The sequence below is a fragment of the Rathayibacter sp. PhB186 genome (genome assembly GCF_003751825.1).
GTDB lineage: Bacteria > Actinomycetota > Actinomycetes > Actinomycetales > Microbacteriaceae > Rathayibacter > Rathayibacter festucae.
In genome coordinates, this window is sequence record NZ_RJKO01000005.1 from 171,543 (window position 1) to 226,849 (window position 55,307).

The following is a 55,307-nucleotide window of genomic DNA, read 5'->3' on the forward strand; positions in this document are numbered from 1 at the left end:
CGGCAGGACAACACGCAGCACAGCGCAGGGAAGCGCGCGTCCCCCACACACCCGAAGGAGTACCGATGAGTACCCAGGACAGCGCGAAGGCGATCCTCGAGCACGTCGGCGGCGCCGGCAACGTCTCGAAGCTGCAGCACTGCTCGACCCGCCTGCGCTTCGCGCTCGCGGACGACCAGAAGGCCGATGTCGACGCCCTCAAGGCGGTGCCCGGCGTGATCGGCGTCGTCATGGGACCGCAGACGCAGGTCATCGTCGGCAACGGCGTCGCCGAGATGTACGCGGCGGTCGAGAAGCTGCGCGGCGGCACCGAGGCGACAGCCCCGAAGGCCAAGCAGCCCCGCTCGCTCAAGCGCCTGGGCGCGACGATCATGGACTTCGTCGTCAGCGTCTTCACGCCGATCATCCCGGCCATCGCCGGCGCCGGTATCTTCAAGTCGTTCCTCGTCCTCGCGTCCGCGGTGGGCTGGCTCGACCCGGCCTCCGACAACTTCAAACTGCTCTCCGCCATCCCGGACGCGGTGTTCGGCTTCCTGCCGCTCCTCGTCGCGTACACGAGCGCCAAGAAGCTCGACGTGAACCGGCCGCTCGCGCTCGGACTCGTCGGAGTGCTCGTCTTCCCGGCCTTCACCACGCTGCTCAACCAGGAGGGCGGCGTCGCCCTCTTCGGCATCCCGGTCCCGGTGATCGCCTACAACGCGCAGGTGTTCCCGGCGATCCTCGCGGTCCTCCTGCTCTCCGTCGTCGAGCGCTTCTTCACGAAGCACTCGTGGGGACCGATCCGCACCTTCTACGTACCGCTGATGTGCCTCGTCATCGTCGCGCCGGCCACGATCTTCCTGCTCGGCCCGCTCGGCTACTGGCTCGGCTCGATGCTCACCGGCGCCCTGATCGGCCTCTACGGCGCGCTCGGCTGGGTGGCCGTCGCCCTCCTCGCCGGCGTCCTGCCGCTGATCATCTCGGTCGGCATGCACAAGGCCTTCATCCCGCCGACCATCGCGACGATGGCCAGCGCGGGCAAGGACACCTTCTACCTCGCCTCCTCCCTCGCGCACAACGCGGCAGAGGCCGGCTCCAGCCTCGCGATCGCCCTGCGCACCAAGAGTGCGGCGCTGCGCGCGACCGCCTTCTCCGGCGGACTCTCCGCCCTCTTCGGCATCACCGAGCCCGCCCTCTACGGCGTCACCCTGCAGAACAAGCGCGCGCTGATCTCCGTCATCTCGGGCAGCGTCGTCGGCGGCGCCTACATCGGCGCCACCCAGGTCGCCGCGTTCGCGCTGGTCAGCCCGGGCGTCGCGAGCATCTCGATGTTCATCGACGGGCTCAACCCGTGGAACCTGCTCAACGCGGTCATCGGCCTGCTGATCTCGGTCGCCGTCTCGTTCGTCGTCTCCTTCATCATCTGGCGCGACGACGCCTCCGCCAGCGTCCAGGCCCTCGGCGATGTGGTCGCGAAGGACGCGTCCTACGCGACCGCGCTGACCGCTCCGCTCAGCGGCGACGTGATCCCGCTCAGCGAGGTGAACGACCCGGTGTTCTCGGCCGGCGTCCTCGGCGAGGGTATCGCGATCCGCCCCACCGACGGCGTCGTCCGCTCGCCGTTCGCCGGCACGGTCATCGCCGTCCTCAGTTCCAAGCACGCCATCGGCCTGCGCCGCGACGACGGGGTCGAGGCCCTCATCCACGTCGGACTCGACACGGTCCAGCTCGACGGGGCGCCCTTCGACGTGCACGTCGCCGTCGACGAGCGCGTCGAGGCCGGGCAGCTGCTGCTCACCGCCGACCTCGCGGCCATCACCGCCGCCGGCTACGACACCATCACCCCGGTGCTGATCACCAACTCGGCCGAGTACACCGTGCTCATCGAGGCCGCCGACCGCGTGTCGGCAGGCGATGCCATCATCACCGTCACCCAGAAAGAGAAGGAGCTCGCCGATGGCGCTGCCTGAGGGATTCCGTTGGGGCGGCGCACTCGCCGCCAACCAGGTCGAGGGCGCGTGGCGCGAGGGCGGGCGCGGGCCGGCCGTCAGTGACGTCGCCTCCTACAAGCCCAAGGCCGACCCCAAGGAGTACGCGATCCACCATCAGAACACGGTGGCGAGCATCACCGCGGCGATGGCGGACGACGACACCGAGTACTACCCCAAGCGCCGCGGCATCGACTTCTACCACCGCTACCCGGGCGACCTGGCGCTCTTCGCGGAGATGGGCTTCACCACCCTCCGCGTCTCGATCGCCTGGACCCGGCTCTACCCGACGGGCGAGGAGGCGGAGCCGCTCGAGGAGGGCGTCGCTTACTACCTCGCGCTCTTCACCGAGATGCGGCGCCTGGGCATCGAGCCGCTGGTCACCCTCTCGCACTACGACCCGCCGCTCGCCCTGGCGCTGAAGCACAACGCTTGGGTCGAACGCCGCACCATCGAGCTGTTCGAGCGCTTCGCCCGCACCTGCTTCGAGCGCTTCGGCCACCTGGTCGACATGTGGCTGTCGTTCAACGAGATCGACGGGATCATCCGCCACCCGTTCACCTCGGGCGGCATCATCGAGGAGACCGTCGAGGGCGGCGTCGAGCAGGCCTGCTACACGGCGCTGCACCACCAGTTCGTCGCGTCGGCGTCGGTCACCCGCATCCTGCACGAGCTCTGGCCCGAGGCACGGATGGGCTGCATGCTCACGATGCTGACGACCTACCCGAACACCTGCCACCCCGACGACGTCGCGGCCACCCAGGCCAAGGAGCGGATGCTCTACCTCTGCACCGACGTCCAGGCCGGCGGCGCCTACCCGCGCCTCGCTCTGCGCGCGCTCGCTGCACGCGGTGTCGAGATCCCGTTCGCGGAGGGGGACGCCGAGCTGCTGCGCGAGCACCCGGTCGACTTCATCTCCTTCAGCTACTACATGTCGATGACGGAGTCGGTGCGCCCGGACGCCGAGCGCACCCCCGGCAACACGGTCCTCGGCGTGAAGAACCCGTTCCTCGAGTCGAGCGAGTGGGGCTGGCAGATCGACCCGGTCGGCCTGCGGATCTCGCTGATCGACCTCTACGACCGCTACGGCAAGCCGCTGTTCATCGTCGAGAACGGGCTCGGGATGCGGGACGAGCTCGTCGCATCGGACAATGAGGGGGAGGATCCCCGCATCCACGACCCCTACCGGATCGACTACTTCCGCGCGCACTTCGAGCAGATGATCCAGGCGGTGGACGAGGGTGTGGAGCTCCTCGGCTACGTGAGCTGGGCGCCGATCGACCTGATCAGCGCCTCCAGCTCGCAGATCTCGAAGCGCTACGGGTTCGTCTACGTCGACATGGACGACCTCGGCCACGGCAGCACGAACCGGTACCGGAAGGACTCCTTCTACTGGTACCAGCGGGTCATCGCGTCCAACGGCGCCGACCTGGGATGACCCTCCTCGCTCCAGTTGCCCGCCGGGCCGCGCAGACGCCGTCGACGGAGACACGCATGCAGACCATCAAGAAGGTGCTCAACTCGAGCGTCGTGCTCGTCGTCGACGAGCGCGGCGCCGAGCGGGTACTGCTCGGCAAGGGGATCGGCTTCGGCGCCAAGGCGGGCGAGGTGATCGAGGCGTCCGCGGTGGACCAGGTGTTCGTCGCGCTCGACGACGCCGACCAGCGGAACCTCGTCGAGCTGCTGGCGCAGATCCCGCCGGAGTTCGTCGAGCTGACGCGGGCCGTCGTCGCCGACGCGGAGGAGCAGGGGCTGAAGCTCGACCCGCACGTGTACCTCGCGCTGACCGACCACCTGCACTTCGCGGTGGAGCGGCAGCGGCGCGGGCTCGCGGTCGCCAATCGGCTGGCCTGGGAGATGCGCTCGGTCTACCCCGTGCAGTACGCGGTGGGGGAGCGGGCGGTCGCGGCGATGCGCTCGCGGCTCGGAGTGGACGTGCCGGACGACGAGGCGGCGAACGTGGCCTTCCACCTCGCCAACGCGGAGCTGGGCAAGGTCGGCATCGACTCGCTGCGGATCGTGCAGCTGATCCGCTCCGTCACCGCGATCATCCAGCACACGAGCGGGGCGGCGCTGGACCGCGAGGACCTGCGCTCGGCGCGCTTCGTGGCGCACCTGCAGTACTTCGCCGAGCGGTTCTTCTCGGGCGGGCTGCTGGTCAGCTCCGACGACTTCCTCTTCACGAGCCTCAGCACGCGGTATCCGCGGGCTGTCGCGTCGGCGGAGCGGGTCCGCGCGTTCGTGCGGGCGGAGTACGGTGCGGAGCTGCCGAACGAGGAGGTGGCGTTCCTGGCGCTGCACATCGCGCGGGCGGCGCCGGAGTAGGGCGCATTCCCGTCCCACCCATCACTACGGAGAGAGCACCATGACCCGCGGCACCGTCCACTTCGTCCGGCACGCCCAGACGCTGTTCAACGTCAACGGCCAGCTGCAGGGCTGGTGCGACTCGCCGCTGACCGCGCGGGGCGAGCGGCAGATCGCGGCCCTCGGGGAGCGGATGCGCGGGGTGCCGCTGGTCGCGGCGTTCATGAGCGACCTCACCCGGACGCGGACCACGGCCGCAGCGGCGCTCGCCGGGCATCCGTCGATCGAGCCGAGGCCGACGACGACGCTGCGGGAGTGGCACTTCGGCGGCTTCGAGGGGCAGCCGAACGCCTCGCTCTGGGAGCCGGTCTTCGCGGACCACGGCTACTCGTACGTGCCGGCCTCGGCTGACTGGCCGCGGATGACCGACGCGGGCCTGGACAGCGTCATCGACGCGATCCACCGGCACGACCCCTCCGGCCGAGCGGACACGGCCGCCTCGGTGCGGGAGCGGGTGGAGGCGGCGCTCGCGCTGATCCTGCCGGCGGCGGAGCACGGTGACGTGCTGGTCGTCACCCACGGCACGGTGCTCGGCAGCCTCCTGCGCGCCATCGACCCCGCGCACCGTCCGCGCGCGGGCTTCCCGAACTGCGGCATCGTCCCGGTGACCGACGGCGTGATCGGCCCGATCGACGCGAGCTGCGCGGTCGACTGACGGCGGGATCTACCTGGATGACGCCCCCGAACATGCTGGTCGAGTAGCCCCGTAGGGGCGTATCGAGACCCGCCCACCGCAAGGACGTCGGTCTCCTTGCCGCCCTGCGCTGGCTTCGACGGCGCTCCACTCGCTACGCCGCCTGCGGCGGCTGCTCGACCAGCGCGCTGGGGCCGGCAATCGGACGCCTGCGGCGGCCGTTCTTACGGGGCGGGTCTCGATACGCCGCGTCCCGCGGCTACTCGACCAGCATGGTGCCGTACGCACGTCACGTGGCGGGTTACGCCTCCGTCGTGCGGACTCGCCTGCTTGCCCGCGTCCCCGTGCTGATGCCCCCTCCATACTGATCGAGTAGTGCGCGCAGCGCGCGTATCGAGATCCGCCCACCGCAGGCACGTAGGCCGCCGAGGCGTCCCGCTCCCGTCGAAGCGTCCCGCTGTACGGGGACGTCTCGACGGTTCGGGGACGCCTCGGCAGCGAGGGCCCCGCCGGCTCACCCCTTCAGCGGGTCGTTGCCCCAGTTCATCAGCGAGTAGCGCCACTTCGTCTCGGTGACGTCGCCGGAGGGGCGCTGCTTCGAGTGGCGGGCGACGTAGCCGGTGACCTTCTTCATGTGCGCGTAATCGTCCTCGCTCAGGTCGGCCTGCTTGGTGCCGAGGATGTCGATGATCCGGCGCCCGCTGTGGTGGCCGACGGACTCGCCGCCGCTCGCCGGCTTCTGGCCGACCTCCTTCGACTCGTCCTTCTCGAGCCACCCCTCGATCTCCTTCGCCGTCATGTTCACGGCGTCGTGGAAGTCGTCGCGGATCCCGCGCTTCTCGTCGTCGGTCGTGTCGTCGCTCATCGTGCTCGCTCCTCGGGTCGGTACCGCTCCACTCGAGCGCGCCACGGCCGAGAGGTCAAGCCCCGTTCGTTTCGCGGGCACGCGCGTACCGTCAGGAGCCAGCCACCCTCAGACGACCCGCACAGGAAGAGGCCTCCATGCCCTCACGCAACACGCTCGTCCGCAGCCTCCACGACCTCGGCGCCGCCGCCTGGTTCGGCGGGTCCCTGATGGGCGCCGTCGGCCTGAACGGCGCCGCGTCCACCTCCTCCGACCCCTCGGAGCGCCTCCGCCTCGCCGCGAACGGCTGGGCCCGCTGGACCCCCGTGCAGCTCGCCGCGATCGCGGCCCACGGCGTCGGCGGCATCGGCCTCATCGTCGCCAACAAGACCCGCCTGGCGAACCAGCAGGAGAGCCGCACCAACACGGTCGTGAAGACGATCGTCACCGGTCTCGCGGGCGCCGCCTCCGTCACTGCCGCGATCGCCGGCGCGACCCAGGCCAAGCACGCCGACGAGGGCGCGAAGGGCGTCACCGAGGCGTCGCCGAGCAACTCCGACGAGCTGACCACCGCGCTCCGCGTCCAGAAGGTCACCCAGTGGGCGATCCCGGTGCTGACCGCCGTCATCATCATCCTCGGCGCCCAGCAGGGCGAGCAGCAGCGCCCGGTCGCCGGCCTCTTCGAGACGACCGCTCGGATGTTCCGCAAGTAGCCGTCCGCGTCGGCGCGGGGTCAGTCCAGGCGGCTCGCCTCCGCGCCGACGTGCCAGCCCTCGTCCTTCACCCAGCTGAACCAGAGCGCGCACTGGTGCGGGACGACTCCCGGCTGCGGCACCGTGTGCAGGGAGACGCTGAAGGGCGTCGGCACGATCGCGTCGTAGATCGTCACGTCCGGATCCGTCCCGACCAGGTCTGAGCAGAACCGCGTGATCGTCGCCCGCTGCTCCGCCGTGTCCGCCGGGACGAGCTCGGCGATCGCCGCGTCGTCGTCGAGCACGGGCAGCAGCCGGGCGACCAGCACCCGGCCGTCCCCCTCCGGCGGCACCGTGCCGGCCGTCGGGTCGCCCCAGTCGCTGAGCGCGAGCGCCACGAGCCCGGCGGGAATCGCGACCAGCACGGCGACTACGCCGCCGATCACGAGGGCGCGGCGCCGGGGGCGTCTCGATGTCCCGGTCCTGGTCGCCGCTTCGGGCCGTTCAGTTCACGCTCGGAGGCTAGGCCCTCGCCAGCCTGCGAACGTGCAGCTCACCGGGTCACACGGCGAAACGCCCCGTCATCGGGGGTAGTGGACTTCGCTCGCGAGCGTCCGGGCAGCACCCTGGATGCACGCGGGATCCGGTGCGTGAACACCGGCTCCCGCCGCCATCGCGGCGTGCCCGAGAGGCCAGGGAGCGGTCTGCAACACCGCTGACGCCGGTTCGAATCCCGCCGTCGCGTCGCTGTCGTGGCTGTGCTCCTTGAATTCGTCGTAGTAGCTGCCTACTTGAACACCAACGACGAGGGTGCAGCGGGCCCCTACTGCGGGGTGGCGATGCAGACGGCCGAGCCGAAGGCGCCGGTTCCGGTCTCCTCGGCGAGGACCTCGCCGTCGAGGGTGATGCGGCAGGTGATGTCGCCCTCGTCGTCGGCGCCGTTCGTCGCGGTGACGGAGAACGCCTGGAAGGCGGTGCTGTCGACCTGAAGCTCCTTGGTGAAGGGGAGGGGCTGGGCGGCAGCCTGCTCGACGCCGGAGTTCGCGCCGTCGAGGGTGGAGTAGACGATCGACGTGCTCGTGCCCGCTCCGGTGACCTCGTAGACGAGGGTCTGGGGAGTGCCGGACGTCGCCGAGGCCTGCGCCGTCGCGATGGCGTTCGAGATGCCGCTCGCGAAGCCGGCGGTGTAGACGATCGCCAGGATGATCGCGAGCACGATCGCCAGGGCGTTGAGGATCGTGCCGGCGATGGCCGTCCCCTTCTTCCTGCCCTTGAGGAACAGCGCGATGACGCCGAGCACCAGGCCGACGAAGGCGACGAAGCCGGAGACGTAGTTGACGATCGGCACGACGGCGCCGACGAGCGCGGCGATGCCGATGATCAGCGAGGCGAGCCCGAGCCCGTTGCCGGTCTTCGGGGGCTGCGGGCCGGTGCCGGGAGTGGGCTCGGGATACGCGGCGGGGTTGTAGGCGGTCATGCCGCGAGTATCGCAGCAGCACGGTTGACCGTCCTATCTCTATATAGGTAGCCTCGGCGCATGACTCCGCTCAGCCGCATGACCGCCGCGACCGCGGACGTGCTCCGCGCGCTCCTCGACGCCTCCGGGCCGACCTGGGGGATGCTCGTCATCAAGGGCACCGGGCGTCCGGCGGGCAGTGTGTACCCGATCCTGGAGCGGCTCGAGGGAGCCGGCTGGGTGTCGTCGGCGTGGGAGACGGACACGGAGCGCAACGGTCCGCGGCGTCGGCTGTACGAGCTGACGAGCGAGGGGGCGCAGGCGGCGACGAGCGCCGTCGCACGGTTCGAGGCCGCCGCGGTTCGGCCGGTCCGGCTCTCCGGGGCGGAGGCCCGCGCGTGATCGACCTGCTGCTGCGACTCCTGGCCCTTCTGCTCCCGCCGCTCGCCCGCGAGCGCTACCTCGAGGAGTGGCGGGCCGACGTCGCCGGTGCTGGCGAGGCGGGGCTGCGGCGCCGCGACGTCGTGCTCGGCGCGCTCGTGCTCAGCGCGACCCTCGACCGCGGGCTGCCGGTGCACTCGGGGGAGCCGCGGTTCCTCCGGCCGCGGCGGCTGGCGCGGCGCGGGCTCGGGCTGCTGACGGCGGCCGCGGTGATCCTGATCGGCGGGTACCTGACCGGTGGAGGAGTCGTGCCGGAGGGGGTCTCCGCGGGGGTGCTCACGGTGATGCAGGCGACCGGCCGGGTCCTGATCGGGCTGGCGCTCGTCGTCGGGCTGGTCGGCGCCGCGCACATGGCGGGGGCCGCGCGCGCCGCCGAGACGAGGACGGCGCGGGTGTCGCTGCTCGCGGCGATCGCGGGGCCGGCGATGGTGACGGGCGGGGTGCTGATGCCGGGGGCGCCGTGGTGGCTGCCGCTCCTGGGCTTCCTGGTGTCGAGCGCGGGGCTGGCGACCGGTGTCGCGGTGATCGGCGGGACGCGGCCGATCGCGTGGGAGCACCGGACCGCGTCGCGGGCGCGGCGGGCGCCGATCGCGCTGGGCGGGGCGGCGCTGGTGGTCGCCGTGGTCGTGGTCGGCGGGGTCGACCTGCTGGTCTGGAATCCGCTCACCAAGGTGCCGGGCACCGATCTCGCCACGATCTACCGGCTGCTGGCCGAGCGCGACGGGTTCTCGATCACGGGCACGCTCGTCGCGACCGCGATCTGGGCGGCCTTCTGGACGGTGCCCGCGCTGTTCGTGGCGGCGCTCGCCGTGCACCGCGCGGGAGACGCCCTGACGCCGCGGCGGCTCGTGATCGTGATGCTGTCGCTGGTCGGCGCGGCGATCTTCTTCCGCTTCTTCACGGGCTTCGGCATCGGGATGTCCATCGCCGACTCGTTCGCGACCAGCGGCGGTGACGCGTCGGTCGTGTCCGCGGTGCTGCCGTGGGTCGGGCAGCTCTCGTTCGCCGTCGCGGCGATCGCCGTCGGCTGGGCGCCGCGGGCGCGGAGCGAGCCGGTCGCGGTGGCCGCCTGAGGGTGCGGGGTCTGCTGGCTCGACTTTCGGCGAGGGTGGATCTCGATACGCCCGCAGGGCGGGCTACTCGATCAGCATGGGGCGCCGCCCGAGCCGCGGAAGCTCTCCGCAACATCAGCTGAGAGTGGGCCTCATCGCTCATCGGCGATGAGACGTGCTCCCAGCTGATGTTGTGCGGCCGGGCACGCGGAAGCGGGGCCGGCGGAACTCCGCCGACCCCGCCTGCCGTGCGGTGGTTACTTCTGGGCGGTGCGCCTGCGCGTCGCGGTCAGCGCGAGTGCTCCCGCGCCGCCGGCGATGAGGGCGAAGGCCAGCGCGGCGAGGCCGGTCGTGCCCTCGGCGCCGGTGTGCGCGAGAGCGGCACCGGGCTTCGCCGTGGGCTTCGGCGTCGCGGTCGGCGCCGGAGCGACGGGCCCGGCCGTCGCGGTCGGCTCAGCGGTCGGCGCGACGGTGGGCGCCACGGTGGGCTCCGCCGTCGGCGCCGCGGTGGGCTCCGCGGTCGGCTCGACCGGCGGCGCGGTCGGCGAGGCCGTCGGCTCCGGGGTCGGCGCGGCGGCCAGCTCCGGGGTCGATGCCGGGGCGACGCGATTCAGCGTCGCCTGCTCGTAGTCGTACGACATCGCGAGGAGTGCCGCGTCCTGGCTGCGCGGGGCGGCCAGCTCGAGGCCGGCGGCGGTTCCGGTCGAAGTGAAGCCGGCCGGCAGCGAGACCGTCGGGACTCCGGTGTTCGCGCCGACGTCGCAGAACGTCGTGCCCGCCCAGTCGGGGGTCGCCGCCGTCGCGCTGGTCGGCATGGCCAGGGCGTCGAGGTCGTTGTCGATGAAGAACTGGTCCATCGCCAGCTTGCCCGCGTCCTGGGCCGCGATCGCCGCGTCGTACGCGGGGTTCGGGATGTCCGCGTTGCTGTTGAAGAACGCGACGTCGTCGGGCAGCAGCGAGGTCTTCCCGTCCGCCATGACGTCCGAGAAGGTCAGCGCGTCGGCCGGCTCCGTGAGACCCGCGAGGCCCTCGGGCCAGGTGGCCTCGGTGTCCGCGAAGAACGCGTCGATGCCCGGGCGCAGGTCGAGGTAGCCGCCGCTCACCAGCGTGTTCGCCACGAACTCGCGGGTGAAGGTCGGCACCGGGACGATCTCGGCGCCCTGCGCGGCGAGGTCGAGGACCGCCTGGTCGACGAGCCCGGTGGTCTCGGCGAGGCCCGGGCGGGCCGGGTCCTCCTCGTAGTCCCAGCGCACGTAGCCGATGCGCTTGCCCTCGAGCGCGGTGTCGCTGAGCCCCTCGACATAGGTGGAGCTGTCCTGCTGATCCGCGATGACGGTCAGCGGGTCGGTCGGGTCGTAGCCGGCCAGCACCTCCATCAGGAGGGCCGCGTCGGTGACGGTCGTCGTCATCGGGCCCGAGACGTCCTGGCGCGGCGACAGCGGGACGATGCCCGTGACGCTGGTCAGGCCCATGGTCGGCCGGTAGCCGACGAGGCTCTGGTGCGCGCTCGGTCCGACGATCGAGCCGCAGGTGTCGGTGCCGAGACCCGCCGGGGCGTAGCCGGCGGCGACGGCCGCGCCGGTGCCTCCGCTCGAGCCGCTGGCGCTGTTGGCCTGGTTGTAGGGGTTGTTGGTGCGGCCGCGCTCGGAGCTGAGCGTGTAGGTGCCGTGCCAGGCGAACTCCGCCATGTTGGTCTTCGCGAGGATGATCGCGCCGGCGTCGCGCAGGCGCTGCACGGCCGTCGAGTCGAGCTTCGTCTGGTACGTGTGCAGCGAGGCGCTGCCCGCGGTGGTGGGCATGTCGAACGTGGCGTAGTTGTCTTTCACCAGGATCGGGATGCCGTGCAGCGGGCCGCGGATCGAGCCGGCCGCGCGCTCGGCGTCGAGCTCGGCCGCGGTGGCGAGCGCGTCCGGGTTGGCCAGGATGACCGCGGCGAGTCCGGGCTGGTCGCCGTAGGGGTCGTCGTAGGCCGCGATGCGGTCGAGGTAGCGCTGGGTCAGGGCGACGGACGTCGTCGCGCCGGACTGCAGGAGCGCCAGGGCGTCGGTGATGCTGAGGTCGACGACCGCGGGGGCGGCCGCGTCGACGGGGGGAGTGGTCGCGCCGAGCGCCGCGGGGGCGGCGAGGGCGGTGCCGAGTGCGAGTCCGGTGCACAGGGCGGTGGCGGCGGAGAGTCGGACGACCCTCCGGAACGAGGGGGTGGTGGACAAGCGACATCCTTCGGATCGAGTGGGAGGGGGCTTGGAGCCTCCCCAGTCTCGGAGCCGGATGTTGCACGCCTGTTTCGGCGCGGAGACGATCGAGCGCGCCCGATGTCCCCCTTCGCGGGGTGTGGAGGGAGCGCTCTCAGCGGGAGCAGTCGAGCAGGCCGTCGCCCTCGAGCCACACGGGCTGGATCCGCTTCATCCCGAGCCGCAGCTGCGCCACCTCTCCGCTCCACCGCAGCTCGTAGTCGTCCGCGCTGAACGGCGTGTCGCCGTCGTCCGCGGAGTAGTCCTCCTGCCACTCGACGACCGCCGACCCGGGGCGGAGCACGCCGATCGCGCCGTCGGCCAGGAGGAGGAACGCGGACTCCCGCACGACGAGGCGGCAGCCCGAGTCACTCGCGCCGGGGAGCACCTGGTAGGCGCTGAAAGCGAAGACGAGCGAGAAGAAGACGGAGCACACGACGCAGATCGCCAGGGCCAGACCGGCCACGCCCGAGACGACGCTCCGGGTCGTCGATGGAGTCCGCCGCGTCCACGGCAGGCAGACGCCGACGAGAACGGTGAGGCATCCGCTCGCGAGCAGGACCAGCTCGATCCCGAGGACCGTCGGCACGACGTCGCCGAGGACGATCGTGCCCCGCCACAGCGCTTCCCCCCGGTCGGTGCCGAGAAGTCCGTAGGTCGGCGCGATCGGCCCGAGGACGGCGAGGACGACGACGACCACCAGCTGCACGACTCCCGCCGCCACGACCCGCTCGCCCGCGGGGAGCCTTCGATCAGCCGCCTGCACCGCTTCCGACGAGTTCGGCATCGCTCCCCTCCTCATCCGGGACGCGACTCAGGATGTCGCCGGGCTGGCAGTCGAGGACCGCGCAGATCGCGTCGAGGGTGGAGAAGCGGACGGCCTTGGCACGGCCGTTCTTGAGGATCGAGATGTTCGCGGTGGTGATGCCGACCGCGGCGGCCAGGTCGGTGACCGACATCTTGCGCTTGGCGAGCTCGACGTCGAGGTGCAGGACGATCGCCATCAGACGACCTCGGCTAGCTCGCTGCGCTGCGCCACCGCGAGGTGCAGGAGGCGCCGCATCACCACGACGATCAGCGCGGTCGTCGCGCTGGCCACGGCCACCAGCCCGAAGGCGAGGGCCGGCAGGGGCGCGGGTGCTGCGACGAGCGAGGCGACGGCGCCGACGACGGCCAGCACCGCGCCGGCGACGAACGCGCCGATGGCGAGGTCGACCCAGAGGTCGGAGCGGTGGTCGCCCGCGAAGAGCGTGTCGTCGCGGACCAGGCTGAGCAGCCGCCAGACCGCGATCAGCACGGCCTCGACGCAGAGCAGCCCGGCGACCACGACCGCGACGAGCACCGCGTCGACCGGCCCGCCGTCGAGCGCCTCGCGGGCGACCGGGCCGACGGCGAGCTGCACGAGCACGCAGCCGAGCAGCAGCACCAGCAGGAGGGTGCGGAGCGCGAGGAGGACGGGTCGGTGCATGCGGGGCTCCTGGGTCGTGAGGGGTGCGTGTCGAGAGGCGAGCATATCGAAAGACGTGCGATTCCTATCGAAAATCGATACTGTCACCCTCAACACAGGGCGGCAAGCGGAGACGGGGGGAACGGCGTGGGACGACGGGGACGAGCGCTCACGGGCGCGGCGGTTCTGCTGACGATCGCGGTCGTCGCGACCGGCACGGGGCCTGCGGAGGGACTCGAGCTGGCGCTGTCGGCCGACGACTGCGTCGAGAGCGCGAGGGCGGACTGGCGGCCGGCGCCGCTCCTCGCGCGCGGTGAGCAGGCGGTCTTCGACGTCGAGGTCACCGCCCGGGAGGACTGCCCGGCGGAGCGCCTCGTCGCCGTCGCGGCCACGGCGTCCGAGGCGATCGACGCGGCGTTCGGCGCGGCTCCGGCGGGGCGGCGCTCGAGCGAGCTGGTGCTGCGGGTCGGCGACGACGTCCTGTCGATCGCGGATCCGCGGGAGCGCACGGCACCGGTCGAGGCCTGGGACGCCCTGCGCCGCGGCATCGACGGGAGCCTCTCGGTGCGGACGGTCGAGTCCTACCCCGTCCTCGAGATCGTCCTCGCCCCGACCAGTGCGGCGACCGCACTCGACTCGCTCGATCTCCTCCTCGAGCAGCGCTCCACGATCATTGGGGGCGACCTCGACTGGACGATCGAGCAGCCCGCGACCGACTCGCGCGGCGGCGCTGTGATCCGCGTGCAAGAGGAGCGCCCGGCCCAGGAGATCGTCCGCCTCGCCCACGAGATCGACGGCGCCTTCTCGGGAGTCCGGGAGTCGACGGTGCACCTGAACGGTGCGGTGCTCAACGTCGAGCTGACGGGGTCGCCGGGGGCGTCCGCCCCGCGCTCGCTCCGCGACTCCGTCGTCTGGCCGCGCGTGCTCGGCACGATGACGGCGCTGACCGGCCGGGGGAGCGGCTACGCGATCGGCGCCGAGATCGCGGCGGAGGCGGCCGACGGCTCCGGGCCCGTCGTCGACTCCTTCGCCTCGTCGTCGCTGCAGTGCGCGGCGACGCCCGGAGCGGGCGCGACGACGCAGGCCGCCTTCGAGCACCTGCGCGCGTCGATCCGGCCCGCCCATCCTGGCGAGAGCTTCGCCTTCAACGGCCTGACCGCGCCGGCCTGCCGGTGAGCGCTGCACAACATCAGCTGAGAAGGGGGTCCCTCCCCCCACAGAGGAGGCCCACCCCTCTCAGCTGATGTTGTGCGCGGCCCCGGTCAGTCGAGGTGCCGGAGGTACCGCTGCGGGTCGCCGAGGAAGCCGCGCCAGGTGCGCACGAGGTCCAGATCGTCGTACTCCGCGCGGCGCAGGCCCCACTCGCCCAGCTCGTAGAGGTCTGCGCCCGGCAGCGCCGCGAGCACCGGCGAGTGCGTCGAGAGGATCACCTGCGAGCCGCCCGCGACCAGGGACCGCAGCTGGCCGATCAGCGCGAGGCAGCCCGAGACCGACAGCGCCGACTCCGGCTCGTCGAGCAGCCACAGCCCGCGGATCCGCGAGCGGTTCACGACGATGTCGAGGAACGACTCCCCGTGGGACCGCTCGTGGTAGTCCGCGTCGCCGAGGCCGATGTCCTCGAGGTAGGTGAAGAAGCCGTGCATCGTCTCCGCGCGGAGGAAGAAGCCGCGCTTCGAGGCGCCCGCCCCGCGCACGAGCTGCAGCTGCTGGGAGAGGTCCGACTCCGAGACCCGGGTCGAGTGCATCGCGCCGGTCGAGCCGCCCTCGGCGTTCAGCCCGTAGGCGAGAGCGATCGCCTCGAGCAGCGTCGACTTGCCGGAGCCGTTCTCACCGGTGATCACCGAGACGGGGCTGAGGTCCCAGCCCTCGTCGAGCACCTGGCGCACCGGCGGCAGGGTCGCGGGCCAGACGACGGACTCGAGCGCGGAGGGGTGCTTCTGCACCCGGCGCACGGGGAGGGAGGAGAACACCTGCACCCCCTCCGGTCGCGACGACCCGGCCAGTCAAGCACGGGGCCGTGGAAGCCGGCGGCTCAGACCGCCCAGCCCGCCTCCGCCAGAGCGAGCGCCGCATCGGCGCGCGGCGAGTACGGCAGGTCCTGATCCAGCACCACGCGGTAGTCGGTGTCGCCCGGGCCGACCCAGAGGATCGAGTCGTCCGCCCCGGCCCGGCCGACGGCGGCGCGCACGGCCTGCGCGGGCTCGGCGATCTCCTGCACCTCGCAGCGGCCGTCGCGGGCGCCGTCGAGCAGCGCCCGGCGGATCCGCGCCGGGTCCTCGAAGCGCGGGTGATGGTCGGTGACGATCAGCAGGTCGGCCCGCTCGGCGGCGGCGCGGCCCATCGGCGCGCGCTTGCTCGGGTCGCGGTCGCCGTCCGCGCCGAGGATCACCAGCACCCGGCCCGGCGTGACCTCGCGGAGGGCGTCGACGGTGCGGGCGACGGAGTCGGGGGTGTGCGAGAAGTCGACGTAGAGCCGCGGGCCGGCCTCGCCGGAGACGAGCAGGGTGCGGCCGGGGACGGCGACGTCGATGCCGTCGGCGACGGCGCGGGCGAGCGCGTCGCGGTCGTGGCCCGCCTGGATCAGCATCACCAGGGCCAGCGCCGCGTTCGAGGCCATGTGCCGGCCGATCAGCGGCACGGAGGTGGTCAGGGTCCAGCCGTCGGGCGCGGTCAGGCGGAACCGGGTCGCGTCGGGGCTCAGCGCGAGGACGTCCACGCGCCAGTCGGCCTCCGCGGTGGAGCCGACGGTGACGACCGGCACCTCCGCCTCCGCCGCGACCGTCCGCCCCTCCGGAGTGTCGACGACGACGACGCCGCGCCGACTGCGGTCGGGGCGGAAGAGCCGCTGCTTGGCCCGGAGATAGGCGCCGAGGTCGCCGAAGTCGTCGAGGTGGTCGTGGCTGAGATTGGTGAAGCCGGCGACGTCGAAGACGAGGCCGTCCACGCGCGAGCGGATGAGCGCCTGCGCGCTGACCTCGATCGCGGCGGACTCGACGCCGTCCTCGCGCATCCGGGCGAGGAGCGCGTGCAGCTCGGGCGCCTCGGGCGAGGTCAGCCGGCTGGCGACGACGGTGTCGCGGCTGCGGCGGTCAGCGGTCGAGCTGAGGCCGGAGGGCACGCCGAGCCGGCGCAGCACCGCGTCGAGCAGGTGCACGGTGCTGGTCTTGCCGTTGGTGCCGGTGACGCCGAGCAGCTGCGGCCGGTCGCGATCGGTGCCGTAGACGCGGGCCGCGATCGCGCCGAGGTCGGCCCGGGGATCCGCGGACACCAGCACCGGCAAGCCGCTCGCCCGCGCGGCAGCGAGCCCGGCCTCGTCGGTGAGCACGGCGACCGCTCCGGCCGCGGCGGCCTCGTCGGCGAAGTCCGCCCCGTGGCGGCGCCGGCCGGGCAGCGCGGCGAAGAGCGCGCCGGGGGAGATCTCCCGGTGCGCGAGGGTGACGCTGCGGATCAGGGCGTCGCCGTCGCCGATCAGCGCGAGTCCGTCGCCGAGGTCGCGCAGCGGGACGCCCGCGACGCGGTGGGGTTCGAGGAACCGGAAGGTCGGCATGGGCCTGTCTCCTGGGAACGGACCGGTCCCGCGCGGAAGCGACCGCGCGGGACCGGAGGGGTCGTGCTACTTCGCGGTGGGGCCGTAGAACGAGGTGATCTCGTCCAGCTCCATCTCGGCGGTGGTCTGGATGAGCTTCAGCAGCTCGGGGTCCAGGCCCGGGGAGAACTCCTCGAAGCGCTCCGGCGCGATCGTCGACGGCACGCCCTCGGGAGCCTGCTCGTTCGCCGAGAGGTCGGTGCCGTCGTTCGAGGGCGAGGCGCCGCGGAAGATCTTCCCCGCCTCGGACGCGCCCTCGAGGTCGAAGGTGAACTGCTTGCTCTGCAGGCCGAGGTCGACCAGCTTCTTCACCTCGGGGAACTTCTCGGCGTTCGTCTTCGGGATCGGCAGGGTCTTCTTCCAGTCGATCCCGAGGGTCTCCAGCGCCTTGGCGTAGCCGTTCTCGTGCGCCTGGTCGCGGACGATCAAGTAGGCGACCGTCGAGCGCGCGGTCTTGTTCTGCGTCATCTCGTAGATGCGGCACTTCTGCAGGCGTCCGGTGGACTCGAGCATCAGGTTGTAGAGCAGGTCGAGCACGAGGTTGCCCGAGTTGTAGACGTAGCTGCCGCTCCACGGGTTGCCGACCGAGTCGACGGGCAGGGCGCCCTGCGCTCCGACCAGGTAGTGGTGGATGTTTCCCGTGTCGAGCGCGATGTTCAGCGGGGTCGCGCCGCCGGCGCCGGGGGTGTCCAGCGGATCGGTCGGCTTGCCCTGGTAGCGCGGCGAGCCGTCGAGCAGACGCGAGATGGTCGTGCCGATCAGCTCGACGTGGCCGATCTCCTCGGTGCCGATGCCCTGGATCAGGTCCCGGTACGGCTTCGCGTCCGCGCCGCGGAAGTTCATCGCCTGGAAGAGGTACTGCATCATCGTGCGCATCTCGCCGAACTGCCCGCCGAGGCCCTCCTGCAGCGCGTTCGCGGCGGCCGGATCCGGCTCGTCCTGCTCGATGTCGTTGATGAGTCGTTGAACGTGGAAGTACACCATTGCCTCCAGAAGGATCGTCGGTGTTCCCACCCTCCGCCGCGCTCCTGGCGTTTGCAGAGCCCCTTGCCACCGAGGGGGTGCGCGTGCGACCGGGCGGGTGGCTCGCCCCGGTTCGCCGCCCTGTGCCAGGCTCGAGGGATGACCGAGCAGACCCGCACGACTCCGCGACCGGTCGACTCCCGCGCGCTCGCGAGCGCCGGCGTCGCGGTGCTCGGCGCGCTGCTGGTCGGCGTCCCGCTGCTCGCGTCCGCGCTCGCCGTCGTCGCGATCGTGCTGGCGCTCGGCGCCCGGAACCGGCTGCGCGCGGACGAGACGCTCCGCGGCGCGCGCGTGAGCCTCGTCGGCTTCATGCTGGGGCTCGGGGTGCTCGCCGTGGCCTTCGGCCCGCTCGTGCTCGGGTGGATGCTCGGGCTGTTCGCCTGAGGCCCGCGACTAGCGCTGGGCGAACGCCTCCCGGTACACGCTCGTCAGCTCGGGGGAGTCGGCCGCGCTCAGCCCGCAGGTGAGGATCGTGTCGCCGTCGGCGGCGATCAGGTAGTCGATGCCGCGCTCGAAGACGATCGGGGCGCCGTCGACGGCCGACTCCGCCGCCTGGGTCACCGTCACCGCGTCGCCGACGTCGCCGGCGAAGCGGTCGATCACGCGCAGGGTGACGGTGCCGTCGTCGATCGAGGCGACCTCGGCGCGGAAGGCGAGCTGCGACGGCGCGAGCGCCTCGGCGGTGACCGGGGCGCACTGGTCCATCGGCCCGCCGGTCGCGGGCAGCCGCAGCGCGGAGGCGGAGCCGCCGGTGGTGACGCCGAGGGCGAAGGGGAGCAGGAGCGACGCGGCGGCGCCGACCGCGAGCGCGCCGACCCCGACGATGAGCCAGGGGGAGCGGCGGCGGCGGACGGCGGCGGGGTCGGAGTCGTGGGGGTCGGTGCCCTGCCCGCCCACAGCCTGGCCGCCCATCGCCTGGCCGCCCATCGCCCGCTCCCGGTGCTCGGCGAGCTGCGCGCGGGTGAGCGGGGCGAGCCCCTCCGCCGGGTCGGTCGAGCGCACCAGGCGGCGCAGCTCCGAGTCCTCGATCGCGGTCATCGTGCTCCTCCTTCTGAGGTCGTCGGGTCCTGGGCGGCGCGGCTCTCGTAGAGCTCCGCGAAGCGCTGGCGGGCGCGGTGCAGCCGGATCGACGCGGCGTTCGGCGTGATCCCGAGGACCTCGCCGATCCCGCGGGCGTCCAGCTCCTCCCACGACCAGAGCCGCAGCAGCTCGGCGTCGGACTCGCGCAGCCGCGAGAGCACGAAGCGCACGGCGTCGTCGGTGGCGGACGGCCCGTCCGGGTCGCGCACCTCCTGCGGCGGGTCGACGACGGCGATCCGGTGGGTGAGCAGGACCTGGCGCCGCTGCATCCGGCGCGCGTTCTGCAGCTGCAGCCGGGCGACGCCGATCGACCAGGCGATCGGGTCGTCCTCCGGCACGTCGGCGACGCGGCGCCAGAGCACGGCGAGGGTGGCGGCGAGCACGTCGTCGGCCGTGGCCTCGTCGGTGCGGCGCCAGAGGTAGCGGCGGACGGGGTCGGCGACCACGCCGGCGAGCGCGGCGAAGCGGTCGGGACCCGCGAGGGGAGCTGGCATGTGCCTCATGCTCCCTCCTGTCCGGCACGCCCGCCGTTCTTTCACCGGCGCGCCGACCCGGCTCCCGGCTGCGTCACGGGGAGCGCCGGCGCCGCCTGCTCGGAGCACCTCCGGCACGCGATTCCGGCTCCGGCACGTCGTTCTGCCGGATCCCGGCGTGCCGGAGCGGTTTCCGCGTGCCGGGGGTGCGCCTCCGCCCGCCCCGCCCACCTTCGGCTCGCGGTTCCGGTTCCGGCTCGCGGTTCTGCGGGCTTCCCGCGTGCCGGAGCGGTTTCCGCGTGCCGGAGGTGCGCCTCCACCCGCCCCGCCCACCTTCGGCTCGCGGTTCCGGTTCCGGCTCGCGGTTCTTCTGGCTTCCCGCGTGCCGGAGCCGATTCCGCGTGCCGGAGCTGCGCCACCGGTCGCCGCGCGTACCTCTGGCTCGTGATTCGAGCTCCGGCTCGTGGTTCCGGCGGCTTCCCGCGTGCCGGAGCCGATTCCGCGTGCCGGAGGTCCGCCGGACCGCCGCCGTCGCCCGCCCGCCGCCTCGCTACTCTGAAGCGCCCCCATCCCCTTCCCGCCGAGGAGCCCCATGCCCATCTGGTCCCTGCACGGCGACGGCCGCACCGTCGCGCCCGGAGCCGTCGTCGGCCCCGCCGAGCGGCTCAACTGGCCAGCGACCGTCGCGATCGGCATCCAGCACGTCGTCGCCATGTTCGGCGCGACCTTCCTCGTGCCCGTGCTCACCGGCTTCCCCGTCGCCACGACCCTGCTGTTCTCCGGCGTCGGCACGCTGCTGTTCCTCCTGATCACCCGCAACAAGCTGCCCAGCTACCTCGGCTCGAGCTTCGCCTTCATCGCCCCGGTCACCGCGGCGACGGCGGTCGGCGGCACGGGATCGGCGCTCGCCGGAGTCGTCGCCGTGGGCGTGCTGCTCGCGCTCGTCGGCTTCGTCGTGCAGTTCGCCGGACTCGGCTGGATCGACCGCCTGATGCCCCCGGTCGTCTCCGGCGCGATCGTGGCGCTGATCGGCTTCAACCTCGCCCCGACCGCCTGGTCGAGCTTCCAGCAGGCGCCGGTCACCGCGACGGTCACGCTCGCCGCGATCATCCTCGGCAGCGTCTTCTTCCGCGGCTTCCTCGGCCGCGTCTCGATCTTCGTCGGCGTCGTCATCGGCTACGTCGTCGCCCTGATCCGCAACGAGATCGACTACTCCGCCGTCGCAGACGCCGCCTGGGTCGGCCTGCCGCCGTTCAGCTTCCCCGACTTCGCGTCCGGATCCACGTGGTCGGGCATCGCGATGTTCCTGCCCGTCGTGCTCGTGCTCATCGCCGAGAACGTCGGACACGTCCGCGGCGTCGCCACGATGACCGACTCCTCGGTCAACCAGCACACCGGCCGCGCCCTGATCGCGGACGGCATCGCGACCACCGTCTCCGGCGCGTTCGGCGGCTCGGGCACCACCACCTACGGCGAGAACATCGGCGTGATGGCCGCGACCCGCGTCTACTCCACCGCCGCCTACTGGGTCGCCGGCGTCACCGCCGTGCTGCTCAGCCTCTCGCCCAAGGTCGGCGCGGTGTTCAACTCGATCCCGGCCGGCGTCCTCGGCGGCGCGACCACCGCGCTCTACGGCCTCATCGGCGTGATCGGCATCAAGATCTGGATCGACAACCGCGTCGACTTCTCCCGCCCGGTCAACCAGTACACGGCCGCCGTCTCCCTCGTGATCGCGATCGCCGGCTTCTCCTTCAGCTCCGGCGGCTTCGAGCTCGGCGGCATCGTCCTCGGCGCAGCCGCGGCCCTCGTGATCTACCACCTCGGGAACGCCGTCGCCCGCTGGCGCCGCACCGGCGCCGACGACGGCGGCCCCCTGCCCCCCATCGGCCAGCTCGGCGGCGACCCGCAGCACTGAGGCCGCGCTGCCCCCGCCCACCCGTCACGAACGGTCGTCCCCCGCGCCGGTGGACGACCGTTCGCGCCGGATCGCGGGCGCCGCTCGTCCCGATTCGACACTTTCTGCTGATCCCGCCGGCTCAGAACCGCAGAAAGTGGCGAACCGCGCGCCGGATTCAGGTGCTCGGCCCGAGGGAGGGACGCCTTCAGCGACTGGACGCTCCTCGGGCTCGGGCGGCAGCTCCTGCCCCGTCGAACGTCCAGTGGACGACGTCGCTGGTGTCGAAGGGATGCGGAACGGGCTCGTCGACGACCGTAGAGCCCGAGAAGGGTCAGCTCGGCGATCCGATGTAAGGAAGACCGGCGGCTAGGGTCCCGCTATGACAGACGGACTCCTCGCCCCGCTCTCCTTCACGCGCTACGACATGAGCGAGGCGGGGTCGGCAGCGACGATCTTCACCGACCGGACTCTGCTCTGCGGAATCTACGTGCTCGAGTTCGACAACGGGCAGCGCTACGTCGGGCAGACGAGGAACATCGTCAGCAGGTACGCCACCCACCGTCGGCACCACGGCGACGTCATCGCGCTGAACTTCGCCTCCTGTCGGCAGGCGGATCTCGATCACTACGAGGTGCTCGAGATCCGCCGTCAGGAGGCGAGTCACCGACTGCGGAATCTCGCGTTGACCGGCTGGCCCGGCGGTGAGGACGTACTCGGCGTCACCGTCGAGGAGGGGAAGAGCATCCTCCTGCCCTGGGAGCGGGAGAAGCGGGGCAGGATCGGCGAGGAGGGCGCATCGACCCTCCCCGCGCGCTTCTGGGAGCTCGCCCGCCGCTCGGACTACGACGAGATGTCGACGGTGCTCGCGTGGTACGTGGCCGAGACGATCGCGGATCCGTTCGGCACGCAGTTCGCGCTCTGGACGGTCTCCGCACTTCCGGCGACGAAGCGCACGAAGACCCGTCGACGACTGCTCACGCTCAGCTGCGGGATCCTCGAGACGGTGTTCGCCCAGGTCGAGCGCGAGGTGCTGTTGATCGTCGTCAACGTCGATGCGGAGACGTTCGATCGGCTGGCCGGGGCGGAGTCCGGGGCGCAGCCTGAGGTCTTCGCGGACGGCTACGACGCAGGCTACAAGAGCGCCGAAGTCGCCCAGTACGTCTTCGAGTCGTGGCACGACTTCGCGACGGCGCTCGACTACGACCCGTTCGTCGAGGCCGCCTACAAGCTCAACACGACGATGATGCGTCGCGGAGGTTCGCCCCTCCGGCGCCACCACAACACCTTCTTCGCGAACGACCTGCTCCGGATCGCCGCTGGTGGGCAACGGGACGAGGGCTGAGCACGGATCGGTGCCGTCCATTGGACACTTTCTGCTGCTACCGCGGGTCCATGACCGCAGAAAGGGCCGAACGGCACGCCGGATCAGCCGGAGACGTGCGACCGGCGTGATGGCGAGGGTGGGTCTCGATACGCCGCTGCGCGGCTACTCGACCAGCATGTGCTTCATGTTGATCGAGTAGCCCTCGGAGAGGACGTATCGAGATCCGCCGTGGCAAGAGCGGGGGCGTGAGGCCGGCGCTTGGACACGTGGGTCTCAATACGCCGCTGTGCGGCTACTCGACCAGCATGGGGCGCCGCTGCGTGGGCGGCAGCGCGCGGGAGGTCAGGCCTCCGCGGCGCGGAGGGCGAGCTTCGCGTAGAGGTCCTCGAGGAGGAGGCGGGTGTCGAGGTGGGTGTAGACGCAGAGGTCCGGGCCGTCGCCGGTGCGGGGGCCGTACTGGCCGTCGGGAGTGATCGAGGGGCGGGGGACGCGCGCCGTGCGGCTCGAGGAGGCGTCGGGCTCGAAGGCGGAGAGCAGGGCGGTCGCGAGGACGAGCGGGCTGTCGCCGAGGGCGTAGGTCTCGCCGAAACTCAGACCGTGCGCGGCGCCCATCCGGAAGACGCCGTCGAGGGCGTCGAAGAGGTGCCGGCCGAGCTCGCCGGCGGTGCGCATCCGCACGCGCAGCTCGGCGACGGACGCGAGCGGCTGCCGGTACGCGTCGCGCGGGAACTGCTCGATCGGCAGCGCGGACGCGAACACCTCGGCGGCGGCGGGCACGTCGATCAGCAGGTTGTACTCGATCGGCATCGCGCCGGGCGGAGGGACGGCAAGGCCCGGGTGCTCGGGCCCGCCGATCCAGATCAGTGTCATCCTGGCGGCGATCGACGGCTCGAGGCGCAGCGCCGCCGCCACCTCGGTCAGCCCGGCGCCGGCGCAGAGGTACAGCGGCCGCGGGTCGTCCCGCAGCGCCTCCGCCACGATCGCGCGAGCGGCGTCCGAGACACCAGCATCAGGAGCGTTCGCACCCGCGACCACCGGCACGTCCGGGCGCCCGCAGAGCGCGAGCACCTCGCGCGCCGCCGCGGCCGCGTTGTCCGCGGTCCGTTCGGAGGGATCGAACGGGTCGCCCGGCCGCAACCGCGAGCCGACGACGAGCGCCAGCTCGACCGACTCCGACAGCGCGTGCTGCGCGAGCTGCACCAGCCCGTCCGGGTCGCCGGAGTAGTCGTTGTCCGAGATCACCCGCACCCGCGGCGGCACGCCGCTCACGACACGACCTTCGTCAGCCGCACGGCCATGAACTGCCGCGCCGGCAGCTCCACCCGGAACGACCCGGAGAACACCCCCGGCACCCGCGAGACCGTCATCCCCCAGGTGTCGATCACATCCACGATCCAGGAGTCGGAGGGGTCGCGCACGATCTGCCGGAACCGCGGCCGGTTGAAGCCGAAGTAGACCAGCTGCACGCCGCCGCCCCCGCCCCAGGGCGCGTCCCAGTCCGAGGGCAGCGGGTCGATCCGCCCCTCCGGCATCTCGGCGGTGATCTGCCGCAGGAAGGCGATCCGCGCCGGGCTGTCGCCGACGAGCTCGCCGCCCTTCGACCACCAGAGCTCCTCGCGGTCGTTGAGGTACGTCTCGCCGTGGCCGACGTATCCGCCGCGGATCGCCCCCTCCCAGAAGCGCCGGACCATCTCCTCGCCGGTGATGTTGCCCCAGCCCTGGTCGATGTCGCCCTCGTAGGCGCACTCGTCGATCACGACCGGCTTGCCCCACTGCTCGCGCCAGGCGTCGGTGTTCTCGGCCGTGCGGTAGACGTCGATCCGCTGCACGCTCGCGTGCGTGATCCACGGCCGGGAGTAGTCGTAGAAGCCGAAGCAGTTGTGGATCGAGAGCAGGTGGCCCACCGGGTCCTCGGCGACGACGAGCGCGGCGAGGCGCTCCCAGTCGTCGACGCTCTTCGACCAGAGCAGGTCGTACTCGTTGGCGAGCGACCACCAGACGTTCGGCGAGGCGGCCAGGCGCCGGACGACGTACCGGGTGACGAGGTCGTCGGCCGCGCGGCCCATGTCCGAGAAGCCCCAGCGGTCGTAGGCGTGGAAGAGGATCACGTCGGCCTGGATGCCGAGCCCGTCGAGGTCCGCGACCCGCTCCTCCAGCCGGCGGAAGAACGCGGGCACGGGCCGGTCGAAGTCCCAGCCGTCGCCGTCGCGCTCGAACGGATACAGCTCCGGCTCGTTCGTGTTGTACAGGTACGCCTTCGGGAAGACGCAGTGCCGCACCTTGGTGAACGGCGCGACCGCGAGCGTCGCGAGGGTCGCCTCCTGCAGCGCCTCGCTCTGGTGCGTCCAGGCGTACGCGGTCGTGCCGAGCGGCAGGTGCCGAGTGCCGTCCTCGTGCGCGAAGTGGAAGGTGTCGGCGACCCGCACCGGCCCGTGCGCGCCGGGCAGGGCGGCCTCCACGGTGACGGAGGCGGTGAGCCCGTCGAGCGAGCGCGCGGTGGACGCGGTGGTCACGCTCCAGACGCCGGCGGCGGGAGGCAGGAACCGCACCCGGTACACCCCGTCGCCGTCGTAGAACCCGCCGGCCCGCACCGTCTCGTCGCCGAGCGAGAACTCCGCCGAGAACTCGACGTCCACGAACGGATTGCCGTGCGCCGGCCCGTCGACGACGACCTCGGCCGGCGCCCACACGGTGCCCGGAGCGACCGGTCGCACCACGGCCGACGCGACAGCCACGTCCTCGCCCTCGTAGTCCGCGCGCGGCAGCACGGCCACCCGCTCCGGCCGCGGCGCCGCGACTCCGGAGTCGTCGACCGCGTCGAGCGCCGCCCAGAACGAGGCCTCGCGCTCGGGGTCCGCCTTCAGCAGCGGATCCATCCCCACGACGAGTCCGACGGGGGCGGAGCGCAGCTGCACCAGCAGCGGCGAGTTGACGACACCCGGGACGAAACGGCGCACGACGTCGCCCGCCTCCCCGTGGTCGAGGACGGCGGCCAGGGTCGATTCGCGGGAGAAGCCCACGGTCACACCTCCACGGTGGTCAGGGTCTGCACGGTGCGCCGGAATTCGGCCTGCATGTCGAGGGCGTCGCGCTGGAGGAGCCACTGCACCTGCAGCCCGTCCATGGTCGCGATGACGCGGATCGCGGCGCTGCGCGGATCCACGCCCGGCACCAGCTGCCCGCGGGTCAGCATGTCGCCGAACGCGCCGGTGAACAGGTCGACGATGAAGCGGTAGCGGTTCGCGAAGTACTCGTGCGCCGGGTGGTCGGCGTGGGTCGCCTCCGCGGAGAGCACGCACTGCAGCTCGACGAGGCCGGGGATCTCGGTGTTGTAGGCGACCAGGTCGATCAGCGCGCGGACCGTGTCGATGCCGGGGACGGCGTCGCCGCTGGGCACCCGGACGATCGAGTGGTCGTCGCGGAGGGTGAGCACCGCCGAGAGCAGCTCCCACTTGTTGGCGAAGTGGTGCAGCACGCCGGCCTGGCTGAGCCCGACCTTCTCGGCGATCTCGCGCAGCGACGCGGCGTGGTAGCCGCTCGCGGAGAAGACCTCCAGGCCCGCGGCCACGATCTCGGCACGCCGGGCGGCGGTCTTGGCGTACTGCCCGCGCGGTCGCCGCGGGGGAGAGGTGGGGAGTGCCATGAAGTGCCTCCAGGCGCATCGTTGCGAGGGGGCACGGAGCCTCCGGTGCGAGAAACCTAGCCGCTAGAGGTTTCCGAGTCAAAAACCTGGCGCCGAGTCGGCTTTCGGAAAGCTCCCCGTCAGCGCCCAGTTCCAAGCGCCTCGCGGGACGTGAACGGTCACGAGAATCACGAAAACCTAACGGGCCGAAGTTTTTCTTCCCAAAACCTAGGGGTCGTCTGTTTTTCGTGTTAGCTTCCTCGGCACCGGTTCATGGGAGAACCGGGAGAACCTGGAGACCGAAGATGTTCCGATGGAAGAGGCTGGCGGCCGCTGCGATCGCCGTCACCACGATGGTCGGCCTGACCAGCTGCGCGGCCGACTCCGGCGGAGGCGCCTCCGGCGGCTCGAGCGAGACGCTCACGCTGGGTGCGATCCAGACCCTGTCGACGTTCGCTGCGGCGGACTCGTACTGGGCCAACGAGTCGCCGTACATGCAGGCCGTCTACGACAGCGTGCTGCGGGCCGAGCCCGACGGCACCATCACCGAGGGCCTCGCCTCGGAGTGGACCTACAACGAGGACAACACGGTCCTCACCCTGAAGATCCGCGACGGTGTGACCTTCTCCGACGGATCGACGCTCGACGCCGACGCCGTCGCGCAGAACCTGATCCGCTTCCGCGACGGCAACTCGCCCGACACGAACAAGATGGCCGACCTCGCCGACGCCGTCGCGACCGACGCCTCGACCGTCACGGTGACCCTCAAGCAGGCCAACCCGACGTTCCTCTTCTACCTGACCCAGAACGCCGGCCTCGTCGAGGCGCCCTCCGCCTTCGAGTCCGCCGACATCCAGACCGTCCCGGTCGGCTCCGGCCCCTACGAGCTCGACGCGGCCAAGACCGTCATCGGCACCTCCTACGCCTTCACCAAGCGCGACGGCTACTGGGACGAGGACTCGGTCCACTACGACAACCTGAACATCAACGTCTACAGCGACTCCACCGCTCTGGTGAACGCGATCAAGGGCGGTCAGGTCAACGCGGCGAACACGGTCGACAACAACGACCTCAAGGAGATCGAGGCGTCGGGCTTCACCGTCAACGCCTTCGAGCTCAACTGGACCGGTCTGCTGCTGCTCGACCGCGACGGCACCATCGCGCCGGCCCTCAAGGACGTCCGCGTCCGCCAGGCCATCAACTACGCGTTCGACAAGGAGTCGCTGCTGAAGGCCATCGGCCAGGGCTACGGCACCCCGACCACGCAGATCTTCCCGACCTCCTCCGAGGGCTACGACGAGTCGCTCGACGACGACTACCCCTACGACCCCGAGAAGGCCAAGGAGCTGCTCGCCGAGGCCGGCTACCCGGACGGCTTCGAGCTGAACATGCCCTCGAGCTCGCTCATCGGCTCCTCGACCTTCACGCTGATCCAGCAGCAGCTCTCCGAGGTCGGCATCACCGTCACCTACACCGACGCCGGCAACAACTTCATCGCCGACGTCCTCGCCCCGAAGTACGCCGCGACCTGGCTCACGCTGCAGCAGGACCCCGACTGGGCGCTGATCAACTTCGAGCTCAGCCCCAACGCGATCTTCAACCCCTTCAAGAACGCCGACCCCGAGCTCGAGACGCTGATCGAGGCCGTCCGCACCGCGGACGAGTCCGGCTACGCCGCCGCCGTCCAGGCCGTCAACGCCTACACGGTCGAGAACGCCTGGTTCGCCCCCTGGTACCGCCAGCAGTCGAGCTTCGTGACCGACGCGAACACCAAGGTCGAGACCCAGACGGGCAACGCCTACCCGTACCTCTGGAACATCACCCCGGCCTGATCCGGATCAGCGGGCGGGTCGGCTCCGGTCGACCCGCCCGCTCCCTCTCTTCGCGCCGCCCGATCCGCTGATCAGGCCCGCGCCCTCCTCCGTTCGAAGGACCACTGATGACCAGGTTCATCCTGCGACGCGTCGTCTCGGGGATCATCCTCGTGGTGCTGATCTCCGTCGTCGCCTACGCACTCCTCTATCTCGGCGGCGGCGACATCGCCCGCCGCATCCTCGGGCAGAACGCGACGCCGGAGGCGGTGGCCCAGCGCGCCGCGCAGCTCGGCCTCGACCAGCCGATCTGGTCGCAGTACCTCGGCTGGCTCGGCCACGCCGTGACCGGCGACCTCGGCAGCTCCTGGTTCACCGGGCAGGCGGTCACCACCGCCATCTCCACCCGCGTCACCGTCACGCTCTCCCTGGTCATCGGCGCCACGATCATCTCCGCGATCGTCGCGGTCGTGCTCGGCGTCTGGGCCGCGGTCCGCCGCGGCTGGGCCGACAAGCTCGTGCAGCTGGTGTCGATCCTCGGCTTCGCGATCCCCGGCTTCCTGATCGCGCTGGGACTCGTCACCGTCTTCGCGATCAACCTCCGCTGGTTCAAGCCCACCGGCTACGTCAACCTCACCGACTCGTTCTCGGGCTGGATCGCCACGGTCACCCTGCCGATCATCGCCCTCGCGATCGGCGGCATCGCCGGTGTCGCCCAGCAGGTCCGCGGCTCCGTCATCGACGCGCTCCGCCAGGACTACGTGCGGACCCTGCGCTCGCGCGGCCTGCCCGCCAACCGGATCGTCTTCCAGCACGTGCTGCGGAACGCCGGCGGCCCCGCGCTCGCCGTCCTCGCCGTGCAGTTCATCGGCCTCCTCGGCGGCGCCGTCATCGTCGAGCAGATCTTCGCGATCCCCGGCCTCGGCCAGGTCGCGGTCACCGCGACCACCCAGGGCGACATCCCGCTGGTGATGGGCCTCGTGCTGATCACCGCGATCATCGTCGTCATCGTCAACCTGCTCATCGACCTGCTCCAGGGCTGGCTCAACCCGAAGGTGCGACTCTCATGACCGCCACGACTCCGCTGCCCGCCAGCACCCCGTCGGTCGGAGTGGAGGAGCGCGCCGCCCGCACGCACCTCTTCCGCCGCCTGCTGCACAACCCGGTCGGGCTCGTCTCGCTCGTCTTCCTCGCGATCGTCGTCCTCTCCGGGATCTTCGCGCCGCTGCTCGCCCCGGCCGACCCGAACCGCGCCTCGCTGCAGGACGTGCTCGCCGAGCCCGGCGCCGCGCACCTGCTCGGCGCCGACAGCGCGGGCCGCGACGTGCTCTCGCGCCTGCTCTTCGGCACCCAGTTCAGCCTCGCCGGCGCCCTGGTGGCGCTCGCGGTCGCCGTTGTCATCGGCGTCACCAGCGGACTGCTGGCCGGCTACTTCGGCGGCTGGTTCGACTCCGTCTCGGCCTGGACCTCCGGCCTCGTGATGGCGCTGCCCGGCTTCGTCGTCCTGCTGGCGGCCCGCGCCGTCATCGGCCCGTCGATGTGGCTCTCGATGGCCATCTTCGGCGTCCTGCTCTCGCCGGCCTTCCACCGGCTGGTCTACGCCTCCGTCACCGCGGTGCGCGGCGAGCTCTTCGTCGACGCGGCCCGGGTCTCCGGCCTCAGCAACGGCCGGATCATCGCCCGGCACATCCTCACCGTCGTCCGCGCTCCCGTCATCATCCAGGCCTCGCTGGTCGCCGGCATCGCGATCGCGATCCAGGCCGGACTCGAGTTCCTCGGCCTCGGCGACCTGTCGATCCCCACCTGGGGCTCGATGCTCAACGACGGCTTCTCCAACGTCTTCAACGCCCCGATCCTGATGCTCTGGCCGAGCCTCGCGATCGCGCTCACCTCCATCGCGCTGACCCTGCTGGGCAACGCGATGCGCGACGAGCTCGAGCGCAGCGCCTCCGGAGCCAAGCGCTCGAAGAAGCGCAAGTCGGCCTCGGCCCCCGCGACGGTGCCGACCAGCCTCTCCACCATCGGCATCCAGACCATGCTCGACGAGGACGCCGCGGCGCCCAAGACCGTCGTGCACGAGGAGGAGGCCGGCGCGACCGGTGCTGACAGGAACGTGGCGGAGGAGATCCTCCGCGTCACGAACCTCTCGGTCGGCTACGGCCAGAACGACGGCTCGGTGAAGACGGTCGTCCACGACGTCTCGCTCGCGGTCCGCCGCGGCGAGATCCACGGCCTGATCGGCGAGTCCGGCTCCGGCAAGACGCAGACCGCCTGGTCGGTGCTGCGCCTGCTGCCCGAGGGCGGCCGGATCACCGGCGGCTCGATCGTCTTCGACGGCAAGGACCTCGCGCACCTGTCAGAGAAGGAGATGACCAAGCTCCGCGGCAAGCGCATCGCGTACATCCCGCAGGAGCCGATGTCGAACCTCGACCCCTCCTTCACCATCGGCACGCAGCTCGTGCAGCCGATGCGGATCTGCCTCGGCCTCTCCAAGGCGGCGGCGAAGGAGCGGGCGCTCGGCCTCCTCGCCCGGGTCGGCATCCCCAACCCGCAGCGCACGTTCGACGCCTACCCGCACGAGGTCTCCGGCGGCATGGCCCAGCGCGTGCTGATCGCCGGCGCCGTCTCCTGCGACCCCGACCTGCTGATCGCCGACGAGCCGACCACCGCGCTCGACGTCACGGTGCAGGCCGAGGTGCTCGATCTGCTCCGCGAGCTGCAGTCGGAGCTGAACATGGGCATGATCCTCGTCACGCACAACTTCGGCGTCGTCGCCGACCTGTGCGACCGCGTCTCGGTCATGCGCGACGGCCGGATCGTCGAGACCGGGCCCGTGCGCTCGATCTTCGCCGACCCCCGTCACCCCTACACCCGCGCCCTGTTCGACGCGATCCTCGAGGAGGGGCCCGCCCGCGGACCGCTCGTCGCCACCACCGCCGTGAAGGAGTCGAGCCGATGAGCGCCGCACCCGCCGCACCGTCCGAGCTGCTGCTGGACGTCAAGGACGTCGTCGTCGAGTACCCGGGCAAGGGCTTCCGCGCGAAGCCGTTCCAGGCGCTGAAGGGCGTCTCGCTCGACATCCGCCCCGGCGAGACCGTCGGCCTGGTCGGCGAGTCCGGCTCGGGCAAGACCACGCTCGGCCGCGCGGTGCTGGGGCTCGCCCCGGTCACCGGCGGCGAGATCCTCTACAACGGGCGCGATATCGCGCACCTCGACCGGCGTCAGCGCCGCGGGCTCTCCTCCGAGATCCAGGTCGTCTTCCAGGACCCGTACACCTCGCTCAACCCGTCGCTGACGATCGAGCAGATCCTGGTCGAGCCGCTCACCGTGCGGAAGGTCGACGCCAAGGTCGCCTCGAAGCGGGTGCGCGAGCTTCTCGACCAGGTCGGGCTGCCGCAGTCCGCGGCCGACCGCCTGCCGCGCGAGTTCTCCGGCGGTCAGCGCCAGCGGATCGCGATCGCCCGGGCGCTCGCCCTCGAGCCGCGGCTGATCGTCTGCGACGAGCCCGTCTCGGCGCTGGACCTCTCCACCCAGGCGCGCGTCCTCGACCTCTTCACCGAGATCCAGGAGCGCACCGGAGTCGCGTACCTCTTCGTCTCGCACGACCTCGCCGTCGTGCGGCACCTCTCGCACCGCGTCGCCGTGATGTACCACGGCGAGATCGTGGAGTGGGGCGACGGCGACCAGGTCACCTCCCGCCCGGAGCACGCCTACACCCAGCGCCTCTTCCTGGCAGCCCCCGTCGCCGACCCGGTCCGCCAGGCCACCCGCCGCGAGGAGCGCCGCGCCTTCGTGGCCGCCCACCCCTGACGCCCGCCGCCCCGGACGCGCGCGCGTCCCTCCCCTCTCCGCGAGATGCCACTTATGAGCGCGACACGCCGCGTTATCGCGTCATAAGTGGCATCTCGCGGAAGGGGCCGGGCGGGGTGCACCGTCAGAAACCCACTACTGCTAGGTTTTGAGGGACGACGACGTCGCCTCCCGAGAGAGAAAGAGTCACCGTGACCGACACCTCCACTGCTCCCCGCATCCCGGCCGAGGGACCCGACGCCGACGCCCTGCTCACCGAGCTGATCGGGCGCCTCGACCTCGAGGAGAAGGTGCAGCTGCTCACCGGCCGCGACTTCTGGACCACCTGGCCGATCGAGAAGATCGGCCTGCGCCGCATGCTCGTCTCAGACGGCCCGTCGGGTGTCCGCGGCGAGGTCTGGGACGAGCGCTCGCCCTCGCTCAACCTGCCCTCCGCCACCGCGCTGTCCTCCTCCTGGGACCGCTCGATCGCCCGCCGCTACGGCGCCGCCGCCGCGGTCGAGGCGCGCCGCAAGGACGTCGACGTCGTCCTCGGCCCGACCATCAACCTGCACCGCTCCCCGCTCGGCGGCCGCCACTTCGAGGGCTTCAGCGAGGACCCGGTGCTCACCGCCGATCTCGCCGCCGCCTACGTGGCCGGCGTGCAGGAGAACGGCGTCGGCGCCACTCCCAAGCACTACATCGCCAACGACTCCGAGACCGACCGCTTCACCGTCGACGTCCGGGTCGGCGACCGCGCGCTCCGCGAGCTCTACCTGCTCGCCTTCGAGCGCGCGATCGTCGAGACCCGCGCCTGGCTCGTGATGAGCTCCTACAACTCGATCAACGGCACCACCGCCACCGAGAGCGACCTGCTGGAGACCCCGCTGAACAGCGAGTGGGGCTTCGACGGCGTCGTCATCAGCGACTGGACCGCGGTCCGCACCGTCGACAGCGCCCGCGCGGCGCAGGACCTCGTGATGCCCGGCCCCGACGGCCCGTGGGGCGCCGCGCTGGTCGCCGCCGTCCGCGACGGCTCGATCGAGGAGTCCGTCGTGGACCGCAAGGTGCGCCGCATCCTCCGCCTCGCCGCCCGCGTCGGCGCGCTCGAGGGCTTCGCGCCCGCCGTCGCCGAGCCGGTCCTCGTCGAGGACGGCCGCGCCTTCGCCCGCGAGGCCGCCGCCGCCGGCAGCGTCCTGCTGCGCAACGAGGGCGAGCTGCCCTGGGACGCCTCGGCGCTCACCTCCGTCGCCGTCATCGGCCACAACGCCCGCGAGGCGCGCACCCAGGGCGGCGGATCCGCCACGGTCCTGCCCGAGAAGGTCGTCACTCCGCTCGACGGCGTCCGCGCCGCCCTGCCGCAGGCCCGCGTCGACTACGCCCTCGGCGCGGTGGTGCAGGACGGCGTCGCCCCGCTCGTCCTCGAGACGATCACCAACCCGGTCACCGGCGAGCCCGGCCAGCGCGTCCGCTTCCTCGCCGAGGACGGCGCGGAGCTGTTCGTCGAGGACCGCCGCGCCACCTCGCTGGTCTGGTTCGGCGGCACCGCACCGATCGCCGCCTCGGCCCGCGTCGAGTTCTCGACGATCCTCACCCCCGCCGCCGACGCGACCGTCCGCCTGGGCTTCGCCGTCGCCGGCACCGCCCGCGTCTACGTCGACGGCGCGCTCTTCCTCGAGGAGACCCTCGCCGCCGTCGGCTCCGACCTCGGCGCCGCGCTGCTCGCCCCGCCGTCGGTCTCCGCGCCGCTGACCGTCACCGCCGGCACTCCCGTCGACATCCGGATCGAGTACGACATCGTGCACGCCGAGGGCGACCTCGAGGGTGCGCTCGGCTTCACCTACGGCCTCGAGCCCGACGCCACCCCCGCCGACGAGCTGATCGCGGAGGCGGTGGCACTCGCCCGCGACGCCGACGTCGCCCTCGTGGTGGTCGGCACCAACTCCGCGGTCGAGTCCGAGGGCTACGACCGCAGCTCGCTCGACCTGCCGGGTCAGCAGGACGCGCTCGTGCGCGCCGTGGCCGCGGTCAACCCGCGCACCGTCGTGGTCGTGAACGCCGGCGCCCCCGTGCTGCTGCCGTGGCGCGACGAGGTGGCGGCCGTGCTGGTCGGCTACTTCGGCGGCCAGGAGATGGGCGACGCGGTCGCCGACGTCCTGCTCGGCCGGGTCGAGCCCGGCGGGCGCCTGCCCACCACCTGGCCGGTCGCGATCGAGGACGTCCCCGTCCTCTCCACGCTGCCGACCGACGGCGAGCTGCACTACGACGAGGGCATCCACATCGGCTACCGCGCCTGGCTGCGGAGCGAGGTCGAGCCGGCCTACGTCTTCGGCCACGGCCTCGGCTACACCTCGTTCGAGCTCGTCTCGGTCTCGACGCCCGAGCCCGTCCGCGGCGGCGAGGACGTGGCGCTCCTCGTCGACGTCGTGAACACCGGCGAGCGCGCCGGCAAGGTGGTGCTGCAGGCCTACGCCGAGCGCCGCGACTCCGCCGTCGAGCGCCCGGTGCGCTGGCTGGTCGGCTTCGAGAGCGCGACGCTCGAGGCGGGCGCGAGCGCGCAGATCGCCGTGACCGTGCCGACCCGCCTGCTCGCCACCTGGAACGACGGCTGGGAGTACGAGGCCGGAGCGTTCACGATCCGCCTCGGCACCTCGCTCGAGGACGTCCCGCTGGTGACCGAGCTGGAGCTGCGCGCATGAGCGGCGGCGTCGTGCCGGGCGGAGTCGCGCAGGGCGGGGTCGGAGCGCCCTTCCCGAACCCGCTGATCCCCGGCTTCAACCCCGACCCCAGCGTCGTCCGCGCCGACGGCGTCTACTACCTGGTCACCTCGACGTTCGAGTACCTGCCCGGCATCCCCGTGTACCGCAGCACCGACTTCGAGACCTGGGAGCGCGTCGGCAACGTCGCGACCCGCGCCGAGCAGATCGGTGTGGAGGAGGTGCCCACCGGCCTCGGCGTCTGGGCGCCGACCATCCGCCACCACGACGGCCTCTTCCACGTGATCGTCTCGGTCCCCGCGGGAGTCGGCACCGTCGTCTTCACCGCGGCGGACCCGGCCGGCGAGTGGAGCGACGGCACCGTCCTGACCGACGCCGACGGCGGCCCGCTCCAGGGCATCGACCCGGACCTCGCCTGGGACGAGGACGGCACCGCGTACGTCACCTACTCCGGCCTGATCCTGAGCGGCGAGGAGGCCGGCGCGCACCTCGGCATCCAGCAGGTGCGGGTCGACCTCGCGGCCGGTCGCATCCTGGAGGAGCCGCGCTCGCTCTGGTCGGGCACCGGCGGCGGCTTCCCGGAGGCGCCGCACCTGTACCGGCGCTCGGTCGACGGCCGGGACGTCTGGTACCTCCTCATCGCCGAGGGCGGCACGGAGCGCGGCCACGGCGTCTCGATCGCCCGGAGCGACGCGCCGACCGGCCCATTCGAGACCGCGCCCGGCAACCCGTTCCTCACCGCCCGCGGCACCACCCGACCGGTGCAGAACACCGGCCACGGCGACCTGGTGGAGGGCCCCGACGGCTCGACGCTGATCGTGCTGCTCGGCGTCCGCCCGCGCGGAGCGACGCGCGCCTTCTCGGCGCTCGGCCGCGAGACCTTCGTCACCCGCGTCAGCTGGGAGGACGGCTGGCCGGTCGCCGAGCCCGTCGCGCTCTCGCCGCGCGGTCCGCTGCGCGACGACGTCGACTTCTCCGGGCCGCTCGACGCGGGCTGGATCGGCGTGCGCCGCCTCCCGACCGCGCTCGCGAGCGTCGAGGGCGGCCGGCTGTCGCTGCCGGGGGAGGGGCGCACCCTGCGCCACCCGCAGCCCACCTTCGTCGGCCGCCGCCAGCTCACCCAGACCATGCAGGCCTCGGTCGTCGCCGACGTGTCGGCCGGCGTCGGCGGGCTCGCCGTCCGCTACGACGAGACGACCTTCGCGTCCGTCGAGGCGGAGTCGACCGGCGCCGGCACGCGGGTCACCGCCCGCGCCGTGATCCCCTCCTTCGAGCAGGAGTGGACCGCCGAGCTTCCCGAGGGCCCGGTGACGCTGATGCTGGAGTCCGAGCGCGACGCCGGCGTCGGCTTCGGCCCCGGCCAGATGACGAGCGACTTCCTCGTCCTCCGCGCGGAGGCCGGCGGCGTCTCCCGCACCCTCGCCCGCATCGACGGCCGCTCCTTCACCGCCGAGACCGCCACCTCCTTCACCGGCCGCGTCCTCGGCCTCTACGCCACCACCGGCACGCCGTCGTTCACCGCCTACCGCTACGCCGGCACCGACGACTGACCCGCGGGTCTCGATACGCCGCTCCGCGGCTACTCGACCAGCATGAAGCGGAGCGGCCCGCGCCTCATGTCGATCGAGTAGCCCTCGCAGCGGGCGTCTCGAGGTCCACCGCCCGCTCCCGGGTTGTACCACGTCTGCGTCCAGCCGCAACCACCTGAACTCCCAGGCGGCTCGCCTCTACCGTCGAGGGAGGCGACCGCAGCAGCGGCCTGCCGCACACCGAGTGAGACATCAAGGAGCACTACCGTGTCGCAGATCATCGAGACCGTCGACGTCAACGTCCCCGTGTCCGTCGCGTACAACCAGTGGACGCAGTTCGAGGAGTTCCCCAAGTTCCTCGACGAGGTCGAGTCCATCCAGCAGGTCACCGACGTCCTCACCGTCTGGAAGGTGAAGGTCGGCCCCGTCGAGCGCGAGTTCGAGGCCAACATCACCGAGCAGCACCCCGACGAGCGCGTCGCCTGGAACAGCACCGGCGGCGAGACCGACCACGCCGGCGTCGTCACCTTCCACAAGCTCTCGGACACCGAGACCCGCGTCACCGTGCAGCTCGACTGGGAGCCCGCGGGCTTCCTCGAGACCGTCGGCTCGCTCGTCGGCGCCGGCAGCCACGCGGTCAAGAAGGACCTCAAGAACTTCAAGGAGTACATCGAGTCCAAGGGCTCCCCGGACGGCGCCTGGCGCGGCGACGTCGAGGCCTGAGCCCGATGTCGGACGACAGCACCCCGGACACCGGCACTCCTGAGGACGGCGGCCTCGGCACCGAGGGCACCATCCCCGACTCCGAGGACGGGATCGCCCTGGGCGTCTCGGGCGACTCGCACTTCAACCCCGAGGAGGACGCCCCGAGCGACTCCGAGGGCGAGGCGGACGAGAAGTAGCAGAACGATGTGAAGGGCCGGAGGCGGTGACGCCCCCGGCCCTTCGTCGTCTCAGCGCCAGGCCCGTGCGTACTGCGGCGGCACCAGCCCGAGCGGAGCCCCCAGCTCGCGCGCCATCCGCGACGGCGCGTGCGGGTCGCGCAGCAGCTCGCGCGCCAGCAGCACCACGTCCGCGTCGCCGCCGGCCACCACGCCCTCGGCCTGCTCCGCCGTCGTGATCAGCCCGACCGCCCCGACGGGAGCGCCGGTCGCCCGGCCCACCTCGCGAGCGAACGGCACCTGGTAGAGCGGCGCCACCGGGATGTCGGTGCCCTTCACGAGCCCGCCGGTCGAGACGTCGAAGAGGTCGACGCCCTCGTCGCGCGCCCACTCCGAGACCCGGATCGTCTCCTCGAGCGTCCAGCCGCCCTCGGCCCAGTCGGTGGCGGAGAAGCGCACCAGCAGCGGCAGCTCGCCGATCTCGGCCCGCACCGCGCGGACGACCTCGAGCAGGAGCCGCGCGCGGTTCTCCAGCGATCCGCCGTAGGCGTCCTCGCGGTGGTTCGAGAGCGGCGAGAGGAACTGGTGCAGCAGGTAGCCGTGCGCCGCGTGCAGCTCGATCACGTCGAAGCCCGCGTCCACGGCACGGCGGGCGGAGGCGCGGAACGCCTCGACGAGGCCCGGCAGCTCCTCGACGTCGAGCGCCCGCGGCACCGCGTAGCCCTCGAACGCGACGGCGGAGGGGGCGACGGTCTCCCAGCCGCCCTCGTCGACGGGGACGGAGCCGTGCCCGCTCCACTCGCGGTAGGTCGACGCCTTGCGGCCGGCGTGTGCGAGCTGGATGCCGGCGAGGGCGCCCTGCCCGTGCACGAAGTCGACGATCGGCGCCCAGGCCGCCTGCTGCTCGTCGTTCCAGAGCCCGGTGTCCCAGGGGCTGATCCGCCCCTCGGGGACGACGCCGGTCGCCTCGACGATCACGACCCCCGCCCCGCCGCGCGCGAGCGAGCCGAGGTGCACGAGGTGCCACGGAGTCGGCACGCCGTCCTGCGCCTCCACCGAGTACTGGCACATCGGCGCGGCCCAGACGCGGTTGCGCGCCGTGCGGGAGCGGAGGGTCAGCGGCTGGAAGAGGGCGGGGGAGTCGGTGGTCGTGCGAGGTGCGTCGGTCATCTCAGGGCCAACCGACGGAGCGGCCCGGGTATGCCCGCTGTCGCGCGGCGGCCGTCCCCGCGTGTCGCTCAGCGCGGCCAGGTCGCCCCGGGTGCCTCCTGCCAGACCGAGCTCGGCGGCGCGAGCGACTCCAGCTCCTCGAACAGCGCGTCCGGGATGTCGAGCGCGTCGTCCGCGACGAACGCGTCGTAGTGCTCGGCGCTCGTCGCACCGACCACCGTCGTCGTCACCCGCGGGTCGCGGGTCGAGAACTGCAGGGCGGCGGCGGCGAGCGGCACGCCCGCCCGCTCGCAGGCCTCGCCCATCGCGGCGACCGCGTCGACGATCTCCTGCGGCGCCGGCGCGTAGGCGTAGCTCCGGACCGGCTCGGGCCAGCGCGCGAGCGCCCCGCCCCCGTAGACGGCCGCGTTCACCACGACGACGCCGCGCGCGACGGAGGCGTCGATCAGCTCCTCGGAGGAGCGGTCGACCAGCGTGAACCGGTTGTGCGTGATCACCGCATCGAAGAGCCCGGTGTCGACGTAGTGCCGCAGCATCGGCGCCGGCCCGCCCGAGATGCCGATGGAGAGCGCGACGCCGGCCTCCTTCATCGCGACGAGCGCGCGCACCGGGCCGTCCTCGGCGAAGGCCTCGTCGTAGGAGATGCGCTCCGGGTCGTGCAGGTAGAGCAGCGGCAGCACGTCCATGCCCAGGCGCTCGCGGCTCTCGTCGAGGCTGCGGCGCATCCGCTCGGCCGAGTAGCTGCCGGTCTCCGGGTCGCCGTCGAGCTTCGTGACGACGGTGATCCCCTCCGGGACCCCGCCGCGCGCCCGCAGCGCCTCGCCGATCAGCCGCTCGCTGTGCCCGAGCGCGTACTCGTTGGAGGTGTCGATCACCGAGACGGGGCGGTCGGCGCCGGAGTCGAGCACGCGCTCGAGCGCGGGCACCGTGTCGAGCGAGCCGACGCGGTCGGGGTTCCAGGAGGTGCCGAGGGTGAGCCGGGTCACCAGGGCGCCGGACGGGCCGAAGGGGCGGAGCGCGGAGGGCTGAGAGGTCATCCCGTCAGCCTGGCAGCCGCGCCCGTCGCACGTCGAGGGCTCAGTGCACCAGAGGACTCAGTGCACCAGCGTGCTCAGCCACACCACGACGAACCCGAGCAGCGTCGTCACCAGCGTGCTCAGCACCCGCCGCTTCCACGAGCTGCCGCGCCGCGCCGACATCAGGTAGCCGAGCGCCGCGAGGATCACGACACCCGCTCCGAGCGCCAGGTAGTACGCCGTCCACTCGTCCAGCACCCCGAGCGGCCCGAGCGCGAGCAGCAGCGCCGGCACGACCATCGCGGCGATCATCCCGATCGAGTGCCGGGCGGTGTCCCGCACGGCGGCGAGCACCGTGCGCGGAGTCGGATCCGACTCGGGCAGGCGCGCGATCGTCCCGGAGTAGAGGTGCGCGACCCAGAACACGGTCACCGAGCCGAGCAGGAAGAGCAGGACGTCGAGATCGGTGTCCTTGTCCCAGCCGACGGCGATCAGCGTGATCGAGAGCACCGTGCCGTAGATGGCGCCCTCGGTGCGCATCACCGCGCCGAGCACGCCGACCGCGACCACGGCGCCGGTGCGGGTGGTGACGATCCGCCGCTGCGGCGGCGCCTGCTCGAGGGTCGGGGAGTCGTCGGGATCCATGGAGCTCGGCCTTCCGTCGGGCGCGGGCGACCGGCGGCGGACCGGCCTGACCACACCCTAGGGCCTGCGCGCCCGCGGCCGCGTCTTCAGCGGCACGGGCGGCAGAGCGGCGAGCGACGGCGCGACGAAGCCGACCACGTCGGAGTAGTGCTCCTCCTCGCCCGAGCGGACGAACGACCAGCACTTGAGCGACGCGGGCCGGTCGCGCAGCGGCAGCGGACTCGCCTCGACGACCAGGGCTCCGTCGCTCCGGAAGACCACCCGCGCCGGGACGCCGCGGCGGCGGCCGTCGATCGTGTGGCTCGCGGTGGGGCGGAGCACGCCGTCGCGGCTGTCGAGGCCGATGGAGAGGACGGAGCGGAAGTCGTCCGAGGCGGCGCCCATGCCGATCAGGAAGTCGGGGCCGGTGCCGCGGAGCAGGAACACGACGTCGAGCCCCTTCTCGTGCCGGAGCGCGTAGGTCGCGGTCAGCATGCCCTGACCGAAGGAGGCCGCGCGCGCCTCGGAGTCCTCGTGGTGGGATCGGGCTTCCTGCTCGCGCATGCGGCGCTCCTTCGCGTCTCCGGCTCGGTCGAGGCGCCGCCCCCGCCGCTCGTCGTCTCCTTCACCGTAGAGGAGAGCCGCCCTATGATCGCGCCATGCCTCGCATTCCGGACAGCGTCCCCACGCCCGCGCTCGTCCTCGACGAGGCGGTCCTCGACCGCAACATCGCGGCCACCGCCCGCTCGGCTCGCGATCGGGGCGTCGCGCTGCGCCCGCACGCCAAGACCCACAAGTCGATCGAGATCGCCCGGCGGCAGCTGGCGGCCGGCGCGGTCGGCCTCACCGTCGCGACCGTGTCGGAGGCCGAGGTGTTCGCGGCCGGCGGTGTCGAGGACCTCTTCATCGCCTACCCGCTCTGGCTCGACGCCGAGCGCGCGGCCCGGCTGCGCGGCGTGCTCGAGCGGGCGCGGGTCCGGGTCGGCGTCGACTCCGCGGAGTCGGCGCGCCGCCTCGCCGCGGCGATCCCCGCCGGCCTCGAGGTCGTGGTCGAGGTCGACTCCGGCCACCACCGCAGCGGAGTGCCGCCGCAGGAGGCCGGCGCGGTGGCCGCCGCCGCGGCCGAGGCCGGGCTCGACGTGGTCGGCGTCTTCACTTTCCCCGGTCACAGCTACGCCCTCGACGGCCGCCGCGCCGCGGCCCGCGACGAGGCCGCCGCGCTGACGGCCGCCGCGGCCTCGCTCGCCGACGCCGGAGTCCCGGCCCGCGTGATCAGCGGAGGCTCGACCCCGTCGCTCGAGTTCGCCGACACCGGCGTCCTCACCGAGCTGCGCCCGGGCGTCTCCGCCCTCGGCGACGCGCAGCAGTGGGAGATCGGCACCATCGGCCCGGAGTCGATCGCCGTCACCGTGCTCGCGACGATCGTCGCCCGCCGCGACGACCACCTGATCGCCGACGCCGGCAGCAAGGTGCTCTCCTCCGACCGCGGCGCCGCCTCGACCGGCTTCGGCCGCCTCCTCGAGCACCCCGAGGCCCGCATCACCGTCCTCTCGGAGCACCACGCCACGATCACCGGTGTCGACCTGCCGCTCGGCACACGGATCCGCATCGCCCCCAACCACGTCTGCGTCGCCGTCAACCTCGCCGACGACTACCGCGTCCTCCTCGCCGACGGCAGCACCGCCACCTGGCCCGTCGACGCCCGCGGCCGCAACACCTGACCCCGCTCGCGCCGAGACGTCCTCGAACGGTCGAGGCGTCCAGGTGCTGCTGGACGCCTCGACCAGTGCGGGACGCCTCACCGGCATGCCCTCGTCCCTGCTGATCGAGTAGCGCGCGTGGCGGGCCGCCACCCATGCTGATCGAGTAGCCCGCGCAGCGGGCGTATCGAGATCCACCAGCGCCGTACGGATGGCCTGCAAACTCGGCCTGCTGCTCACGGCGGGTCTCGATACGCCGCTCCGCGGCTACTCGACCAGCATGCCTGCGGGCGTCTCTTCCCAGTAGATCCCGCGTGGCTCAGCGCCGCGGCACCCGCAGCCCGACCACCGCGGTCAGCCCGAGCAGCACGAAGGCCGACGCGAACGCCGCCGTCGGCGACGCCGCGTCCGCGAGAGCCCCCGCCAGGAGCGGCCCGACGACCCCGCCGAGGTCCGACGCCGCCTGGAAGAACGACACCGGCTTGCCGCCGCGCTCGCCCGCCGCGTCGCCCACGAGTGCGCCCGGCGCCGTCCCCATGAACGCCGCCGCCGCCCCGTACACGCAGAGCAGCGCGATCAGCAGCCACAGCTCGTGCACCAGCGGCATCGCCAGCATCGCGACGGCCGCGACGGCGAACCCGCCGATCAGCGCCGGCCGCCGCCCGACCGTGTCGACGAAGCGCCCGGCCGGCGCCAGCGCGATCGTCTGCACCACCGCCGCGATGGCGAAGGCGATGCCCGTCCAGGCCGGCTCGTCGCCCAGCCCCTCGACGACGAGCACCGGCACGAGCGTCGCCCGGACGCCCATCGCCGACCAGCCGAGCGCGAAGTTCGCCAGCACCGCGCTCTGGTACCGCCGGTCGCGCGCGACCTCGCGCATCGGCTTCGCCACGGCCGTCGCCGCCGCCTCCGCGTCGCGGTCCGGCCGCTGCAGCAGCACCAGCCCGACGATCCCGGCGATCGCGAGCGTGCCCGCGTAGAAGAAGAAGGGAGCGGTCAGCGAGATCGCCGTCAGCACGCCGCCGACGGCCGGTCCCGCCATGCCCCCGAGCAGGAACCCGCCCTGGTAGAAGCCGATCGACCGGCCCCGCCGCTCCGGATCCGCCGTCCGCAGCAGCAGCGTCATCGCCGCGACCGAGAACATCGCGGAGCCGATCCCGCCCGCCCCGCGCAGCAGCAGCAGGTGCGCGTAGTCGCCGGCCAGCCCGACGAGCGCGCTGGACACCGCGACGATCCCGATGCCGACGGCCAGCACGATGCGCTCGCCGACCCGGTCGACCAGCGGCCCGACGAACGGATTCGCGACCAGCCGCATCAGCGCGAACGCCGACACCACCGCCCCGACCTCGACATAGCCGACCCCGAAGCTCCGCACGTACACCGGCAGCACCGGCACGACGACCCCGAACCCCAGCATCACGAAGAACGCGACGATCCCGAGGACCTTCACGTCGCGGGGGAGCCGCGCCCCGGGTTCACGGTTCTTCCACGGAGCACGCACCTACCGACGCTACCCCGTGCCCCCGACACTGCGATCCCGGACGGACGGTACCCTCACTCGGATGAGGCGGAGAAGCAGGGCGGCGGCAGTGCTCCTCACCGCGCACGTCCTCCTCCTCACCGGCTGCGCTCTCCCCGGGCAGACGCAGGACCCGGCCCTCTGCCCTCCCGTCGAGGAGTCGTGGAACGCCTTCGCGGCGGACCCCGCGACGGCGAACCGCGAGGCGTTCGAGGCCGCCCTCGACGCGCTCGAGTACGAGTCCTCCACCTCGACGGCGGTCGACGCGGCACGCTCGGCCAAGGCAGCGCTGCAGAACACCCTCGCTCGGAGGCCGGTGCGCAATCCGTACTTCTGGAACGCCCTCGACCTGATCGCCGAAGAGTGCTCCGAGGCCGGCGTCGAGCTCTCCTTCGACGGCCACGGCGAGCCGCTGCCCGCCGTCGGCTGACCCGCCCAGGAATGCCGGGCCGGGACGCGCGTTGTCCTCAGGGATGACTTCCGCAGCAGACCCGTCCACCGTCCCCACTCCCGAGCAGCGCGCCCTCGTGGTCGGCGCCACCGGCATCGGCGGCTCCGCCCTCGTCGACCTGCTCACCGAGCGCGGCTGGCCCGTCACCGCCCTCTCCCGCCGGCCGATCGCCGAGCGATCCGGCGTCACCCCGCTCTCCGCCGACCTCCGCTCGGCCGAGGACCTCGCCCGCGTGCTCGTCGACGAGAAGCCGACCCACGTCTTCTTCACCGCCTGGTCGCGCCAGGCCACGGAGGAGGAGAACATCGCCGTCAACGGCGGCATGGTCCGCGACCTCCTCGCCGCGCTCTCGCACGCGCCGCTCGAGCACGTCGCGCTGGTCACCGGGCTCAAGCACTACCTCGGCCCGTTCGAGGCGTACGGCCAGGGCGCGATGCCCGACACCCCGTTCCACGAGGAGGAGGAGCGCCTCGACGCGCCCAACTTCTACTACGCGCAGGAGGACGAGCTCTTCGCCGCCGCCGAGCGCGACGGCTTCACCTGGTCGGTGCACCGCTCGCACACCGTGATCGGCCACGCGGTCGGCAACGCGATGAACATGGGCCTCACCCTGGCCGTCGCCGCGTCGATCCACCGCGCGCAGGGCACGCCGTTCGTCTTCCCCGGCTCGCTCACGCAGTGGAACGGCCTCACCGACATGACCGACTCCACCGTCCTCGCCGAGCAGATGCTCTGGGCGTCGACGTCGGAGGCGGGCCGCGACGAGGCGTTCAACGTCGTCAACGGCGATGTCTTCCGCTGGCGCTGGATGTGGTCGCGGATCGCCGAGCACTTCGGCGTCGAGCCCGTCGGCCCCGGCGAGGAGCCGCAGCCCCTCGAGCAGCAGATGGCCGGCGCCGACGAGGTCTGGCAGCGCCTCGTCCGCGAGCACGACCTGATCGAGCCCGACCTCGAGCGCGTCGCCTCCTGGTGGCACACCGACGCCGACCTCGGCCGGCAGATCGAGGTCGTCACCGACATCAGCAAGTCGCGCCTGGCCGGCTTCGGCGTGCACCACCGCACGGTCGACTCCTTCACCGCCCTGTTCGACCGCTACCGCGCGGAGCGCCTGATCCCCTAGGCGCCCGATCCGGCAGGCGCCCGATCCGGCAGGCGCTGGATCCCGGAGGTCCGCGGCGCCGGGTCGGCGGCCCCGTCCGGTCGCCGACCCGTCGCCCGCACGACACCCGGGCGACACCCTGCGTCCCCCCGCGCTGCCTAGCGTCACGGCATGGCGGCGGCGGGGTACGGACGGGTGGGCACCCGGTGATCGAGCGGGTGGACCCGTTCCTCGGCACCGAGGCGACCCTGCTCCCCGACGCGACCGGGCTCGCGGCGACCTGGTGGTCGCCGAAGCCGCAGATCGGCAACACGCACCCGGGCGCGACCTTCCCGCTCGGGATGGTGTCCGCCTGCTCCTACTCCGGCGCCTACCCGACCGGCTACGGCCGCTACGACCTCGCGCTCGAGGGCGTCCCGCCGACGATCCAGGACGGCCTGGTCGCCTCCGGCTTCACGCACTTCCAGCAGTCGGGCACCGGCGCGATCCGCAAGTACTACAACTACCTCCGCGTCACGCCGATGCTCGAGCCGCTCGACGAGCTCGGCCGCAGCTGGGCGATCGAGGACGAGGTCGCCGAGCCCGGCTACTACGCCGCGACCCTCTCCTCCGGGATCCGCGCCGAGCTGACCGTCGGGCCCGCTTCGGTCGTGCACCGCTACACCTTCCCCGAGCACCGCAGCGCCCGCGTGGTCGTCGACCTCTCGCTCGGCGGCCTCGCGATCCCGTCCGGAGCGACGATCCCGCTCCGCGCGCAGCTGCACTCGATCTCGCCGGGCGTCGCAGCCGGCGAGGTCGTCATGGAGGGCGCACCGCTCGCCGTCCACCTCGAGTGCGACGCCCTGCAGTGGCGGCAGATGCTCTGGTACGACCGCCGTCTGATGCCCGGCGGCACCCGGCTCGACTTCGACCACATCCGCCCGACGACCCTCCGCCCGTTCGGGCTGATGTGGGCCGGTCCGAGCACGGCCGGCCAGACCGTCGAGCTGCGGATGGGCTTCTCCCTCCGCGGCACCGAGCGCGCCCGCGAGAACCTGCACCGCGACGTGCCGCCGACGACCGGCGGCTTCGACCAGCGCCGCGACCGCACCCGCAAGACCTGGCGGAAGCGCCTGCGCACGATCGCCGTGGACACGCCCTCGCCCGAGCGCGAGACCGTCTTCGCCACGGCGCTCTACCACTCGCTGATCAAGCCCTGCCTGGCGCCGGACGAGAGCCCGTTCTGGCCGACCGACGGCCCGTTCGTCTTCGACCTCAGCACCATGTGGGACATCTACCGCACCCAGCTCCCGCTGCTCACCGCGCTCCTGCCCGAGCGCGCGGTCGAGATCGGCGCGGCGCTGCTCACCATCTGCGAGGAGGAGGGCAACTTCCCGATCGGCTACCGGATGGCCAAGGGCAGCGACCGCTTCTCCCGCCAGGGCAGCGCGCTCGCGCACACCTTCCTCGCCGATCTCTGCCGCCTCGGCCTGCCCGGCATCGACTGGGAGGCGGCCCTCGTGCACATGGGCGAGGACCTCAAGCGCACCTACGGCGAGGAGTTCCTCGCGGCGGGGGAGGCGCACCCGATCAGCCACACCCTCGACCTCGCGCACGGCTACTGGTGCACCGCGGTCGTGGCGCGGCACGTCGGCGACCGCCTCCTCGCCGACCAGCTCGAGGAGCGGGCGGCCCAGTGGGTGAACGCCTACGACCTGCGCTCCGGCCTGCTCAAGGACTCCACCTACTACGAGGGCACCCGGCACAACTACTCCTTCCGACTGCTGCACGACATGGCCGGCCGCATCGCGATCAGCGGAGGCGACGACGCCTTCGTCGCGCAGCTGGACGAGTTCTTCGGCTACGGCGCCGAGCCCGTCGTGCAGCCGGGACTGCGCCCGGACCGCGCGGAGATGCTCGCGGGCGCGGCGCTCGGCCGCTTCGAGGGGCTGAACAACGAGCCCGACATGGACGCGCCGTGGGCGTACCACTACGCGGGCCGCCCCGACCGCACGGCCGAGATCGTGCACGGCGTGCTGCACCAGCGCTTCGGCGCCGGCCGCGGCGGTCTGCCCGGCAACGACGACTCCGGCGGCCTGAGCTCCTGGTACGTCTGGGCGAGCCTCGGGCTCTTCCCGGTCGCCGGCCAGGGGCTGCTGCTGGTCAACGCGCCGGCCTTCGCGCGGGCGTCGATCGCGGTGGGCGGGGCGGACGTCGAGCTGCGCACGACCGGCTTCGTCGAGCCGGTGCCCGGCGGCCCCGTCCAGTACGTGCAGTCCGCGGAGCTGAACGGCGCACCGCTCGACGCGAGCTGGATCACCGCCGCCGAGCTGCACCGCGGCGGCGAGCTGACGCTGCACCTCGGCGCCGAGCCGGCCGGCTGGGGGAGCGCCCCCGAGCACCGCCCGCCGTCGTTCCCGCGGCACTGAGCGCCCCTACCGTCTCCACCGCCTTCACCCCGCCCGCCTCCCTCCCTCCCGCCCGCACCGATCACCCCTGAAGGAGCACCATGGACCAGAGCACGCACGCCCACACCGTGCAGAACCGACTCGTCATCGTGGTCCGCGCGGATCCGGTGATCTGCGGGCACTCGGTCGAGGCCCGCAACCTCGCCGAGACCGCCCTCGAGCGCGGCTTCGACGAGGTGCGGATCGTCACCTGGCCGATCGAGCGGCTCCAGGCCGCCGGCCTCCCGCTCAAGCCGCTCGACGCCGTCCTCCCCTACAGCGACGGCATCATCGTCGAGCGCCCGGAGCCCGTCGGCGACTACAAGGTGCCGGACGGCCGCTTCCTCGCCGGCATGGTCGGCCGCCTGGTCGAGCTGTTCACCGACGGCGTGCCCACCGTCTGCCTCTCCCTCTACCTCAGCCCGCACACCCTCGCGGTGGCGGACGCCCTGCGCGCCGCCTGGAGCACCGGGCTCCCGGTCGACGTCACGACGATCGCCGAGGCGGTCGGCTCCGACGTCACGAACGTGGTCCGCCGAGCGGTCGAGGAGGGCCGCCTCGGCGCCGCCGCCCACATCTTCGCCTCGTACCTCTCGCAGGACCACTGCGTCGCCGTCTCCGAGTACACCCGCGACCTGATCGTCGAGGAGGCCGAGCGGATCGACGCGGTGCACGGCACCCGCTTCGCCGAGCAGTGCCGCGCGCGCATCGAGATCTCCTACCCGGCGATCGACTCCGACGCCTACACCGGGCTCGACCCGGCCGTGGTCGACGAGGTGGTGCGCGCCCGCGGGCTCCGCACCGACGGCTACGTGCTCTTCCTCTCCCGGCTGACGGAGGCGAAGGGCGTCGAGGATCTGATCGCCGGCTACGAGCGCAGCGCCGTGCACACGGACCGGGAGCTCGTCATCGCCGGGCGCGGTCCGCAGGAGGCGGAGCTGCGGCGTCTCGCCGCCGCGTCGCCGCTGGCGCACCGCATCCGCTTCCTCGACGACGTCGGCGACGCGGAGAAGCCCTACCTGATGGCCGGCTGCTCGGCGTTCGTGCTGCCGAGCAAGCCGCGCCCGGAGTTCGTCGAGACCTTCGGCATCGCGCTCGCCGAGAAGATGCTCGCGGGCGGCGGACCCGTCATCACGACCCTGACCGGCGGCATCGGAGAAGCGGTCGGCGAGCACGCGTTCATCACCCCGGTCGACGCCCCGGACACGATCGCCGCGCTGCTCGACCACGTGGTGCTCGAGCTGACCGCCGAGGACCGGGCGCAGCGGGCCGTCGCGGCGCGCGAGTACGTCCTGCAGTTCGACCGCCGCCGGGTGTTCGACCGGATGTTCGCCCGGCTCGGGCGCCCGGTGCAGGCGGGACAGGCCGCCTAGGCGCCGCCCTCGGCCGCGACGGCCAGGCGGTAGCGGACGAAGCGGAGGGTGAAGCTGTGCCGGTCGCCGGTGCCGAGGCGCTCCGCCAGCACGCGGATGCCGAGCACGGCGACGACGCGCCACCACTCGAGCTCGTCGGCGACGACGGCGGTGAACTCGTCGCCGGGCCGGACGTCATCGGGATCCGTGCCGGGGGCCTCGGCGCTGGAGCGCGGGGCGGTGGTCGTGTCGAGCATGGCGCCGACTCCTGTCGGCAGGCCTCGCGGGAGCGCTTCGGGTGCGCCGCGCACCCGGATGCCGGGCCCACGAGAGGGGGAGCTCGCTACCCGGCATCCGGTCATGCGCGCGGTCACGGGGTCGAGCCCGCCGGAACGAACCCGGACCGCACTCGAAGTGTAGGCCTGTGCCCCTGGGCGTGGCGCGGAATGTCAAGCGCTTGCGAGGCAGTTCGGAGAGTCCGACAGATATCGGCGAACTCGATGCCGGCCGGTCGTTCAGAGACGGCCGGCGCCAGGCGGCGAGCGTCAGTCGGCGTGCGCCAGCGGTGTTCGCTAGGCGGCCGGCTCCGCACGGCGCAGCGGCACCGCGGTCGCACCGACGGGCTCGGGGACGATGCGCAGACCGGCGCCGCTGTTAGCGCGCTCCATCAGGGCCTCGATCCACTCGGGGTTGATCGTGGGCTGTCGGCTGCCCTTGAAGTCGAACTGCAGTGGGATGGTGGGGTGCATCCAGACGCCGCGGCGGCCGGTCCCGGCGTTCGGGCTGGCGTCGAGGGTGAGCAGGAAGCGCTCGTCCCGGCGGAACTTGTTGATGATGACGATCTGCAGGTGGGCCAGAGTCCGGTCGTCGACCTCGATGGCCGCCGGAGGAGTGCCGTACATGATGCTGCCCATGGTCTTCTCCCGTTCGCACGAAGACAGGAGCCTGTCCCTGTCGCTAGAAAGACTGTCTACTAGTTTGACTAACGATGTCAAGCCGGGCCGGATGAACGGACGGTGACGCCCGGAGAGCCCGAGCACCCACGCCGAGGACGCGTGTTCCGCAGAGAACGCGGAGGGTGCGGCCGAGCCGAGCGGCTCAGGCGCGGCGTCGCTCGACGGTGAGCTCGTGGTCGGCGTCGTCCTCGAGGACGTCGCCCTGCTCGCCGGGGATCTCGACGATCTCGCGGACGGTCTGCAGGAAGCGGACCACCGCGCTCGCCTCCTCGGGGGAGAGCTGCTCGGCCGCGGCCAGCATCCGCTGGTTCATGTCGTCGAGCGTCTCGCGCACCTCGCGGTGGGAGGTGGGAGTCGCGACGATCCGGATCGCGCGCCGGTCGCTCGGGTGCGGCTGGCGGAGGACGTGGCCGCTCTTGACCAGACGGTCGATCAGCACGGTGGTGGAGGCGGAGGAGATGCCGAGGTAGGCGGCGAGGTCCTTCGGGCTGACGTGCTGGCCGCCCTGCTGCCGGCGCATGAGGAACTGGACCGCGAGCAGATCGTTCTCGCCCATGCCCATCGATCCGCGGGTCCGCCGGCGCATCGCGCTCTCGGCCGTGCGGAAGGCGCGCATCGCGCCGAGGACGTCGGCGGCCCCGGGCGCACTCGGAACGGCCGGGTGCCGAAGGGCAGCCGGTCGACTCAGCGCGACCTCGTCCATGCATCACAGCTTAGACAGTCATGTAGCAAGAAGATCTAGTCATGTACAACCCCGTCCTGGTGCTTGTCCTCGGCGACCCCAGACGGTACGAATGGACAAGCTAGTTGACGAGCTAGCGAAATCAGGACGAGGAGGACGGCATGCTCGACACCGCACCGGTCCTCCCGCTCTCGGATCCCCTGCTCGGCACGTCTCTGGCCGATCGCTACCTCCTGCTCGAGCGCATCGGCGAGGGCGGCAGCGCGACCGTCTTCCGCGCGCGCGATCTCCGTCTGGCGCGATCCGTCGCCGTGAAGGTCTACCGCGAGATCGCCGACACCCCGAACGAGCGGTCGCGGCGCGAGCGCGAGGTGCGCCTCCTGATCGACTCCCGCCACTCCTCGATCGTCGAGATCCTCGACCAGGGCGAGATCGCGACGGAGGAGGGCGCGCTCGCCTTCCTCGTCCTCGAGTACTTCGATCCGGCCGACCCCGCCGCCGGCTGGTTCGCCTCGGGCGACGAGCGGCTGCTCGCCGAGGTCGGCGCTCAGCTCGCCGACGCTCTGGCGCACCTGCACGCGCGGGACGTCCTCCACCGGGACGTGAAGCCCGAGAACGTGCTGGTCCGCACGCGGTCCGTCGCCGCCGCCGGTGCCCTGCACGAGGCGAAGCTCAGCGACTTCGGCATCGCGCGGGCCGTCGACGACGCGCGGCTCACCCGCTCGGACGTCCTGGTGGGGACCGCGGCGTACCTCAGCCCCGAGAGCCTCGGCTCCGGGACGGTCGGCCCGGCGTCCGACGTCTACTCCCTCGGCCTGGTGCTGCTCGAGGCGGTCTCCGGACGTCGTGCCTACACCGGCACCACCCTGGAGATCTCGCTGCAGCGGATGCACCACGCTCCGGTCGTCCCCGACTCGGTGCCCGAGCGCTGGCGCGGGCTGCTGACCGAGATGACCAGGCTCGACCCCGCCGCCCGCCCGAGCGCCGACGAGGTCGCACGCCGACTGTGGTCGGGACTGCGCGACCAGCCGCAGGCCACGCCGTTGCGCAGCGGCGTGCACGGGGCGATCGCGGCGCTCTCGGCGGTGGCGGTCGGCGTCGCCTCGACGCTCGCTCTGCTCGGTCGCCTCGGCTGACGCGTCGACCCCGGTCCCGCGCCGCCCAGGTGGCGGGCAGGAGTGCTGTCGTAGTCTCCCGGTGACCGTCGACCCGCTGACCGTCGACCGACGCCGACCGTCCGCTGCTCTGGCCGCGGACCCGAACGGAGCCGATCCCATGAGCCCGCGCCGCCTCTTCCGCATCCTGTCGATCCTCGAGGCGGTGACCTGGACGCTCCTGCTCGTCGGCATGCTGCTCAAGTACGCCGTCGGAGTCGGCGACTGGCCGGTGAGCGTGGCCGGCCCGATCCACGGCTTCGCGTTCCTCGCCTACGGGGCGGCCGCGCTCGTCCTCGCGGTGAACCAGCGCTGGACCGCCGGAGCGACCCTGCTCGCGCTGGCCAGCGCCGTGGTGCCGTACACGACGATCCCGCTGGAGCGCGGCTTCGAGCGGCGCGGGCTCCTCGAGGGCGACTGGCGCCGCGAGGCGGGCGCCGACCCGCGTGACCGGAGGCTCCCGAGCCGGCTGCTGCGCTGGGCGCTCGGCCGCCCGGTTCTCGCGGCCGCCCTGGTCCTGGCCGCCGTCGCCGCGCTCTTCGCCGCGCTGCTCGTCGTCGGCCCGCCCGGCGGTGGCGAGGCCTGACGCGCCTGATCGGATCGCCCGCGGAGCGGTCGCATCGAGATCCACCCGCGTCAGCATGCCGGCGGATGCTCGCCCGAGCATCGTGGGTCTCGATACGCGCTGCGCGCTGCTCGACCAGCATGTGCGCACGCACGCCGGCGCACCCTGCGCGGTTCCTGCAGCACGTGCGGGCTCGCCCCGACGTCCTGCGCGCGATTCCCGCTGATCGAGTAGACCGCGCAGCGGGTGTATCGAGATCCCCCCACCGTCAGAACGGCGCGGGAACATCGACGAAGTGCGGCCGTGGAGGCGGGTCGGGCGGACGCCCGGGGAGTGCCGGTGGCTGGCTGCTGATCCGCCGGCCCGTCGGGCTCGTCCAGACGATCGTCCCGTCGCCGCTTGTGACGTAGCTCCACTGGTCCCCGTGCCGGATGTGGTGGTGGGACGTGCAGAGCGAGACGAGGTTCTCCAAGGATGTCTCTCCGCCGTTGCGCCACTCGAGGGTGTGGTCGGCCTCGCTGGTCGCGGCGGGGCGGGTGCAGCCGGCGAAGCGGCAGGTCTGGTCCCGCAGCTGCAGGTGCAGGCGCATCTGCGGCGGTGGAACGCGGTGGGTGCGGCCGACGGAGACGACGGCGCCGGTCTCCGGATCGGTGAGGACGCGGGTGAAGGAGGCTGCGGTGCGGATCAGTTCTCGGGCGATCGGGGCGGGGACGGGTCCGTAGCCGTCGAGGTCCGCGGGTGCGTCGTCGAGACCGACCGCGGTCGAGGCGGCGAGGGTGAGGCGCACCTCGGCCCGCACTCCGGGGACGAAGGTCGGGTCGGGTCGGTGCTCGGCGTTCGGCGTGGTGCCGGCGATGTCGCCGTCGCAGAGCAGATCGACAGCCGCGTCCGCGCTGAGCTGCTGGAGGGTGCGCGGATCGCCGTCGTCGCGGAGGGTGCGGGCGATGCGGCGCAGCCGGTCGCAGGCGCCCGTCACCGCCGTTGCGGGGGCGTGGACGCAGAGGGTCGCCATGCCGTCGACGTCCGGGGTGACCCAGACGGCGCGGTCCTCCCGTGCGCGCGCGTGGCGCTCGGCGAGGGGCTGCTCGTGCAGCTCCTCGCGCCAGCGGCTCAGTGTGCGACGCAGCTGGGTGGTCGTCATCGTGAGAACGGCGTCGGCAGCGCGCTCGTCGAGCGCCGCGCGGGAGTTCTCCGGGAGGCTGCTCGCGGTCCGGCAGATCGCCTCACCGGCCTCCCAGAGGATCCGCGCGTCTCTCAGCAGGGCGCGAGTGAGCGGAAGGTGCTCCATCAGCATCTGCGCGGTCTCGAGGCGGCGCGAGACCTCCCGCTCGGACACGCCGAGCGTGACCGCGAGTTCGGCGCGGATGGAGCGCTCGACGAGGTCCCGGGTCTCGCTTCGGGTCGCGCCGCGGGCGAATGATTCCGGGACCGTGAGGGCGACGCGGTAGCCGCGGTGGATGCGTTCTGCGGCTCTCAGGCGCGTCGGGGATGCGGCGCGCTCGGCGGCGGCGGCGTCGGTGAAGCAGTCGCGCACCTCCGCGAGTGCTGCCGCGTTCTCATCGTTTGACATACGCGTATTGAAGCAGGGGGCACCGACAGCATGGTCGGAACCAGGGGCTGATCGGGGACAACGTCGTCGGAACGCGAGTGTGGAGGAGGCTCGCTCCCGGATGTCTCGGCGATGGTGGGTCTCGATACGCCGCCGGAGGTGGCTGCTCGACCAGCATGCACGGGCCGCCGGAGGTGGCTGCTCGACCAGCATGCACGGGCCGCCGGAGGTGGCTGCTCGACCAGCATGCAAGGGCCGCCGGAGGTGGCTGCTCGACCAGCATGCAAGGGCCGCCGGAGGTGGCTGCTCGACCAGCATGCAAGGGCCGCCGGAGGTGGCTGCTCGACCAGCATGCAAGGGCCGCCGGAGGCGGCTGCTCGACCAGCATGAACGGCTGCCCTGCGGGGTGCTCGACCGGCGTGTGTCCCCTCTCTTGCTGGTCGAGTAGCGCGCGCAGTGCGCGTATCGAGACCCACTCGCGTCAGAAGGACGAGCCTGCAGACCGGCCTTGCTGCTGACGATGGGTCTCGATACGCCCCTGCGGGGCTACTCGACCAGCATGGGGGCCGCCGAAGCGTCACCGACGTCCTGGGGGCAGGGGTCTCGATACGCCCTGCGGGCTACTCGACCAGCATGGGTCGCCCTGCGGGGTACTCGACCAGCGTGGGTCGCTCCGCGGGCGTTTCGACGAGCGGGGGGCTTGCTGCGGGCGACTCGATCAGCAGGGGATGCGGCGCGGCGTCAGGACGGGCGGGTCGCGGCGTCGATCAGGATCTCGGCGGCGCGGCGGGCGTGCAGGGCGGACTCGGGGGTGCCCGAGATGGCGGCGGTGGTCTGCGCGCCCTCGGCCAGGATGGCGAGCTGCTGGGCCAGCTCGGGGCCGCCGCCCACCTCCTCGGTCAGCACGGCGAGGAAGCGCTGGAAGGTGTCCTTGTGTTCGCGGGCCAGCTGCGCGACCGCCGGGTTGGACGAGCCGAACTCGCCGAAGGCGTTGATGAAGCTGCAGCCGCGGAAGGAGTCCTCGGAGAACCAGTCGAAGAGGAAGTCGTAGATCGCCAGGAGCTTCGGGCGGGCGCCCGCCGCGGCGGCGACCCGGCTGCGCACGCCGAGCGTCCACTGCTCGTGGCGGGCCTGGAGCACGGCCAGGACCAGCGCCTCCTTGCTCGGGAACTCCGAGTAGAGCCGCTTCAGCGAGACGCCGGCGGCGGTGCGCAGCGCGTCCATCCCGACCGACTGGATCCCGCGCTCGTAGTAGAGGCGGTCGGCCGCCGCGAGGATCGCCTCGCGGGGAGGCGTTGCTTCGAGCGTCGGCGGCGTCATCCCTCCATCGTAGGCGCTGAGGGAACGCGCGTTCTCAGTTGTCCGACACTCGTTCGGCACTCAGCGCCCCTAGGCCCGGCCCGGTGTCGGCGGCTGCTGCTAGCGTCGGCCCCGCTCGGACCCCTCCTGATCGTCACCGGCGATCGGGGCCCGCGCGAGAGGCGGTCCCCGTGGTTCTGGCGATGCAGGCGGACGACTTCGGCGGGCCCGAGGCCCTCCACGCGGTGACGACCGAGCCCGGCGAGCCCGCCGCCGGCCGGGTGCGGATCCGCGTGCGCGCCGCGGGCGTCAATCCCGCGGACGCGAAGCTCCTCCGCGGTCTCTTCGGTCGTGGGCGCACCCCCGTCCGGCCCGGCAGCGAGGTCGCGGGCGTGGTCACCGCCGTGGGAGAGGCAGCGACGGGGCCGCTCGGCGACGTCCGCGTCGGCGACGAGGTGGTCGCCTTCCGCGTCTCCGGCGGCTACGCCGAGGAGCTGGTCGTCCCGGCCGCCTCGGTGCTGCCGAAGCCGCCGGGCCTCGCCTGGGAGCAGGCGGCCGGGCTCCTGCTCACCGGCACGACCGCGGTGCACCTGCTCGAGGCGACGCACGTCTCCGCCGGCGACACCGTCCTGATCCACGGGGCGAGCGGCGCCGTCGGCAGCCTCCTTGTCCAGCTCGTGCGCGAGCGCGGCGCCCGTGCCATCGGCACGTCCAGCGAGCGGGGCGCCGCCGTCGTCGAGCGCTTCGGCGGCGAGTCCGTCCGCTACGGCGCCGGCCTGGTGGAGCGGGTGCGCGCCCTCGCCCCCGACGGCGTCGACGTCGCGCTCGACACGGCGGGCACCGACGAGGCGCTCGACGCCTCCGTCGAGCTCGTCGCCGACCGCT

52 protein-coding genes and 1 tRNA gene (1 of these 53 only partly in view) are annotated in these 55,307 nt (G+C 72.5%); 28 read left to right on the top strand and 25 right to left on the bottom strand.

Annotated features, from left to right (window positions below):
- The first annotated feature begins 65 nt into the window (after positions 1–65).
- From EDF45_RS14090 to EDF45_RS14105, 4 genes are read left to right on the top strand one after another with little or no spacing between them, the layout of a single operon-like run.
- Positions 66–1,949 carry a beta-glucoside-specific PTS transporter subunit IIABC gene (locus EDF45_RS14090; protein ID WP_123736692.1) on the top strand — a complete coding sequence of 628 codons (1,884 nt, stop codon included), beginning with the start codon at positions 66–68 and terminating at the stop codon, positions 1,947–1,949.
- On the top strand, positions 1,936–3,405 hold the full coding sequence (locus EDF45_RS14095; RefSeq protein ID WP_123736693.1) for a glycoside hydrolase family 1 protein: 1,470 nt from the start codon (positions 1,936–1,938) through the stop codon (positions 3,403–3,405). The genes EDF45_RS14090 and EDF45_RS14095 overlap by 14 nt, the downstream gene beginning before the upstream one ends.
- A gap of 56 nt (positions 3,406–3,461) precedes the next feature.
- A complete protein-coding gene (locus tag EDF45_RS14100) occupies positions 3,462–4,292 on the top strand; it encodes a PRD domain-containing protein (protein ID WP_123732759.1) in 831 nt (276 codons plus the stop codon).
- Positions 4,293–4,332: 40 nt separating this feature from the next.
- The gene (locus tag EDF45_RS14105) at positions 4,333–4,986 is read left to right on the top strand and encodes a histidine phosphatase family protein (protein WP_123736694.1); all 654 of its coding nucleotides are present in this window, start codon (positions 4,333–4,335) and stop codon (positions 4,984–4,986) included.
- A gap of 493 nt (positions 4,987–5,479) precedes the next feature.
- Here EDF45_RS14105 and EDF45_RS14110 read toward each other — a convergent pair whose 3' ends face one another.
- Complete coding sequence (locus EDF45_RS14110) at positions 5,480–5,830, bottom strand: DUF3140 domain-containing protein (protein ID WP_123736695.1); 351 nt, start codon at positions 5,828–5,830, stop codon at positions 5,480–5,482.
- A 137-nt stretch (positions 5,831–5,967) separates the two neighbouring features.
- On the opposite strand from EDF45_RS14110, the gene EDF45_RS14115 reads away from it, so the two are divergent.
- On the top strand, positions 5,968–6,522 hold the full coding sequence (locus EDF45_RS14115; protein WP_123736696.1) for a hypothetical protein: 555 nt from the start codon (positions 5,968–5,970) through the stop codon (positions 6,520–6,522).
- 20 nt (positions 6,523–6,542) lie between these two features.
- Here the strand turns inward: EDF45_RS14115 and EDF45_RS14120 are convergent, their stop codons facing one another.
- Positions 6,543–6,947 carry a hypothetical protein gene (locus tag EDF45_RS14120; RefSeq protein ID WP_123736697.1) on the bottom strand — a complete coding sequence of 135 codons (405 nt, stop codon included), beginning with the start codon at positions 6,945–6,947 and terminating at the stop codon, positions 6,543–6,545.
- 228 nt (positions 6,948–7,175) lie between these two features.
- Between EDF45_RS14120 and EDF45_RS14125 the strand changes: the two genes are divergently transcribed.
- Positions 7,176–7,246, top strand: a tRNA-Cys gene (locus EDF45_RS14125).
- Positions 7,247–7,324: 78 nt separating this feature from the next.
- On the opposite strand, the gene EDF45_RS14130 is transcribed toward EDF45_RS14125, so the two are convergent.
- A complete protein-coding gene (locus EDF45_RS14130) occupies positions 7,325–7,978 on the bottom strand; it encodes an MmpS family transport accessory protein (RefSeq protein WP_123736698.1) in 654 nt (217 codons plus the stop codon).
- A 60-nt stretch (positions 7,979–8,038) separates the two neighbouring features.
- Here EDF45_RS14130 and EDF45_RS14135 point away from each other — a divergent pair, with 60 nt between their 5' ends.
- Positions 8,039–8,359 carry a PadR family transcriptional regulator gene (locus EDF45_RS14135; RefSeq protein ID WP_123736699.1) on the top strand — a complete coding sequence of 107 codons (321 nt, stop codon included), beginning with the start codon at positions 8,039–8,041 and terminating at the stop codon, positions 8,357–8,359.
- On the top strand, positions 8,356–9,471 hold the full coding sequence (locus EDF45_RS14140) for a hypothetical protein (RefSeq protein WP_123736700.1): 1,116 nt from the start codon (positions 8,356–8,358) through the stop codon (positions 9,469–9,471). The genes EDF45_RS14135 and EDF45_RS14140 overlap by 4 nt, the downstream gene beginning before the upstream one ends.
- Before the next feature lie 236 nt (positions 9,472–9,707).
- Here EDF45_RS14140 and EDF45_RS14145 read toward each other — a convergent pair whose 3' ends face one another.
- The 4 genes from EDF45_RS14145 to EDF45_RS14160 all read right to left on the bottom strand — a co-directional run bounded on the left by EDF45_RS14145 (position 9,708) and on the right by EDF45_RS14160 (position 13,149).
- Positions 9,708–11,660, bottom strand: coding sequence for an amidase (locus EDF45_RS14145; protein ID WP_123736701.1), 1,953 nt, complete (start codon positions 11,658–11,660; stop codon positions 9,708–9,710).
- 136 nt (positions 11,661–11,796) lie between these two features.
- Complete coding sequence (locus EDF45_RS14150; RefSeq protein WP_148060295.1) at positions 11,797–12,468, bottom strand: hypothetical protein; 672 nt, start codon at positions 12,466–12,468, stop codon at positions 11,797–11,799.
- Positions 12,434–12,685, bottom strand: a complete 252-nt coding sequence (locus EDF45_RS14155) for a helix-turn-helix transcriptional regulator (protein ID WP_123736703.1) — start codon at positions 12,683–12,685, stop codon at positions 12,434–12,436. The genes EDF45_RS14150 and EDF45_RS14155 overlap by 35 nt, the downstream gene beginning before the upstream one ends.
- The gene (locus EDF45_RS14160; RefSeq protein ID WP_185020197.1) at positions 12,685–13,149 is read right to left on the bottom strand and encodes a DUF2975 domain-containing protein; all 465 of its coding nucleotides are present in this window, start codon (positions 13,147–13,149) and stop codon (positions 12,685–12,687) included. Before EDF45_RS14160 ends, EDF45_RS14155 begins: the two co-directional genes overlap by 1 nt.
- Positions 13,150–13,275: 126 nt before the next feature.
- Here EDF45_RS14160 and EDF45_RS14165 point away from each other — a divergent pair, with 126 nt between their 5' ends.
- On the top strand, positions 13,276–14,304 hold the full coding sequence (locus EDF45_RS14165) for a hypothetical protein (protein WP_123736705.1): 1,029 nt from the start codon (positions 13,276–13,278) through the stop codon (positions 14,302–14,304).
- An 86-nt stretch (positions 14,305–14,390) separates the two neighbouring features.
- Here the strand turns inward: EDF45_RS14165 and EDF45_RS14170 are convergent, their stop codons facing one another.
- The 3 genes from EDF45_RS14170 to EDF45_RS14180 form a co-directional block, all read right to left on the bottom strand.
- Positions 14,391–15,104 carry an AAA family ATPase gene (locus EDF45_RS14170; RefSeq protein WP_260312210.1) on the bottom strand — a complete coding sequence of 238 codons (714 nt, stop codon included), beginning with the start codon at positions 15,102–15,104 and terminating at the stop codon, positions 14,391–14,393.
- Between the two features lie 56 nt (positions 15,105–15,160).
- On the bottom strand, positions 15,161–16,675 hold the full coding sequence (locus EDF45_RS14175) for a Mur ligase family protein (RefSeq protein ID WP_123736706.1): 1,515 nt from the start codon (positions 16,673–16,675) through the stop codon (positions 15,161–15,163).
- Between the two features lie 66 nt (positions 16,676–16,741).
- Positions 16,742–17,695: a manganese catalase family protein gene (locus EDF45_RS14180; RefSeq protein ID WP_123736813.1), complete on the bottom strand. Its 954-nt coding sequence runs from the start codon at positions 17,693–17,695 to the stop codon at positions 16,742–16,744.
- A gap of 141 nt (positions 17,696–17,836) precedes the next feature.
- Here EDF45_RS14180 and EDF45_RS14185 point away from each other — a divergent pair, with 141 nt between their 5' ends.
- Positions 17,837–18,121, top strand: a complete 285-nt coding sequence (locus EDF45_RS14185) for a hypothetical protein (protein WP_123736707.1) — start codon at positions 17,837–17,839, stop codon at positions 18,119–18,121.
- Between the two features lie 9 nt (positions 18,122–18,130).
- Here the strand turns inward: EDF45_RS14185 and EDF45_RS14190 are convergent, their stop codons facing one another.
- Together EDF45_RS14190 and EDF45_RS21325 are read right to left on the bottom strand one after the other, a co-directional pair.
- Positions 18,131–18,775, bottom strand: a complete 645-nt coding sequence (locus EDF45_RS14190; protein ID WP_123736708.1) for a hypothetical protein — start codon at positions 18,773–18,775, stop codon at positions 18,131–18,133.
- Complete coding sequence (locus tag EDF45_RS21325; protein ID WP_123446682.1) at positions 18,772–19,311, bottom strand: RNA polymerase sigma factor; 540 nt, start codon at positions 19,309–19,311, stop codon at positions 18,772–18,774. Before EDF45_RS21325 ends, EDF45_RS14190 begins: the two co-directional genes overlap by 4 nt.
- A gap of 571 nt (positions 19,312–19,882) precedes the next feature.
- Between EDF45_RS21325 and EDF45_RS14200 the strand changes: the two genes are divergently transcribed.
- Both EDF45_RS14200 and EDF45_RS14205 read left to right on the top strand, forming a co-directional pair.
- Positions 19,883–21,205, top strand: coding sequence for a uracil-xanthine permease family protein (locus tag EDF45_RS14200; protein ID WP_123736709.1), 1,323 nt, complete (start codon positions 19,883–19,885; stop codon positions 21,203–21,205).
- 361 nt (positions 21,206–21,566) lie between these two features.
- Positions 21,567–22,529, top strand: a complete 963-nt coding sequence (locus tag EDF45_RS14205; RefSeq protein WP_123736710.1) for a GIY-YIG nuclease family protein — start codon at positions 21,567–21,569, stop codon at positions 22,527–22,529.
- A 324-nt stretch (positions 22,530–22,853) separates the two neighbouring features.
- Here EDF45_RS14205 and EDF45_RS14210 read toward each other — a convergent pair whose 3' ends face one another.
- The 3 genes from EDF45_RS14210 to EDF45_RS14220 are packed head-to-tail and all read right to left on the bottom strand — an operon-like array spanning position 22,854 to position 26,154.
- Positions 22,854–23,780: a nucleoside hydrolase gene (locus EDF45_RS14210; protein ID WP_221181132.1), complete on the bottom strand. Its 927-nt coding sequence runs from the start codon at positions 23,778–23,780 to the stop codon at positions 22,854–22,856.
- Positions 23,777–25,537, bottom strand: coding sequence for a DUF5605 domain-containing protein (locus tag EDF45_RS14215; RefSeq protein ID WP_260312370.1), 1,761 nt, complete (start codon positions 25,535–25,537; stop codon positions 23,777–23,779). Before EDF45_RS14215 ends, EDF45_RS14210 begins: the two co-directional genes overlap by 4 nt.
- On the bottom strand, positions 25,534–26,154 hold the full coding sequence (locus EDF45_RS14220) for a TetR/AcrR family transcriptional regulator (protein ID WP_123705422.1): 621 nt from the start codon (positions 26,152–26,154) through the stop codon (positions 25,534–25,536). The genes EDF45_RS14215 and EDF45_RS14220 overlap by 4 nt, the downstream gene beginning before the upstream one ends.
- A 284-nt stretch (positions 26,155–26,438) precedes the next feature.
- Between EDF45_RS14220 and EDF45_RS14225 the strand changes: the two genes are divergently transcribed.
- The 8 genes from EDF45_RS14225 (at position 26,439) to EDF45_RS21330 (ending at position 36,881) form a co-directional block, all read left to right on the top strand.
- Positions 26,439–27,965: an ABC transporter substrate-binding protein gene (locus EDF45_RS14225; RefSeq protein ID WP_123736711.1), complete on the top strand. Its 1,527-nt coding sequence runs from the start codon at positions 26,439–26,441 to the stop codon at positions 27,963–27,965.
- Between the two features lie 107 nt (positions 27,966–28,072).
- Positions 28,073–29,014, top strand: a complete 942-nt coding sequence (locus EDF45_RS14230; protein WP_123736712.1) for an ABC transporter permease — start codon at positions 28,073–28,075, stop codon at positions 29,012–29,014.
- The gene (locus EDF45_RS14235; RefSeq protein WP_123736713.1) at positions 29,011–30,903 is read left to right on the top strand and encodes a dipeptide/oligopeptide/nickel ABC transporter permease/ATP-binding protein; all 1,893 of its coding nucleotides are present in this window, start codon (positions 29,011–29,013) and stop codon (positions 30,901–30,903) included. The genes EDF45_RS14230 and EDF45_RS14235 overlap by 4 nt, the downstream gene beginning before the upstream one ends.
- A complete protein-coding gene (locus EDF45_RS14240) occupies positions 30,900–31,754 on the top strand; it encodes an ABC transporter ATP-binding protein (RefSeq protein ID WP_123705418.1) in 855 nt (284 codons plus the stop codon). Before EDF45_RS14235 ends, EDF45_RS14240 begins: the two co-directional genes overlap by 4 nt.
- Before the next feature lie 191 nt (positions 31,755–31,945).
- Positions 31,946–34,432 carry a glycoside hydrolase family 3 protein gene (locus tag EDF45_RS14245; RefSeq protein ID WP_221181133.1) on the top strand — a complete coding sequence of 829 codons (2,487 nt, stop codon included), beginning with the start codon at positions 31,946–31,948 and terminating at the stop codon, positions 34,430–34,432.
- Positions 34,429–36,000, top strand: a complete 1,572-nt coding sequence (locus EDF45_RS14250; protein ID WP_123736714.1) for a glycoside hydrolase family 43 protein — start codon at positions 34,429–34,431, stop codon at positions 35,998–36,000. Before EDF45_RS14245 ends, EDF45_RS14250 begins: the two co-directional genes overlap by 4 nt.
- Before the next feature lie 246 nt (positions 36,001–36,246).
- Positions 36,247–36,702: an SRPBCC family protein gene (locus EDF45_RS14255; protein WP_123736715.1), complete on the top strand. Its 456-nt coding sequence runs from the start codon at positions 36,247–36,249 to the stop codon at positions 36,700–36,702.
- Positions 36,703–36,707: 5 nt separating this feature from the next.
- Positions 36,708–36,881, top strand: a complete 174-nt coding sequence (locus EDF45_RS21330) for a hypothetical protein (protein WP_164874539.1) — start codon at positions 36,708–36,710, stop codon at positions 36,879–36,881.
- A gap of 51 nt (positions 36,882–36,932) precedes the next feature.
- On the opposite strand, the gene EDF45_RS14260 is transcribed toward EDF45_RS21330, so the two are convergent.
- From EDF45_RS14260 to EDF45_RS14275, 4 genes are all read right to left on the bottom strand, one after another.
- Positions 36,933–38,030, bottom strand: coding sequence for an NADH:flavin oxidoreductase/NADH oxidase (locus tag EDF45_RS14260; RefSeq protein ID WP_123736716.1), 1,098 nt, complete (start codon positions 38,028–38,030; stop codon positions 36,933–36,935).
- 68 nt (positions 38,031–38,098) lie between these two features.
- Positions 38,099–39,067 (bottom strand): aldo/keto reductase, encoded by a 969-nt coding sequence (locus tag EDF45_RS14265; RefSeq protein WP_123736717.1) that lies wholly within the window; start codon positions 39,065–39,067, stop codon positions 38,099–38,101.
- 57 nt (positions 39,068–39,124) lie between these two features.
- Complete coding sequence (locus EDF45_RS14270; protein WP_123705415.1) at positions 39,125–39,691, bottom strand: hypothetical protein; 567 nt, start codon at positions 39,689–39,691, stop codon at positions 39,125–39,127.
- Positions 39,692–39,748: 57 nt separating this feature from the next.
- The gene (locus tag EDF45_RS14275) at positions 39,749–40,234 is read right to left on the bottom strand and encodes a hypothetical protein (RefSeq protein ID WP_123736718.1); all 486 of its coding nucleotides are present in this window, start codon (positions 40,232–40,234) and stop codon (positions 39,749–39,751) included.
- Between the two features lie 95 nt (positions 40,235–40,329).
- Between EDF45_RS14275 and EDF45_RS14280 the strand changes: the two genes are divergently transcribed.
- Positions 40,330–41,391, top strand: coding sequence for an alanine racemase (locus EDF45_RS14280; RefSeq protein ID WP_123736719.1), 1,062 nt, complete (start codon positions 40,330–40,332; stop codon positions 41,389–41,391).
- Between the two features lie 298 nt (positions 41,392–41,689).
- Here the strand turns inward: EDF45_RS14280 and EDF45_RS14285 are convergent, their stop codons facing one another.
- Positions 41,690–42,871 carry an MFS transporter gene (locus EDF45_RS14285; protein ID WP_243646326.1) on the bottom strand — a complete coding sequence of 394 codons (1,182 nt, stop codon included), beginning with the start codon at positions 42,869–42,871 and terminating at the stop codon, positions 41,690–41,692.
- Positions 42,872–42,959: 88 nt separating this feature from the next.
- Here EDF45_RS14285 and EDF45_RS14290 point away from each other — a divergent pair, with 88 nt between their 5' ends.
- The 4 genes from EDF45_RS14290 to EDF45_RS14305 all read left to right on the top strand — a co-directional run bounded on the left by EDF45_RS14290 (position 42,960) and on the right by EDF45_RS14305 (position 48,238).
- A complete protein-coding gene (locus EDF45_RS14290) occupies positions 42,960–43,319 on the top strand; it encodes a hypothetical protein (RefSeq protein WP_123736720.1) in 360 nt (119 codons plus the stop codon).
- Between the two features lie 43 nt (positions 43,320–43,362).
- A complete protein-coding gene (locus EDF45_RS14295) occupies positions 43,363–44,460 on the top strand; it encodes an SDR family oxidoreductase (protein ID WP_123736721.1) in 1,098 nt (365 codons plus the stop codon).
- Positions 44,461–44,645: 185 nt separating this feature from the next.
- Complete coding sequence (locus tag EDF45_RS14300) at positions 44,646–46,847, top strand: glycoside hydrolase domain-containing protein (RefSeq protein ID WP_123736722.1); 2,202 nt, start codon at positions 44,646–44,648, stop codon at positions 46,845–46,847.
- Between the two features lie 80 nt (positions 46,848–46,927).
- On the top strand, positions 46,928–48,238 hold the full coding sequence (locus tag EDF45_RS14305) for a glycosyltransferase family 4 protein (protein ID WP_123736723.1): 1,311 nt from the start codon (positions 46,928–46,930) through the stop codon (positions 48,236–48,238).
- Here the strand turns inward: EDF45_RS14305 and EDF45_RS14310 are convergent.
- The 3 genes from EDF45_RS14310 to EDF45_RS14320 form a co-directional block, all read right to left on the bottom strand.
- A complete protein-coding gene (locus EDF45_RS14310; protein ID WP_123736724.1) occupies positions 48,235–48,474 on the bottom strand; it encodes a hypothetical protein in 240 nt (79 codons plus the stop codon). The two genes, EDF45_RS14305 and EDF45_RS14310, sit on opposite strands and share 4 nt — an antisense overlap.
- 315 nt (positions 48,475–48,789) lie before the next feature.
- On the bottom strand, positions 48,790–49,131 hold the full coding sequence (locus tag EDF45_RS14315; RefSeq protein ID WP_123705407.1) for an ATP-dependent DNA ligase: 342 nt from the start codon (positions 49,129–49,131) through the stop codon (positions 48,790–48,792).
- A 184-nt stretch (positions 49,132–49,315) separates the two neighbouring features.
- Complete coding sequence (locus EDF45_RS14320) at positions 49,316–49,876, bottom strand: MarR family winged helix-turn-helix transcriptional regulator (RefSeq protein WP_123736725.1); 561 nt, start codon at positions 49,874–49,876, stop codon at positions 49,316–49,318.
- 140 nt (positions 49,877–50,016) lie between these two features.
- Here EDF45_RS14320 and EDF45_RS14325 point away from each other — a divergent pair, with 140 nt between their 5' ends.
- Positions 50,017–50,991 (top strand): serine/threonine-protein kinase, encoded by a 975-nt coding sequence (locus EDF45_RS14325; protein ID WP_123736726.1) that lies wholly within the window; start codon positions 50,017–50,019, stop codon positions 50,989–50,991.
- Between the two features lie 139 nt (positions 50,992–51,130).
- Positions 51,131–51,595, top strand: a complete 465-nt coding sequence (locus tag EDF45_RS14330) for a DUF3817 domain-containing protein (protein WP_123736818.1) — start codon at positions 51,131–51,133, stop codon at positions 51,593–51,595.
- Positions 51,596–51,842: 247 nt separating this feature from the next.
- On the opposite strand, the gene EDF45_RS14335 is transcribed toward EDF45_RS14330, so the two are convergent.
- Both EDF45_RS14335 and EDF45_RS14340 read right to left on the bottom strand, forming a co-directional pair.
- The gene (locus EDF45_RS14335) at positions 51,843–53,144 is read right to left on the bottom strand and encodes an HNH endonuclease signature motif containing protein (protein ID WP_185020198.1); all 1,302 of its coding nucleotides are present in this window, start codon (positions 53,142–53,144) and stop codon (positions 51,843–51,845) included.
- A gap of 720 nt (positions 53,145–53,864) precedes the next feature.
- Entirely contained in the window at positions 53,865–54,443 is a 579-nt protein-coding gene (locus tag EDF45_RS14340) for a TetR/AcrR family transcriptional regulator (protein ID WP_123736728.1), read from the bottom strand.
- 170 nt (positions 54,444–54,613) lie between these two features.
- Between EDF45_RS14340 and EDF45_RS14345 the strand changes: the two genes are divergently transcribed.
- Positions 54,614–55,307: the 5' portion of an NADP-dependent oxidoreductase gene (locus tag EDF45_RS14345; RefSeq protein WP_243581259.1), read on the top strand. 248 nt of this gene lie beyond the right edge of the window; only the first 694 of its 942 coding nucleotides appear in the window; its start codon is at positions 54,614–54,616; its stop codon lies off the right edge, out of view.

Bases quoted from the DNA above. Each gene is read 5' to 3' on its own strand.
- EDF45_RS14110 (WP_123736695.1), bottom strand. From the start codon at position 5,830: ATGAGCGACGACACGACCGACGACGAGAAGCGCGGGATCCGCGACGAC.
- EDF45_RS14335 (WP_185020198.1), bottom strand. From the start codon at position 53,144: ATGTCAAACGATGAGAACGCGGCAGCACTCGCGGAGGTGCGCGACTGC.
- EDF45_RS14330 (WP_123736818.1), top strand. From the start codon at position 51,131: ATGAGCCCGCGCCGCCTCTTCCGCATCCTGTCGATCCTCGAGGCGGTG.
- EDF45_RS14135 (WP_123736699.1), top strand. From the start codon at position 8,039: ATGACTCCGCTCAGCCGCATGACCGCCGCGACCGCGGACGTGCTCCGC.
- EDF45_RS14130 (WP_123736698.1), bottom strand. From the start codon at position 7,978: ATGACCGCCTACAACCCCGCCGCGTATCCCGAGCCCACTCCCGGCACC.
- EDF45_RS14305 (WP_123736723.1), top strand. From the start codon at position 46,928: ATGGACCAGAGCACGCACGCCCACACCGTGCAGAACCGACTCGTCATC.
- EDF45_RS14280 (WP_123736719.1), top strand. From the start codon at position 40,330: ATGCCTCGCATTCCGGACAGCGTCCCCACGCCCGCGCTCGTCCTCGAC.
- EDF45_RS14175 (WP_123736706.1), bottom strand. From the start codon at position 16,675: ATGCCGACCTTCCGGTTCCTCGAACCCCACCGCGTCGCGGGCGTCCCG.
- EDF45_RS14200 (WP_123736709.1), top strand. From the start codon at position 19,883: ATGCCCATCTGGTCCCTGCACGGCGACGGCCGCACCGTCGCGCCCGGA.
- EDF45_RS14095 (WP_123736693.1), top strand. From the start codon at position 1,936: ATGGCGCTGCCTGAGGGATTCCGTTGGGGCGGCGCACTCGCCGCCAAC.
- EDF45_RS14340 (WP_123736728.1), bottom strand. From the start codon at position 54,443: ATGACGCCGCCGACGCTCGAAGCAACGCCTCCCCGCGAGGCGATCCTC.
- EDF45_RS14105 (WP_123736694.1), top strand. From the start codon at position 4,333: ATGACCCGCGGCACCGTCCACTTCGTCCGGCACGCCCAGACGCTGTTC.
- EDF45_RS14265 (WP_123736717.1), bottom strand. From the start codon at position 39,067: ATGACCTCTCAGCCCTCCGCGCTCCGCCCCTTCGGCCCGTCCGGCGCC.
- EDF45_RS14320 (WP_123736725.1), bottom strand. From the start codon at position 49,876: ATGGACGAGGTCGCGCTGAGTCGACCGGCTGCCCTTCGGCACCCGGCC.
- EDF45_RS14275 (WP_123736718.1), bottom strand. From the start codon at position 40,234: ATGCGCGAGCAGGAAGCCCGATCCCACCACGAGGACTCCGAGGCGCGC.
- EDF45_RS14315 (WP_123705407.1), bottom strand. From the start codon at position 49,131: ATGGGCAGCATCATGTACGGCACTCCTCCGGCGGCCATCGAGGTCGAC.
- EDF45_RS14190 (WP_123736708.1), bottom strand. From the start codon at position 18,775: ATGACCGCGATCGAGGACTCGGAGCTGCGCCGCCTGGTGCGCTCGACC.
- EDF45_RS14100 (WP_123732759.1), top strand. From the start codon at position 3,462: ATGCAGACCATCAAGAAGGTGCTCAACTCGAGCGTCGTGCTCGTCGTC.
- EDF45_RS14090 (WP_123736692.1), top strand. From the start codon at position 66: ATGAGTACCCAGGACAGCGCGAAGGCGATCCTCGAGCACGTCGGCGGC.
- EDF45_RS14205 (WP_123736710.1), top strand. From the start codon at position 21,567: ATGACAGACGGACTCCTCGCCCCGCTCTCCTTCACGCGCTACGACATG.
- EDF45_RS21325 (WP_123446682.1), bottom strand. From the start codon at position 19,311: ATGCCAGCTCCCCTCGCGGGTCCCGACCGCTTCGCCGCGCTCGCCGGC.
- EDF45_RS14155 (WP_123736703.1), bottom strand. From the start codon at position 12,685: ATGGCGATCGTCCTGCACCTCGACGTCGAGCTCGCCAAGCGCAAGATG.
- EDF45_RS14160 (WP_185020197.1), bottom strand. From the start codon at position 13,149: ATGCACCGACCCGTCCTCCTCGCGCTCCGCACCCTCCTGCTGGTGCTG.
- EDF45_RS14240 (WP_123705418.1), top strand. From the start codon at position 30,900: ATGAGCGCCGCACCCGCCGCACCGTCCGAGCTGCTGCTGGACGTCAAG.
- EDF45_RS14250 (WP_123736714.1), top strand. From the start codon at position 34,429: ATGAGCGGCGGCGTCGTGCCGGGCGGAGTCGCGCAGGGCGGGGTCGGA.
- EDF45_RS14185 (WP_123736707.1), top strand. From the start codon at position 17,837: ATGACCGAGCAGACCCGCACGACTCCGCGACCGGTCGACTCCCGCGCG.
- EDF45_RS14260 (WP_123736716.1), bottom strand. From the start codon at position 38,030: ATGACCGACGCACCTCGCACGACCACCGACTCCCCCGCCCTCTTCCAG.
- EDF45_RS14150 (WP_148060295.1), bottom strand. From the start codon at position 12,468: ATGCCGAACTCGTCGGAAGCGGTGCAGGCGGCTGATCGAAGGCTCCCC.
- EDF45_RS14295 (WP_123736721.1), top strand. From the start codon at position 43,363: ATGACTTCCGCAGCAGACCCGTCCACCGTCCCCACTCCCGAGCAGCGC.
- EDF45_RS14235 (WP_123736713.1), top strand. From the start codon at position 29,011: ATGACCGCCACGACTCCGCTGCCCGCCAGCACCCCGTCGGTCGGAGTG.
- EDF45_RS14230 (WP_123736712.1), top strand. From the start codon at position 28,073: ATGACCAGGTTCATCCTGCGACGCGTCGTCTCGGGGATCATCCTCGTG.
- EDF45_RS21330 (WP_164874539.1), top strand. From the start codon at position 36,708: ATGTCGGACGACAGCACCCCGGACACCGGCACTCCTGAGGACGGCGGC.
- EDF45_RS14220 (WP_123705422.1), bottom strand. From the start codon at position 26,154: ATGGCACTCCCCACCTCTCCCCCGCGGCGACCGCGCGGGCAGTACGCC.
- EDF45_RS14225 (WP_123736711.1), top strand. From the start codon at position 26,439: ATGTTCCGATGGAAGAGGCTGGCGGCCGCTGCGATCGCCGTCACCACG.
- EDF45_RS14270 (WP_123705415.1), bottom strand. From the start codon at position 39,691: ATGGATCCCGACGACTCCCCGACCCTCGAGCAGGCGCCGCCGCAGCGG.
- EDF45_RS14310 (WP_123736724.1), bottom strand. From the start codon at position 48,474: ATGCTCGACACGACCACCGCCCCGCGCTCCAGCGCCGAGGCCCCCGGC.
- EDF45_RS14115 (WP_123736696.1), top strand. From the start codon at position 5,968: ATGCCCTCACGCAACACGCTCGTCCGCAGCCTCCACGACCTCGGCGCC.
- EDF45_RS14325 (WP_123736726.1), top strand. From the start codon at position 50,017: ATGCTCGACACCGCACCGGTCCTCCCGCTCTCGGATCCCCTGCTCGGC.